This window comes from Anoxybacillus andreesenii, from assembly GCF_030813005.1.
GTDB lineage: Bacteria > Bacillota > Bacilli > Bacillales > Cytobacillaceae > Robertmurraya > Robertmurraya andreesenii.
In genome coordinates this window covers 115,344-173,014 of sequence record NZ_JAUSTU010000005.1, presented here as the reverse complement: position 1 = coordinate 173,014, position 57,671 = coordinate 115,344, and the positions used below count along the sequence as shown (strand labels likewise).

Here is a 57,671-nt window from a genome sequence, read left to right as displayed (position 1 = left end):
AATTGGGCAATTCGTCGAAAGCAAATTAAATTAATATAGCTATTATGTTTTTAAGTTTTTGGAGGTATTAGGACATTGATCAAAACAACTATTTCACAAGTTCACAAATATGTCGATCAAGAAGTTAAAATTGGAGCATGGATTGCGAATAAACGGTCAAGCGGAAAGATCGCTTTCCTACAATTACGGGATGGAACTGGGTTTATTCAGGGCGTTCTCGTAAAGGAAGAGGTTCCAGAGGAGCTATTTCAAGCGGCTAAATCCGTGACGCAAGAATCATCTGTTTATGTGACCGGTATTGTTCAGAAAGACGAACGCTCACCGCTTGGCTATGAGCTGCTTGTAAGAGGTTTGGAGATTCTTCATCATTCTGTCGATTATCCAATCACTCCAAAGGAGCATGGTACAGAATTCTTAATGGACCATCGTCATCTTTGGTTGCGTTCCCGCCGTCAGCATGCTGTCATGAAAATTCGGAATGAGCTCATCCGTGCAACCTATGAATTCTTTAATGAACAGGGCTTTGTCAAAGTCGATCCACCGATCCTAACAGGTAGTGCCCCTGAGGGTACGACAGAGCTTTTTGCTACGAAATATTTTGATGAGGATGCTTATCTCTCTCAAAGTGGACAGCTTTACATGGAAGCAGCTGCGATGGCTCTAGGGAAGGTGTTCTCCTTCGGACCAACTTTCCGTGCAGAAAAATCAAAAACTCGCCGTCATCTTATTGAGTTCTGGATGATTGAGCCTGAGATGGCTTTTGTTGAATTTGAAGAGAGCTTAGAGGTACAGGAGCAATATGTTTCTTACATCGTTCAAAGCGTTCTTAAGAATTGTCAAATTGAGCTTAAAACCCTTGGCAGAGATACAAGCAAGCTAGAAAATATTAAAGCCCCATTCCCACGTATTAGCTATGATGATGCGATCAAGCTTCTTCACGAGAAGGGCTTTGACGATATTCAATGGGGAGATGATTTCGGTGCTCCACATGAGACTGCGATTGCTGAAAGCTTCGACAAGCCAGTCTTTATTACAAAATATCCGATTGGGATAAAGCCTTTCTATATGCAGCCAGATGCTGAGCGTGACGATGTTGTCCTTTGTGCAGACTTGATTGCGCCTGAGGGCTATGGTGAAATTATCGGAGGATCTGAGCGGATTCACGATTATGATTTAATGAAGCAAAGAATTGAAGAGCATCATCTTCCATTAGAAAACTATCAGTGGTATTTAGATTTATGTAAATATGGAGCCGTTCCACATTCTGGCTTTGGACTGGGGCTTGAAAGAACGGTCGCTTGGGTGAGCGGAGTAGAGCATGTTCGTGAAACCATTCCATTCCCAAGACTTTTAAACCGTTTATATCCTTAATGTATAGGTGAAAAGTTCGCTGTAACAGCGGACTTTTTTACTTTCTCCTTGGAAAATAGAAGGATAATTTTTCTCCATACCTAGCAAGTCCAACTTCATGATATACTTAGGTGAGAGGTGTCTCAATATGAAAGAAAATATTTTAAAGTGGGTGCAAGAGGGGCAAATCTCATTCCCATCTGTGCTGTTGACCCATTATAAACAAATGAACATCAATGAAGAGGAACTAGTTTTACTGTTGCACGTCATGGCTTTTATAGAAAAAGGGAATGCCTTTCCAACACCAACTGAAATATCTGCAAGAATGACCGTTTCCAGTACGAAATGCTCTGATCTCCTACGTAGGTTGATTCAAAAAGGATTAATCACGATTGAGGAGGAGTATTCCGAATCAGGAATTCGATATGAAAAATATAGCATTGAACCCCTTTGGAGCAAATTAATCAACCAATTCTTAATGAGTGAAAACAAGCAGCAAACACAAAATCAAGAGAAAATGGAGATGGATCTATATACCATTTTTGAGCAGGAGTTTGGAAGGCCACTTTCGCCTTTTGAATGTGAAACACTTACTCTCTGGCTGGACGATGACCGTCATGAACCGATTATTATTAAAGCCGCTTTAAGAGAAGCGGTGATCTCAGGGAAATTAAATTTCCGTTATATTGATCGAATTTTATTTGAATGGAAGAAAAATGGAATTAAAACCATTGAGCAAGCAAAAAGCTACGGGAATAAATTCCGTCAGTATCAAAATCATCAGCAAAAGGGACAAGCTGGTGAGCAAACGACAAGATCAGAGGCTGTCCCGTTTTATAATTGGCTAGAACAGTAATTGGTTAGCCTTATGCGTATGGAATGAACGTGTTTTGCTCGGTACGAGCAACGAAGTGAATCCATACGCATAAGGCGGATTGATGCACAATAAATAGTAAAGTAAGATAAGCGAGTGAAGAATATGTTAAACAATACGCAAATTCGATATTGCCTAGATACAATCGGGGAAATGTATCCAGATGCTCATTGTGAGCTCATTCATTCGAACCCCTTTGAGCTCGTCATTGCGGTGGCACTGTCCGCCCAATGTACGGATATATTGGTCAACAAAGTAACGAAAAACCTGTTTCAAAAATATAAGACTCCTGAGGATTATTTAGCGGTTCCTCTCGAGGAATTACAAAATGATATCCGCTCGATCGGGTTATACCGAAATAAGGCCAAGAATATTCAGAAGCTATGCAGGATGCTGTTGGATGACTACGATGGGAAGGTGCCGAATGATCGGGATGAACTTACGAAGCTTCCAGGGGTTGGCAGAAAGACAGCCAATGTTGTTGTTTCGGTTGCTTACGGTGTTCCGGCGATAGCGGTAGATACCCATGTGGAAAGGGTAAGTAAGAGATTAGCCATTTGTCGCTGGAAGGATTCGGTCTTAGAGGTGGAAAAAACCCTTATGAGAAAGATCCCGAAGGAGGAATGGTCAGAAACCCATCACCGCCTTATTTTCTTTGGACGCTATCATTGCAAGGCTCAAAATCCACAATGTGATATCTGTCCCCTGTTGGAGCTTTGCCGCGAAGGGAAGAAAAGGATGAGAAAAAAATGAAGCAAGCCTGCATTGAGGTCCCTGCTGAGCTTAAGCGTCCCTTCTTTTTTCCCGATGGTAGCATTCTTTTAGCCATTGACCACGAGGCCACACTTAATCTCGAAATCCCTTTTATGTATGAAGCGGCTTATTTTTCGGGTATTGAAGCTCATAAGCCATGGCTGCACTCTTCAGAGAGCATTTCCGCCCTTTTGACGGAATGGGAGAAGGTAAAGGAGGCTATTCGCATTCCTTTGCAAAAGCGGGATAAAAGATCTGTTATTCCGCCTATGAGAAAAGGAATTGGTCTTTTTCTACAATTTTTACATTGGGCCAATGGACAACCTACCAAATTATGCCCAGAAATTGCATATCATCTGTTAGAGATAAAGCCTGTTAATGTACAGGAAAGATTGGATTTTGTAATGGAACGTCCTGGATTGCATCATTCCTATATGCAGCTCAGAGAGCTGATGATCGAGCTTGAAAAAGGATATGAAAAGTCTATCGCATTAAAGAAACGAAAGTAAAAGCGTCTAAGCTATGTAAGCCTAGACGCTTTTGTTTTAGATTTTGAACTTAGCAACATGTTCTAGCTTAAGGAGCGGGAAGGGCGCTCAACATTTGTTCATCGCCCAGGGTTAAGGTCTGTTTCCGTTATTTCCACCTTGGTTTCCTCCACCTGTATTGCCACCCTGGCCCGGCTGCCCATTACCGTTGCTATTGCCGTTTCCGTTTCCACCCTGGTTGCCATTATTATTACCAGGGATGTTATCTTCGTCTTGATCTTGTTCATTATCTTGATCTGGTACTCCTTCATTCTGGCCATCATCCTCATCTTCAATGACATCGGATGGTGCCGTTACACGCAGGGTCGTTGTAGCTGGGTCACTACGCAGATCATCCCTTACTGCGATAACCTTGAAGGAATAGGTTCCTCCATTTTCAGCTTTTAATCGAATGGTCTTATCAGGAATAACGGTTAGTAACTCCTCAGCACCATTATCCTTAGAAGCATACACCTCGAATTCAATTCCTTCGCTGTTTTCATTGTCGTAATCCCACGTCAATACAATTTCATTTTTATCGGCTTCAAAGTTTGCGTGGAGCCCGATAGGAGCAGGTAGCTTATGATATTTCTCAGAAACCTCTGTAGGCGCGTGTCCTTTTACAGCATATTCTGTAACAATTAAATTCTCTGGTGTAAATTCGCTCGCAAGCTTAGTGGTGCCTTTTTCGATTTTTACCTTTTCAACCGAATTAGGAACCTTAAAGTCGGATTTTTCCTTCCCTTCGGACACATTCTCCATAATATTTTTGAACAGTTTTTGGGCAATTTTTTGGTCGTCTCCAACTAGAAAGTTCTCATATTTCTTGTCGTAGCCGGTCCAGATGGCTGCCGTATAATTCGTCGTGTAACCAACAAACCAGGCATCTGGGACGGCACCACGTGGGATATTGAATTTCTTTTTATCCTCATCTGAATAGTTGGTCGTCCCTGTTTTTCCGGCTAAATGAAGTCCCGGAACATTAGCTTTCTTACCAGTTCCGCTCCGAACAACATCCTTCAGCATATCGGTAATCATAAAAGCCGTGTAATCCTGCATGACAACCTTTGTTTCAGGCTTCATGTCCAGCTTCGTGCCGTCACGTAGTACAATTTCGATGACTGAGTAAGGCTTTGTATAGTAGCCATTGTTGCCAAAGGCACTGTAAGCCCCAGCCATTTCTAATGAGGAAACTCCTTTATCCTTACCACCAAATCCTCCGATGGAATAAGATTCATGAATTTCCTTCAAAGGAATTCCAAGGTTGATCGCAAATTGCTTTGCTTTCTCTCCACCAACAGCTTGGAAGGCTTGGAGGGCAGGGATATTGCGCGATAATGCTAATGCGGTTCTTATCGACATCACACCCATATGCTTATTATCCCAGTTATTGATTTTGTCACCTGTTGAATACGTATAGGGCTTATCTTCTAATGTATAATAGGTTCCCCATTTTAAATGCTCGATGGCAGGCCCGTAATCGAGAATTGGTTTTATCGTTGAACCTGGCTGTCTTTTAGCATCTGTCGCATAGTTAAAGCCAAAATCTCCAGTTTGGTTACGGCCACCACCAAGGGCTCTAATTTGGCCTGTGGTTGTATCCAGAAGGGTGATACCTGCCTGCAGCTTTTCATCTGGATATTTGACGATTTCATCGCTGTTTAGAATCTTTTCCACATATTCTTGAGCGCTCGTATCCAAAGTGGTATAAATCTTCAACCCATCTGAAAAAGGATCAATATCAGGGTACTTTTCCTTGATTTCCTTTACAACATGACCAATAAATGCATCATAGGGGATATCCCCGTTCTGACGATGTTCCTCTGGAACTAATGTAGAGGTAACATCTACAGCCTTTGCTTTCTCCATTTCATCTTTAGTGATAAATCCATGCTGATGCATTAAGGAAAGAACAATATTACGTCGTTTCTCGGCCCTATCCGGATGTTTAAAAGGATTGTAATTGGCCGGACTTTGAGGCATTCCCGCAAGCAATGCCGTTTCTGGTAGCGTTAGTTCATCAAGCTCTTTGCCGAAGTAAACCTTAGCGCCTGTGGCGATCCCGTGACCACCGCTATCCAACCAAACCTTATTCACATACATTTCGAAGATTTGCTCTTTCGAATATTTACGTTCAAGCTGGAAGGCTAGCCATGCCTCCTGAGCTTTTCTTGATAGTGTTTTTTCCGGTGTTAAAAAGGAATTCTTTACAACCTGCTGGGTAATGGTACTGGCACCCTCGGCACCAAATCCGCGGGTTATATTCGCAATAACCGCTCCACCTAAGCGTTTGAAATCAATCCCATGGTGCTTGTAGAAGCGAACATCTTCTGTTGCAAGAATCGCTTCCTCTACATTTTTTGGTATATCCTCATAATTTACATAATCCCGTTTCTCAGAGCCGATTTCTGTGATAGGCTTCTTATCCAAATCGTACAACTGTGAGGAAATGGGGTCTTTTAGTAATTTTTCATCGAGCTTTGGAGCATCCTTGACCATAAATGCGAAAGCAGCAACTCCTACAAGCATACCCGCTACTCCTAAACCAACAAGGATTAATAAGATTCGCTTAAAAATATTCTTCGACTGTTTTTTTCCCTTTTGCTGGTTGGAAAGCTGCTTGCGGCGCTCCTCTCTTGTTTGGTATTTTTCTGCCATTGTGCTCATCCTTCCTTATACTACAAATGAATCCTGTTATTTTAGATTTAAGATTTTATCTATTACCTTAATATAGTCAATTCTCGGTTGAAATCCAAGAGAAATCATATGCCCATATTGTTCAATTTCGGAAATAGCGATTGATTTGCGTCCTCCTTTTTCCATCCTCCTCCAAAATTGAAGGAGATACTTGCCTTCCAGTAGATAGACATCCTCAAGGGTGGAGAAGCGGAGGATGACAAAAGCAATGCCATCGTGTTTTAACACAGCTTCCATATGCTTAATTTGATGCTTATGAAAGTTCTTCAATGGAAATGATGTTTTGAAACGGGTTTCCTTTGCTTCGAAATCGATGTATCTGCCTTTGTATACACCATTATAATCAGTGGTGGATGCTTGTTTGAAATATGCCTCTCGGATTACTGCAGCACTTCTTTTGGGATAATCCACTTGGACGATTTGGACAGGTGTTGGTTTTTTGTGAATGACAGCAATCCCACTCTGCAAATAATATTCGTTCGTCTCATTTAAGTCTTCCTCTAATGTCATTCCTCTATTGCTGTATTGGAAATTTTTCTCCTTCGGTTTTGATGGTAGTTTGTCACGGTTTGAAGGAATGAATTTCTTCCCGTTCGGATAATGGAATTCCATTTTATTCACCTCGCAGACTAAGGAGTTCTGAAAAGAGCCCTCACTATCATACCAAAAGACACCTTTCTTTGGTTGAATAAAAAGCACTAATTAAATGAATTCTAAAAACTAAGACGATAAAAAGAGGGTGGTCCTCATACTTGACGCCCAGTATTCAACACTAGCTGCAGTTGAAAAAAATCTCCTTCCTTATATTGAAATGCAGGAATTCAAGCATAATCTTGATAACATCTCAAGAACGGAGGCCTATCTCCAATTTTACCAGAGGTATCCTGAAATTAAATGGGCCTTCCTTGCTCACATGGTTTCTCGCAACGCTGGGTGGAATATGTGCGATCTTGAAGGAAAGTGGCTCACTCAGTTGCTTAATAAGGAAAAAAGAAACCTGCTGTATCACACCTATGAGCGCGCAAATTGGCTTATCTTTCATGATGCCTATCCACAGCTATTGCTCTATCATTATTCGACGAAAATGCATACACCAATGTTTCATCTCTTAAAGTTTTTCCATGTTTCTCAGTTTATGGTGGGTGAGTGGGAACGCTTCTGGAAAGATAGAGACGAGGAAAGATTGTTAGTTGCCCTCATCATCAATGAGCAGAATGTGATTCAAAAACCGGTCATTCTCGATCCCCTATATAAGAAAAAAGTATTCCATACCTTTCTATTTTCCGTTCATGAGCGGTTACATAATAGCTATGTATTATTTCCTACGGTTCATGGAGAGCTGTTTGGGGCAAGTGTCTATGGATTTAATCTTGTTGATAGGAGAATTGAGTTAGGTAAGAGGTTAGCATCGATTTTATTTGAAAAAGCTTTATATCCGCATTTTTATCAATTTGCTGTCAATACAATTCATACCGGCTCTCGTTACGACTATGAGCAATACCTCCAACCTATTCCTGCTAGAATAACACCTGAATTAAGACAGGCTTTTCCGGTCATTCGGCATTCGATTCATCAATATGAAGATTGGACTTCAATAAGAAGGATAAAGAAACAATGGTTTACCAGCAGGTTAAGGCATCAGCATCCCATAAGACTCACCGATTGGTATAAAAGAAAAAAAAGGAGCCTTCACCGTGGAATTCAGCTTAAGAACTTTTTCACGCGGCTCCTAAGGGATAAAAAAGAGAGTTTGGGCCGAGAATAACCCCAAACTCTTTTCTCTGCTATTAGGTTGATGGACGATCAGGTCCTTCAAGCTTCTTATCGCCATACCCAGCTTTTGTTTCCTCCAGCTTTTTTGGCTGCGAATTTCTTTCTTTGCCCTTTTTCTTCATAACAACACCTCCATCCTTAGTCTGCGCCCGCTTCTTATTTTCATTCGTGTCGAATCAAGCTCCATCGGATGAAAAATAATTCTATCTTTGCCGAATAAAAACTAGTTTTGTCACCTGTGGAGGATGTCCTCTACAAAGAGAGAATAATATGCATAGATATGAGGGTAGAATGCAATACATGAGATGACCGTTATATTTATGGGAGGGAAAAGGGCAATGGAAAATAATCAACTTCCAAAGGAAGAATTACTCGAGAAACTGACGGAGATCTATGATCAGCTTGAGGAGCTAGAGAAAACTCTCGATTCGAATCTATCTGAGCACAGAAAGAAGAGGATGAACGATCATGTTTCTAAGCTTAATTCCTGTGATGACCGACTATCTAAAATAGAAAACGCATTTGAGAGCCGAAGAAGTCAGTTCGATAGTATTCACAAATCAAAATACCATTCAAGACCCAATATGAAGCTTGAATTAGGATTCTAAACTGAATAGAATGATACTAGGGAAAGTAGCTTGCCTGAGCTACTTTATTTTTTGTTTGAAAGAGGGTGTCGTTATTGGAACAATCTGTGCTGTTATTGGATTTAACAAAGAAGCTTTTGAACTATACGGATGACTGCTCGAAGACCTTTGAGAAGTCTAAGGAAAGTCAGCAAAAAGGGGATTTTTATACTGAGGTGAAGCCTTTTGCTGATGATGTAAAAGCAGTGAATGAAAGGTGGAGGCCGCTAGCGCTCACATGGATAAGGGAAAATAAGCCAAAGCACTTGCATGAAAAGCAAATTGAATCAGCCTCAGAGCAAATGGAATTGCTGTCAGTACAAGCTTTTTTCCCAGACACCAGCAGGACCCGATTTATTAATTATTTGCAATCGGTTCGTTTTATCCTTACTTCATTAATTGAATGCTTGGAACAATAAAAAAAGCTCCTTCAAGGAGCTCCAAAATTGCAGGGTTATTGATTAACATGGGACTGTTCTTCATTCTCATCACTAGGCATTTTGGCACCTTGTGATTCTAGCTCACGAACAAGCTTCTTGTATTCACTAGAAGAAATTTCATTAAAGATATAGGCTTTTTTCGCAAAGTCTAATAACTCATTTACATCTTCTGTACGGTATTGCTTATGGTGTGAAAATCTTTCCTGAAGATCGTGAACATACATAAGAAAATCCTCCCCATCCCCTAATTTGTTCGCTATATAGCTTGTTTATAATCTTTTTCTACGTTTTATCGTAACACGAAAGTAAATCTCTAGTTAATTTTTTAAATATTAAAACTTCCGACAGTATCTCGCAATAACTGACAGGTTTTTAATATTCACATGTAGGCGATTGATTCATAAATTATATTAAGTGTGCTTAAACAAGGAGGGGATCTTCATTTGTTTGGACAATTAAGAAGAAGTGGTCAATCGTATTTTATCCCTCCCATGCCTATTGCGAATCCGTACCAAATGGGAGTCAATCAAGGAGGTAGCTTTCAGAGAAATCCCCATCATGTCAATCCCTATTTTCCTTCACCGATGTATATGGGATATCCGTTTGGCCAAGATATGAATGCGATGGCTAATCAAAATGGAGCCCATCCAGGCTATTGGGGGAATCCTCAATGGCAACAAGGGGTTAATGGCAATCAAAATTACACTGGCGATCAAAATTATCCTGCTGAATGGATCCTTCAAAATCCATTGCAGCCGAAGAAAAATCAGGGCGGGGGAATGAATCAAGCACTCGCAGCTAACCCCTATCCCTATATGCATCCATACCCAAAGCCGAGCCTCGTCAACCGCCCACCATCTGGGGTTAATTCCATCATGAACTCATTCAAAACACAGGACGGAAACCTCGACCTAAATAAAATGCTGGATACAGCCGGGCAAATGATGAATGCGGTAACCCAGGTTTCAGGGCTCGTCAAAGGATTAGGGGGAATATTCAAAGTCTAAATGTAAAAAAACGACCGGCACTGGTCGTTTTTTAATTCTCGTATATATCAATCTTTTTTCCTTTTTGCTTAGGAACACGAATTTTCAATAATCCATTTTGATAAGTGGCTTTTACTCTCTTTTCATCAATTGGCTGGCCTAAGTATATATTTCTAGTCATTTGTTGCATCGATTTACTCTTTTTATAATAATTTTCAGACTCATTTTCTTCGATAATTTCTTCCGTATTTTTCACAGAAATGGTGATGGATCTTTCCAGTACATCAATGCTGATCTGTTCACGCTTGATTCCTGGTAGCTCGGCAATAATGACTTGTTCATCATCTGTCTCCCGCAATTGAACTGGAAAGGAAGGCAGTGGCATTTGAAAGAATTCATCGATGCTTTGTAGGAAACCCTTGACAGGTCTCATGTGAAAGAACTCGTTCATCATCGTTCTAAATTCATTAAAAGGCTCCTGATTTTTCCCCTTGTTCTCGGGTAGCTTGCTAGACATATGATTCCCCCCAATAATATTAATCAATACAGTCTATTCACCTATTAATTTCGTGTTAAAGATTTATGGAATATTTGACAAAAAAGTAAACAATCCATTGTGATATTTTGAACAATTCTTGAACGATGATTTAGATGTGATCTAGATCACTCAGAAAAAAATGGGAGATAGGTATGCTGTTACAGTACTAGTTAATAGAGAGGGGATTTCATAATATGTTCTGCTACCAATGTGAGCAAACACCAGCAGGGGGATGTAAGGTTGTTGGTGTATGTGGAAAAGATGAAACAATTGCCAGCTTACAAGATACGATTATTTTTGGATTGAAGGGTATTGCCGCTTATCGCACCCATGCGAATCAATTAGGCGCTACGGATCCTTTTGTTGACGCAACTACACATGAAGCTCTTTATATGACACTTACAAACTCAAACTTTAATGTGCAAGAGCATATTGATATGGCGATGAAGGTGGGCAGTGCAGCTGTACGCATGATGGAGGTACTGGATGAAGCCCATACGAAACGTCTAGGTATTCCAGAGCCTATTCGCGTATCACAAAATAAGGTAGAGGGGAAAGCGATTATTGTAACAGGGCATAATCTCTTCGCTCTAGAGGAGCTATTAAAGCAAACAGAGGGCAAGGGCATCAATATTTATACTCACTCTGAGATGCTGCCAGCCCATGGATACCCTGCATTGAAGAAGTATTCTCATCTTAAAGGGAACCTAGGAAAAGCATGGTATGATCAAAGACGCTTATTTGAAAAATTCAACGGCGCTATCCTTGCGACTACAAACTGTGTAATGCCAATTAAAGGCTCTTATGCGGACAGAATGTTCTCCTACGAAGTAGCAGGACTTGAAAATGTCCAAAAGATTGTGAACGATGATTTCACACCACTTATTGAAAGAGCTCTTGAATTACCTGAGGCTTACATCGATTCTGAAGAAACATTACTTACAGGCTTCCACCATGAAACAGTACTAGGCCTAGCACCTGAAGTTATTGCAGCTGTTAAGGAAGGCAAAATCAAACGTTTCTTCGTCATTGCTGGCTGTGACGCACCTGGTAAGGGTGGGGAATACTACCGTGAGCTTGCGACTTCATTGCCTCCTGAAACCGTGATCCTTACAACTTCATGTGGTAAATTCCGCTTCAACGATGTCGATTACGGTACAGTCCCAGGAACTGATATTCCACGCTATATCGACCTTGGACAATGTAATAACTCAGGTTCGACTGTAAAAATTGCGAAAGCATTAGCAGAAGCGTTTGAATGTGAAATCAATGAATTGCCTGTAAGCATTGTTCTATCTTGGTTCGAGCAAAAAGCCGTTGCGATTCTTCTTGGCTTATTTAGCTTAGGCATTCAAGATATCCGCATTGGACCAAAACCACCTGAATTCATTTCAGAAGGGGTTATGAATGTCCTTCAGGAAACATTTAACTTGAAATTAATCGGCACTGCACAAGAAGACATGGCAGCAATGCTTGGCAACTAATTTTAGTGTATTAATTCTGCAAACAATTTTTGAAAAAAATGGAGATTGATTAGAGATATAAAACAAGCGGACCATTTTTGGTCCGCTTGTTGTGTAGTGAAACCCTTTCTTAAATAATTTCATCCAAAAGCTCATCGGGATCGAACAGCATATTCCCTTTAGCGTCAACCTCAATTTTTCCTTCCTTCTTCATCTTCGTTAAGGTTCGACTAACGGTTTCACGAGTAGTCCCGATCATATTGGCCAAATCTTTATTGGTGAATTCCCCTTTTAAGCAAATGGTTCCATCCTCCAGCTCTTGCCCATGGCTTCTCCCGAGGCGAACGAGAAGCTTAATAATCTGCTCATACGTATTATTTAGGACTTGGGCCTCGAGGCGCTCCTGCAAGTCGACAATCTTTTCACCTAGCACCTTGAATACCTTAATGCAAAGCTCTGGATTTTCGATGAGAACATTTTCAAACTGAGAAATCGGTACTACGACAAGGGTGGCATCCTCAATCACCTCAGAAAAAGCGGGATATCCTCCTTTTCTAAAAAAGCCGACATGGGGAAACATTTCTCCGTTTTTAAGAAAGTTGACGATTTGCTCCTTGCCCGCAATGTCACTTTTATAAATTTTGATTTTGCCGTCGTAGATAAAATACACATTTTCTAAATTATCGTCCTGCATAAAAACATGCGTGCCCTTTTTAAATTCTCTCGAAATGGAAATATTGACAATTTCTTGAAGCTCTTGATCATTCAAATCTCGGAAAAGAGTAAATTTAGATAATACTTCTTTTATATCTTCCTGTCTCATAATACACCTCAATGTTTTACTTCTATTAATATTGTACCAGAGTGAAAAAGTCATTTCTATTCGTGAGGCGCAAGGGATGGACAAAATTTTGGGGCAGGGGTCTATTTTTTCGAACGTTTATTCGCTAGAATGAGAATGACAGGGATATTCAAAAAGAGGTGAAACCAATGAAGGTTCGTAAAAGCCTACAGGAGTTTTTGAAACAATTAAAGCTGGATGAATCATTTAAAGAGAATATCGTTCATTGGCACACGATAGAGGAAAAAGAAGCCGAGACGGTGGAGTTGCCGTTAAACATACACCCTAAACTAGCTGATGCCTTGCAAAAGAGAGGCATTAACCAGCTATATACCCATCAAAGATCCGCCTATGAGGCGGTACGAGCGAATCAAAATATCGTAGCCGTAACCCCTACTGCATCTGGAAAGACGCTTTGCTACAATCTTCCTATCCTTCAGTCGATTGTTGAGGATGATCGAGCAAGAGCTTTATATATTTTTCCAACGAAGGCACTCGCCCAGGATCAGAAAAGCGAAATCAATGAACTGATTCAAGAAGCTGATTTAATGATTAATAGTTATACATATGATGGCGATACAGAGAGCTCGATTCGTGAAAAGGTTCGAAAGGCGGGCCATATTGTCATCACGAATCCAGACATGCTTCATTCTGCCATATTACCCCATCATACAAAATGGGTTTCCTTGTTTGAGAATCTCAAATTTGTGGTCATTGATGAACTCCATATTTATCGAGGCGTATTCGGAAGCCATGTCGCAAATGTGATTCGAAGACTAAGAAGAATTTGTAGATTTTACGGAAGCAATCCCATTTTCATCTGTACTTCTGCAACGATTGCCAATCCATTGGGGCTTGCTGAAGCATTGACTGGTACCCCAATGAAGCTGATCGATAATAATGGTGCACCAAGTGGAAGAAAGCATTTTCTCTTTTACAATCCACCGATTGTTAATAAGCCACTTAATATAAGGAGAAGCGCCACGCTCGAGGTACGTAAGCTAGCGGGTGAATTATTAAAAAATCGCATTCAAACGATTGTTTTTGCAAGAAGCCGCGTCCGAGTAGAGATTCTCCTAACCTATTTACAGGAGCTCGTCAAAAATCAGCTTGGTCCAAAGGCAATTAGGGGCTATCGTGGAGGCTATTTACCGACGGAAAGAAGAGCGATTGAAAAGGGGCTCAGGAATGGTGACATATACGGGGTCGTTAGTACGAATGCATTGGAATTAGGGGTGGATATCGGTCAGCTCCAGGTCTGTGTGATGACGGGCTATCCGGGCTCCATTGCGAGCTCCTGGCAGCAGGCCGGTCGCGCTGGTCGTAGGCATAGCGAATCCCTTGTCATCATGGTCGCAAGCTCAAGCCCTCTTGATCAATATATCATAGAGCATCCTGATTATTTCTTTACGAAAAGTCCAGAAACGGCGCGAATCAACCCTGATAATTTGATTATCCTGATTGATCATATGAAGTGTGCTGCCTATGAGCTCCCCTTCCAAAAAGGGGAAGCATTTGGTGCTTTTGAAACGGAGGAAGTGCTAGAGTATCTCGTAGAGGAAAGGGTGCTATTTCAAAACGGAGATAAGTGGTATTGGATGAATGATTCTTTTCCTGCTCATAATATCAGTCTTCGATCGGCCTCACAGGAGAATATCGTCATTATCGACCAATCCAATGTGGCTCATGTAAGGGTCATAGGGGAGATGGATCGGTTTTCTGCCATGACCCTTTTGCATGAAGAAGCGATTTATCTTCATCAAGGTATTCAATATCAAGTTGAAAAGCTAGACTGGGAGGAGAAGAAAGCTTTCGTTCGCGAGGTGGACGTTGATTATTTTACCGATGCGAATCTTGCAGTTGAACTAAAGGTTCTCAATATCGATAAGAGTCGAGCCAAGAATCAAGTGGAAATTGGCTTTGGTGATGTTAGCATTCTTGCAAAGGCAACGATTTTTAAGAAAATAAAATTTGACACGCATGAAAACATCGGCTCCGGTCCAATCAGTCTACCTGAGGAGGAGCTTCATACAAGTGCTGCCTGGATTTCCATCGGGGAGGACGTGCAGAATTGGTCTGAAGGAAGAATGGAGCAGGGATTAGTGGGGGCGGCCCATGCACTCAAATTTATCGCACCTATTTTTGTTATGTGTGACCCCTCAGATCTTCATGTGGTGCCACAGGTAAAGGCCATCCATAATGAAAGGCCGACGATCTTTTTCTATGACCGCTATCCAGGAGGGGTTGGATTAAGCGAAAAAATCTATGATGGAATCGAGCAGGTATTAACTGAAGCGATGGAGAGGATTAATCGCTGTCAGTGTGCGGATGGTTGTCCGTCATGTATTGGTACGGCTTCATCCAGCGAAAATGTCAAGCAGGATGTGCAGAGCATCCTCAAAGGATTCGTCCATGCTTGATAGCGATAGGAAGTGAACTAATGTCTTTTCGTACGAAACTAAAACATTTACAGCCCCATCTGCAAAATGAGAAGGGCAAAGAGGAGAAGCCTCTCCTCAAAAAGCAAGTTGAGGCTTCCGCTAAGCTCGAAATCCCATTTCTAGATGTGTGGGAAAAAGAACGAGTGAAACCTTATTTTTACGATGAACATTATTGTTTCATAAGGGAAAAGGAAATTCCGATTGAGGAGCCATACGGTAGATACTCGTTTTCTCAATTTATTGAAGCAGTGGAAGCGTGGAATAGCAGCACCTCCAATCATCCCCTCTCAGCAAAAGGCTTTCGACCTAGTGACTTATTTTTCTTTGACACGGAGACGACAGGACTTGGTGGCGGTGCCGGGAACTCGATATTTCTATTAGGCTATGCATCCTTGCAAGGAGATAAGATTGTGTTACGACAGCATCTATTACCGCAGCCTGGTGCCGAGATTCCGCTTTACCAGAGCTTCTTGGAGAAAATTGACTACACCACACTTGTCACGTATAACGGCAAGGCCTTTGATTGGCCCCAGGTCAAAACAAGACATACGCTCATTCGCAAGCATGTTCCCAGACTTCCATCCTTTGGTCATTTTGATTTATTTCATGCCGCCAGAAGGCTTTGGAAGCATAAGCTTGACCGCTTGAAGCTCTCAATTGTAGAAAAAGAGGTTCTAGGCATTGAAAGAATCGATGATATACCAGGCTTTTTGGCACCTATGATTTATTTTGACTTTGTAGAAAGCAAGAAGCCTGATGGGATATTGGGAATTATGAAGCATAATGAAATGGATATTTTATCATTAATTACCCTTTATACTCATTTAACCTTTCAACTGTTGAATATCGATGAACAAAGAACTGTTAAGGAGGGTTTTGAGGTGGGGAGATGGTATGCCGCACTTGGAGAAACAACGGCAGCTACGGAAATTCTCTCGGAAATAGCTGAAGGGGAGCATATAGATGCTCTCGAAGCGAAGTACGCCCTTTCCATGCAGCTAAAAAAACAGCAGGAATGGGAGCGTGCAATTGTTCTTTGGGAGGAGCTTGTTTTATCAGATTCTAGCCAAATGGCTTATGATGCCTGCACCGAGCTAGCCAAATATTTTGAGCATCGGGCAAAGAATATCGCTCAAGCGCTGAGTTATTCAGAGCAAGCTTTGCTCATCCTCAAGGCAAGCAAATTACCGCCTAGCGACCAAAAGCTAGCGGAGATAAACAAAAGGCTATTTCGGCTAAAAAGAAAACTAAAAAGCCATTAAAAAACCCAGAAACCCCATAATTTTCCTAGTTGTCTAAACAAGCGAATACAGGTAAAATGATGATTGGAACTTTATTTAAGGCGAGTGGGTAAGAAGTGCAAAGAGTCATTTTATTATTATTTTTTGTTTTGATAGGCTTAACGGCCGTCATTTTTTCCAGTTTGAAGGATAGTTTTTATTCTTTTTTTTAATCTCTTACACTATAGCCCGGTTCAGTGAAAATAGGTGTATTGATTAGTACAAGATACACTCCTCTATCATAGGCTGTTAATGTAACGATAACACTATGAGAGGAGATTATTTAATGTTTTGTAGACCCAATATTTTGCCTACAATTGTTCATCCAACAAAGTGCTGTGTGAATCAAACATTTTCGAACAACATCGTTCCACACGTTCATCCAACACATACAACAACTGTAAACCATATTAATTTTCAACATCAGCATTATTTCCCACAGTCTTACTCAGCTGTGAATGAGGTTACTCATCAACATTTTGCTGCACCTCCTGGGCCAGTAGTTCCTAGCCCGCCATTCGGAGCAGGACCGTGTGTTTGATAAAAAGAAGAAACAAGGGCATTTTATTGCCCTTGTTTTTACATAAATTTCCCCACAGAACATAAACATGATAAGGAGTATGCTAGTAGTTTGTCAAAGGTTGTTGTAATATCAGGATATAAGCCTCATGAGCTAGGGATTTTTGGAATGAATCATCCGAGCATATTTTATATTAAGACTGCCATCAAAAAACAAATTCGTTCTCTATTAGAGGATGGCCTGGAATGGGTGGTTATTAGCGGGCAATTAGGGACTGAGCTTTGGGCAGCCGAGGTTGTGTTTGAATTGCAGGATGAGGGTCATCATGAGCTACAGCTTGCTGTCATTACTCCCTTCCTTAATCAAGAGGAGAATTGGAATGACGAGAAGAAAGAATGGTATGAGTCGATCCTTATGCAAGCAGATTATGTGGATTCGATCACAAAGAAACCATATGAGAAGCCATGGCAATTTCGATTGAGGAATCAGTTTTTGCTAGAAAAGAGTGATGGTCTTATTCTTTTCTATGACTCGGAGCGAGAAGGAAGTCCTAAATATTTGTATGAGTCGGCTTTAAACTATCAACAACAAAACGATTATCAAATTTATTTCATTGATTTTTTTGATTTACAAGAGATTGTGGAAGAAGAACAGATAAAAAAGATGGATTTCTAAATTGATTATGTTATCCTACATAAGAAAAATTGACAAAGCTACATATATTTGAAAAAATAAGAATAACGATTGGCGTAGTTGAGGTGATAGTCATGATTACGGATAAAATTAGATTAACAGCTAAGGATATATTGGAAAAAGAGTTTAAAACTGCAATGCGTGGTTACAAGCCAGAAGATGTTGATAAATTTTTGGATATAATCATTAAGGATTATGAAACGATGCAAGAAGAAATTGATGAGCTTAGGCAGGAAAATGCAAGATTGAAGAGACTTGCGGAGGAGTCTTCTAAACGGCCCGCGCCTACACCAGCTAGCACTGCAGGAACCACTAATTTTGATATTTTGAAAAGACTCTCAAATTTAGAAAAGCACGTATTTGGAAGTAAGCTGTACGATTGAAGAGACGCTTCCTCTTTACCATTATTAAACATTGCTTTTTGCTAAAAACTTTCATATAATAAGCAATGTAGCATTTGTTAATAGCGTTCGGGTAATCGCTGCAAGGAGCTTACAGCAAATTGTAGAGGAAAGTCCATGCTCGCACAAGCTGAGATGCTTGTAGTGTTCGTGCCTAGCGAAGTCATAAGCTAGGGCAGAAGAGGAATCTTCTGACGGCAGGGAAAATGCCTAAGTCCTTTGGATATGGCATGACTACCTTTAATGTGCCACAGTGACGTAGCCTGTTCAGAAATGAATAGGGTGGAACGAGGTAAACCCCGCGAGCGAGAAACCCAAATTATGGTAGGGGCACTTTCTCTAAGGAAATGAACGAGGAGAAGGACAGATTCACTTGAATCTGTAGATAGATGATTACCACCGGAGTACAAGACGGGAGTCGCTTGTAGTACGAAGGTACAAAACATGGCTTACAGAACGTTATTCATAACAAGCATAAGTGGATACGAAAAAGCTCTCCGTCTTGGAGAGCTTTTCTTATAAACTTATAGCTTGTATGAACAAATGCTGCATCTCCCTTCTGACTTTCTGTTGAGATCTGTCCAAAAAGCGAAAATGAAACATATTTGACATACATAACATTTTAAACATACATAAGTTTATGGTTAAATGTAGTTAGAAATAATAATGCGCATATAGTGAAAACCAGCAATGGAGGTTTTTCTGTGTTGAAGGACGACTTAGTGAGGAAAGTCGGTTGCAAAGACGTGCTAAATGAGAGGCAGCTCTCAGCAAAGGTTCTTGAAAATATTAGTGAAGGTGTCATCATAGCGGATGAAAAGGGGAGCATTTTATCCGTAAACCCGGCGTTTGAAATCGTTACTGGATATAGTGAAGAGGAAGTACTTGGTAAGAATCCGAGCATGTTTCAATCTGGCATTCATGGGCCAGAATTTTACAAGGTAATGTGGGAGGAAATATATAGTACAGGAAAGTGGAAGGGTGAAATTTGGAATAAGAAAAAAAATGGGGAAGTATACCCAGAATGGTTAACGATCAGTTCCATTACCGATCAGGATGGAAAAATTACAAATTTTGTAGCTGTTTTTTCCGATTTAACCGGAAGGAAACATACCGAGGATAAATTAAGAAAATTAGCTCATTATGACACCTTGACAGGTGTAGCAAATCGTTATTCATTAAATACCCGTTTGGAAAGCTTGATCCAAACTGCTTTGAAATACAAGCAGCAGCTTGCCATTTTGTTCCTTGATCTGGATCGTTTCAAGCATATAAATGATACCCTTGGCCATAGCTATGGAGATATGCTTCTCAAAGAGGTTTCCCTCCGTTTAAAAGGGCTGATTAAAAACAAGGATATCATAGCTAGACTTGGTGGAGACGAGTTTGTCATTGTGCTCACCAATATTAAGCATCCGAAAGAAGCCGTTCATGTGGCAGAGGATATCATCCATTCATTAGCCCGCTCGTTTTTATTACACCAGCATGAAGTTTACATTTCCACTAGTATTGGAATTAGTTTTTTTCCTCTTGATGGACTTACTATGGAGGCATTATTGCGCAATGCTGATAAGGCCATGTATAAAGCAAAATCAAGTGGAAAAAATCAATATGAGCTTTATCATCACGAGATGCATAAGAATGAATCAAAGATCATGCAAATGGAAGTGCTTTTACGAAAGGCCATTGAAAATGATGAATTCTTTCTAGTTTATCATCCTCAGGTTGATATGAAATCAAAACAAATCGTTGGTGTTGAGGCTCTTGTGCGCTGGAAGCAGAAGGAACTAGGCATTGTTTCACCTGGAGAGTTTATTCCTTTAGCAGAAGAAACGGGGCTCATTATTCCAATTAGTGAATGGGTGATCAAGAAGGCCTGTGAGGATATTTTAAATATTCATCTCAAAGGGTATTCAAATATGTATGTTAGCATAAATATTTCAGCATTGCACTTTAACCATGATTCCTTTTTTAGATCAATTGAAGCCATATTTGATCAGGTGAATGTTGATCCACGTGCAGTTGAATTCGAGCTGACGGAGAGTATGATTATGCCGAATGCATCGGAAACCATTGGCAAGCTAGTCAAGCTTAAGAAGCTTGGTATTAAGCTATCCATCGATGATTTTGGAACTGGCTATTCATCATTAAGCTATTTGAATCGTTTTCCGCTTGACACATTAAAAATTGATAAGAGTTTTATTGGAAAATTAGGAATTTATCAAGATGATTCTTCGATTGTAGAAGCGATCATTTCCATTGCCCATCGCCTAAATTTGAAGATTGTGGCTGAGGGTGTTGAAAATAAGAAGCAAATGGACTTCCTGTCCAGGGAGAACTGTGATCGAATTCAAGGCTTTTATATAACAAAGCCGATTCCTTATCCCGAATTGCTGAACTTTCTAGAAAATTGGGATGAAGACCTATTAAATTAAGGGTGAAGCTATGTCAAAATATCAACTAATTGCTACGTCTGCCATGGGATTAGAGGCTCTCGTAGCAAAAGAAGTAAAAGCTTTAGGCTACGAATGTACAGTCGATAATGGTCGCATCAATTTTGAGGGGGACGAGCTGGCGATTGTCCGTAGTAATCTTTGGCTTAGAACAGCAGATAGAATCAAGCTGAAGGTCGGGGAGTTCAAGGCAACGACCTTTGATGAGCTTTTTGAAAAAACGAAGGCTCTACCATGGGAGCAATTTCTTCCTGAAAATGCTGAATTTCCTGTATCAGGGAAATCTGTAAAATCCAAATTATTTAGTGTTTCTGATTGTCAGGCGATTGTCAAGAAAGCGATCGTAGAAAGATTAAGAAATAAATATAAAAAAACAGGCTGGTTTGAAGAAAATGGACCTCTTTTTAAGATTGAGGTTTCGTTGCTCAAAGATACGGCACTAATCAGTATTGATTGTTCTGGTGCTGGACTACATAAAAGAGGCTATCGGGCAGGTCAAGGGGAGGCGCCAATTAAGGAAACGCTGGCGGCGGCTCTTATCATGTTAACGAATTGGACCCCGGAACGCCCCTTTGTTGATCCTTTTTGCGGGTCAGGTACGATTCCGATCGAAGCAGCGTTAATGGGTCAGAACATTGCACCTGGCTTTAATCGTGAATTTGTATCAGAGGCCTGGGAGTGGATTTCAGAGCAAACATGGGAAGAAGGAAGGAATGAAGCGGAGGATTTAGCAAACTATGATCAGCCGTTAGACATTACCGGTTCTGATCTCGATCATCGGATGGTCAAAATTGCGAGTGAAAATGCATTTGAGGCTGGGCTCGGTGACCTGATTACCTTCAAACAAATGCAGGTAAGGGATTTCCACACGACGAAGGAATATGGCGTCATTGTAGGGAATCCACCCTATGGAGAAAGACTGGGTGAAAAGGAAGCTGTCGAGAACATGTATCGAGAAATGGGGCGGGCGCTCGCACCATATGAGACCTGGTCTGTCTACATACTGACCTCAAACGAGAATTTTGAAGCTTGCTACGGGAAACCAGCGACTAAAAAGAGAAAGCTCTTTAACGGCTTCATCAAGACAGACTACTATCAATATTGGGGAAAGAGACCTCCAAGAAACAACAGGGAATAAACGCAGTAAATTTTGAATAGAATACTATTGTTATGAAAGGCTCTTTCTAACGGATTATGGTTATGTGGAAGAGCCATATCAAAAATGGAGATGGAGGATTGACAATGAGGTATTCTATTTTAGACTTTAATTCGATTGAACGTGCTCTAGCTGTTTCTATTGAAGCGCTTGGACATGAGGGGGATGAAACATCCCATCGTCTTGCGAGAGAACAGCTGATAAATGCTCGAGAAGAATTAAAGCGAGCCTTGTCATTTTCCATGTCTCATATAAACGGACAATAGGACGACAAAACCATAAAAGAAGGGGGCTGACTCTCGAATCAAACAAGAGGCAGTCTTTTTTCTTTTTCTTGATGGTACCTGGTACCGCCAGTAGACAAATAGGTAAATTTGTCCACGTGGGGTGGACAGTGAGTTAGGGAGGATACGATGCAAACGAGGTTACCTTTTTCGGTTTCGAAGTCAGAAACCTTTATAGATAAGTTAGGAGAATGGATCGGTGATGTGTTTTACGACATTTTGCCAGAGGCGGGATTTGAGCTAAGGGATGAGCAGATCTATATGGCCTTTCAGTTAGAAAAGGCATTTAAGGAAAAGAAGGTTATTTTTGCAGAGGCAGGAGTCGGAACAGGAAAGACGATTGTCTACCTCCTATACGCCATTTGTTATGCTCGATATACGAATAAGCCGGCTATCATTGCCTGTGCTGACGAAACCCTCATAGAACAATTGGTAAAAAAAGAAGGGGACATTGCCCGGCTTGAAAAAGCGTTGGATCTCAATATCGATGTCCGTCTTGCAAAATCCAGGGATCAATACCTTTGTCTTAATAAGCTAGACAAGTTGGTCACAGAGGGTGAGCCTTTTAGCACCGTGTATGACAGTCTCCCTGATTTTGTCCATCAAGAATCTTCCATGCAATCCTACCGGCATTATGGAGATAGAAAGGATTACCCTGAATTAACGAATGAGGAGTGGGCCGGGATAGGCTGGGACCCCTTGCAGGATTGCTTTACCTGTGACCAAAGGCATCGCTGCGGCCAAACCCTTCATCGAGACTATTACCGTAATGCCAGAGATTTAATCATTTGCTCCCATGATTTCTATATGGAGCATGTATGGACAAAGGAATCTCGCAAAAGAGAAGGCCAATTGCCGCTATTGCCAGAGAGCTCCTGCGTGGTCTTTGATGAGGGACATCTGCTTGAATATGCCAGTCAAAAGGCACTAACCTATCGCTTTTCAGAGCTGACATTGGAAACACTCCTCACGAGACTAATGGAGAATAATGTGCGGGAGAGGACCCTTCATATTATCGATGAAGCCCTCGTTGAAAATGAACGGTTTTTTCAAGCATTAGCACATACATCTGTAAAAAGTACAGATTCAGATAAACAAGCTGTAGTGAAGACAAGGGAGGTCCTGAGCTGTGGCAAAAACCTACAGCAGCTTCTGTTATCCCTTGAGGAAGAGCTTGTTTTTGAAAGCGAAATGTATGTCATAAACGAATATGATCTCAAAATTGTGGAAGAGTATTTAGAACAGATTACGTATTCTTTATCTCTTTTTCTTAAGGAATTAAAGGGGATCATTTGGTTTGAGGAAAACAACGAAGAGAGAACCTTAGTCATCATGCCGAGAATGGTTGAGGACATCTTGAGAGAAGAAGTCTTTTCACAAAGAAAACCATTTGTTTTTTCATCTGCTACCCTTTCTGAAAATGGCTCCTTTGAGTATATTGCAGGCAGCCTTGGAATTAAGGATTATCTTTCGTTCTCTGTTGCTTCTCCATTTGATTATGATGAGAATATGGAGATCAGAATGCCTGTTTTCTCAAACGGCCTAGAGGAGAAGCTCGCCTATACATTAGAAAGCTTGCAGGCGTCAAATGGGAGAGGTCTTGTACTCTTTACGAACGACGAGGATATGGTGAACTTTAAGGAATATGCTGTAGGAAAAACCAATTTTCCTCTATATTTTGAAGGGGATGCTGAAATCAGTACATTGGTGTCTCATTTTCAAAATGACGAGGCTTCTGTTCTTTGCACGACTCATCTATGGGAGGGGCTCGATGTTCCTGGACCATCTCTAGAAAATGTCATCATCTTTGACCTGCCGTTCCCGCCTTATGACCCTGTCTTTACGACCAAGCGGGAAGGAACCGACGATCCGTTTGAAGAAGTGGACATGCCTTATATGATTCTTCGCCTGAGACAAGGCATCGGTCGCCTCATTCGGACCCATGAGGATAAAGGGAAGGTTCACATATTGATCAATGAGGACATCGATCAGCAAACGATTGAAAAAATAAAACAGGTTTTACCGACGGAAGTTACTATCTAAACAAAAGAAGAGACAGCCCGCCGGCTGTCTCTCTCCTTTATCTGCCAATGGCCCTTAAGCCATCCTCTGTCATCCTTTCAGGAGTCCATGCTGGCTCCCAAACGAGCTGTACGTCCACCTCATCAATCTCTTCCATTTCTTCAACACAATATCTTACACCACTTACGATACTGTCATGAAGCGGGCAGCCTGGAGTTGTCAGAGTCATCGTAATCGCTGCGATCCGGTCCTCAAGCAAGGAAATATCATAGATCAATCCTAGGTCCACTACATTAATATTTAATTCAGGGTCATAGACTCTTTTCAAGTTTGTACGAATTTTTTCGATAAGTGCTACTTGTTCTTGTAGATTCATCGTGAATCCCTCCTATTTTTTCATCACGCTCATAATCACAGCACCAAAAATCACTGCCGCCAAAGTAACGATGGATTGACCGATATAGAAAAGAATACTAATTTTTAACACCAGTCCAATGGCAACGGCCAATACCCCAATCGTAAAAGCAATAAAGAGCGGCAGAGCAATTTTCTCGTTCATCATGTCCTTCAAGGAAGGAACATCTTTTTTCCCTATCACCTTCGAATACTTATGAGTCCACCACAGGAATGGAACAATTTTATACAAATACCCAATAATGCTAAAGGCAATCCAGAGCATTAAATAGGCAACCATTAAAGGACCAATGAAGCTTGTAAAATGGTTCGACAAAGCGGCTAAAAATGCTAGTAGGTGAATCACCTCTCCAAAGATGATCGCAAGCAAGGCAAAGCTAAATGGGCGATCGAGCTTTTTCTTGATTCTTTTTTGAATAATGGTATAAACATGGTAGGCAAAAAGGCTAAAACCGATAAGTAAGAAAAGCAATCCACCTTTTAGTAAAAGTGGTTGATCAAGGGCGAAGGAGCCTACCATGAAAACCAAACCTGACATATAAAAGCTGTACACATAACCCGCTAGCTTCATTGCAAAGCCATGGGCAAGCGAGAACATTGGTGCCATTTTATAGGAAAATCCAAAGATTAATAGTGTAAACCATCCAGCAGTCCCTAGAAGCAGGTGGCTATGGAATAGGAACGAATAATGGTCTTTGGCAAAGCCTGTTCTCATGCTGACAACCATCGTAATTCCGATCAGGATCGTTAAGAACAGACAAATTAACGCGGTGCCAACGAAAAGGGTTAGGATATTCGGTTTCGCTTGTTTTCTTAAGGTCATCCACATCTGCAAAAGAAACATAAGAATCCCTAAGAGCATCACGATACCAGGGATAAGTGCGCTTTGGGGCGCTGCATAAAGGGTGATGGCAAACCACACAATCCCAACTGCGGTCACAGTAAATTGAATAAACCCAAATTTTTCGTTCCAAATCGGCGTTAGAAAGGCTACAGGTACAAGCTGATACATCGCTCCCATTGCAATCATTAGAGCCCAGCCCAGTATAAACAAATGGGCGGCTGACCAAATGGCCGGGATCCGAAAACTCCCATTTAGAAGGGCTTCCCCTTGAAAAAGAAGAATGATTTGAGAGCCAACGATCGCAATGATGCTAAACAATATGAAGGAAAAAGGTAGTTTAATATTTGTTTCGCTACCCATATTTTGTGGTATCATGTCATCTCACTGTCCTTATTTCGTGATTTCAATCGTATAGCTACCATCCTCATTCGGTTCAGTGGTATGCTTATAGCCTAATTCATCTAATTGTTCATATAAGAACATAGGTCTGCGGTCATTGATAATTTTTAAGGTCTCACCCGTTTGCAGCTTTTCCAATGCCTTTAGAGTTCTCATCATTGGCTGTGGTGGTTCTAAACCTCGATTGTCCAACATCATGTACGCTCACCCCTTTTTTGTAAAAGTAATTTTCCAATGCTTCTTCTCAACTTCCTCTAGTTCATGCTCAAAGCCCTTTGCTTTTAGAATGGGTAAAAGAGGAGTTGGTTTAAAGGGTGCGTGAAGAATAAAGATATCTCCGGCCTCTAGACCTTTCACTGCTTCCATAATCTTTTGGAAGGGCTCGATCTTATTTTTTAGGTCCTCACGTACGTCCAATTCAATTATTTTTTTCTCCATTTTTAATATCTCCTTTATCTGTCATTTGTAGTTTAATGATAATCATTTTCATCCAACCATATCGTGATATGCATCACAATTGAACAAAAATATTTTTTTTGGCTGTGTGATGACACTCACTTTCCAAAAGAAAGAACCCATCTATACTTTTGATTGTAAGCGATAGGACAGAGAACATTTGAAGCCTATCTAATTTCAAAATGATATTGGAGTGATTGAAATGATAGAATTTGCAGCACAGGTGATTGCACCGAATTATCCACCAAAAGAGAAGCATCCAACCATATTGAATACCTTCGAATCTCTGAACCCAGGTGAATTCATGCTTTTGATTAATGATCATGATCCTAAACCATTAAGGTATCAATTCATGATTGAGAAGCCTGATGAGTTCTCATGGGAATATCTTGAGGAGGGTCCAGAGATCTGGAGGGTGGCAATCGGGAAAAAATAATGGGAGGAGAGAGCAGCTTATTGATTCTGCTCTCTCTTTTTTTCAACAACTATTCTGAAAAATGTGATAAAATGGAGGAGTAGTCGCATTAATAGGAGGAACAGTATGAGTGAAACAGTAAAGCAAGTAGAGCAGGAGTTTTTAGAATATGTAGGGAAAATGAGTGCATATGGAGAGGCACTTTCGCTAATTTTTTGGGATTTGCGCACGGGGGCTCCTAAGAAGGGAGTAGAACAGCGTTCACAGGTGATTGGAATCCTATCCGCTGAGGTATTTGACATGTCTACCTCAGATAAGATGGGCTTCTTTATTGAAAGACTTTCAGAAGCAGATGCGGTAGGAGTTATCTCAGAAATCACGAAAAAGACCGTAGAGCATTGCAAAAAAGAGTATGAGAGAAATAAGAAGATTCCTGCTGAAGAGTACAAGCAATATGTCATTCTTCAATCGAAGGCAGAAAGCGTGTGGGAGGAAGCAAAGGAAAAGTCTGACTTTGACATGTTTAAACCTTATCTTGAAGAGCTGATTGAAACCAATAAACGGTTCATTACATATTGGGGATACGAAGGCAATAAATATAATACTTTGCTAGACATGTATGAACCAGGAATTACTGTCGAAGTACTCGATCAAGTTTTTGGTGATTTGCGTGAAAAAATCGTACCCCTTGTGAAAGCAATCTCTGAATCTAGTCATAAGCCGGATACTTCCTTTCTATTTGAACACTTTCCAAAGGAAAAGCAGCGTGATCTAAGCATCGAGATTCTCGAACAGATGGGCTACGATTTCCAAGCTGGACGTTTGGATGAAACGGTGCATCCTTTTGAAATCACCATCAATAATAGAGATGTCCGGGTTACGACGAAGTATGATGAAAGTGATTTCCGCGTAGCTGTATTTGGAACGATTCATGAGGGCGGGCATGCTTTATATGAGCAAAATATTTCAAAGGATTTAGTAGGGACACCATTATGCACGGGTACCTCCATGGGAATCCACGAGTCCCAGTCACTTTTCTATGAAAATCTAGTAGGCCGTAATTTTCATTTCTGGAAGAAGAATTATGATCTATTAAAATCATACGCAGGCGGCCAGTTTGATAAGGTTACGCTGGAAGAGTATTATCGTGCGATTAATGAATCAAAGCCATCCCTCATTCGTATTGAAGCAGATGAACTAACTTATCCACTTCATGTGATCATCCGTTATGAAATAGAAAAAGGCTTATTTAATGATGAAATTGAAGTAAAGGATTTGCCTCAAATTTGGAATGATAAATATGAGGAATACTTAGGAATTAGACCTGATACGGATGCAAATGGAGTTCTGCAGGATGTTCACTGGTCAGGAGGTATGTTTGGCTACTTCCCATCCTATGCCTTGGGTCTCTTGTATGCCGCTCAATTCAAGAATACGATGCTAAAGGACCTTCCTGAATATGATGAGTTGCTCGAAAAAGGGGAGCTTAAGCCGATTCAAGAATGGCTAACCCATCATATCCATCAATTTGGAGCGATGAAGAAGCCGCTTGAAATTCTCCAGGATGTGACAGGGGAAGGGTTGAATGCCCAGTATTTAGTGGATTATTTATATGAAAAATATCAAGGGATTTACCAATTGAACTAAAGCGTTCATGAAAAAAGAGGATGACATCTCGTCATCCTTTTTTTACAAGGCTTTTCTCAAGCCATGTTGCTTTTGAACAAAAAATCATAAGAAGTACTTCTATTTGATGGAGGTAACATGAAAAAACTTTTACCATACTTAATGATCGCTTTCGGTGCATCACTTTGGGGATTGATTGCCATCTTTGTTCGAGAATTAAAGGATGCGGGCTTAACAGAAATGGAGATTGTGACCGTTCGTGTTGCTTTTGCTAGTCTATTTCTCTTGTTAATTGGAGGAATAAGGTATCGATCCCAGTTTGCCATTGAGCTACGAAAGCTACCATTATTTTTCGGAACAGGGATATGTAGCATCGTCTTTTTTAATTACTGTTATTTCTCTGCCATTAACCAAATGAACATTTCAATCGCAGTCATCCTTCTGTATACTTCTCCAGCTTTTGTCACGATTCTATCCTACCTTTTCCTAAAAGAGCCATTGCATAAGAGAAAAATAGGAGCGGTTATGGGTACGATTATAGGCTGCGTTTTGATTGCTGGGATGTCGACAGGGGCAACATCAAACATAACATTGGTAGGGGTTCTCACAGGACTTGGAGCAGGGTTAGGTTATGCATTATACAGCATATTTGGAAAGTTTGCATTGGAACATTATAAGCCTTTTACCGTAACATTGTATACCTTCATAGTAGCGACAGTAGTCTTGCTTCCGTTCTCGAGTATATGGGGGAAGTTGGATCTCTTGTTGCAAAGCAAAGTACTCTTAATTAGTGCAAGTCTTGGCTTAATTCCGACTGTGTTAGCTTATTTTGTTTATACTTGGGGACTAGAAAAGACAGAGAGCAGTAAGGCCGCTATTATTGCCACAGTTGAGCCAGTTGTCGCAACGCTCGTTGGCATCGTGGTCTATCAAGAAAAAATGGGGTTCGTTCAATTTCTAGGAGCATTGCTGATTTTAATGTCTGTCATTATGGTTAATTTGCCAGGGAAAGCGGAGAGACTAGCATCAATGGCAGGCACAAATAAAAAGAGCACTGATTCAGTAAGATGAACCAGTGCTCTTTATTCTCGTGTAAATTAGTCTAGTGAATTACCAGAACCTACCGCCCTTTGCTCCTGGAGGTGCATTTTGGATAAGGTCGATAAATGGAATTGTATAAGCGAATAGAATTAATAAAACTGTAATTCCAAGCCATAGCTTCCAGTTTTCGAAGACCATTGGAGCTTTTTCTGCTTGGTTTGTAGCTTCTCCAACAGGGAATTCCTGCTCTCCCTTAGGTGCAAAGAATGCTAGATTAATAAAGATATAAACCATTAATAGGACAGCGATGAATAGAATGGAGCCACCAACTGCTTGGGCAATTTGGTAAGGAATCCATTCAGCTGCTTGTGGAGCACCGCCATATTCAGAGAATGATGAACGACGAGGTGCGCCTAAAAGTCCTGCAGCATGCATAGCTCCTGACATGAAAGTCATACCGACAGCCCATAGAATACCTTGAGTAAGAGCTAATTTATTCATCTTCTTTGTTAATGTACGACCAGTTAAATGTGGTACAAGCCAGAATGTTACTCCGAAGTAGGTAAGGACAACCGCAGTTGCAACAGTTAAATGGAAGTGTCCAGTTACCCAAATCGTATTATGAACAACCTGATTCATTTGGTGGGAAGCGTTAACCATACCACCAGCACCACCTGGAATGAATGCAACCATTCCGATAAATGGTACAGTGAAACGTGCATCTCCCCAAGGTAGCTTCTTAAGCCATCCGAAGAGGCCAGTAGCACCTTTAGAGCGACCAAAGCTTTCAAACGTAGCAAATAATGAGAATGCTGTCATTAAAGATGGAATGACAACTAAGAATGTAAGAATTACCTGTAAGAATTTCCAAGCAGGGTCAATACCAGGCTCTAACAACTGATGGTGGAACCCTACAGGAATTGAGAACAATAGGAATAGAATGAAAGACATTCTAGCTAAGGAATCTGAGAATACTTTTGTTCCAATTACCTTTGGAACGACGACATACCATGCCATGTAGGCTGGAAGCAACCAGAAGTAAACCAATGGGTGTCCAAAGTACCAGAAAAGCGTGCGGCTAATACCCACGTTAACTGTATCAACAATACCTAAAGACCAAGGTAATAATTGAATAAGAACGGTTGAAGCAACCCCAATGGTAGCTACACACCACATTAATGTGTTGATAAGAGCCATAAATGTAAGCAATGGACTTGGTTGCCCTGGGTTTGCACGTCTCCACTCTGCATATTTCATAATGATCACAGCAGAGTTAAACCAGCTTCCCACAACAACAAGGGTTAGGCCTAAGTAAAATAACGCATGTGCTTTTAATGGAGCATAGAATGTAAATAAAACAGAAGCTTGGTTAAGAAGAACCATGACAGCAGCCATGACTGTTCCAACTAAAGCAATCCAGAAGCCGATCCAACCAACCGTTCTTTGCTTATTGGTAAGGGTACCGGAAGTTTTACTTACAGCAGCTAAATGAAATCCTAGAATGAAAAATGTTGTAAGTACAAGACCTAAAAGAACACCATGAACGGTTAAAACTTGATAATATCCGATTCCGAAAGGAAGTTGAAATTTACCTGAACGAACTAGTACTTGTAATAAACCGGCAAGACCACCGACTAAAAGAGCAGTGAATGCTACATAGAAATGCGCCATTGATAATTTGGCATCACGAGGGTCAACTTTTGAACTTAAAGATGCTTTAAGCATTATTCCACCACCTTAATTTTCGAAGTCATCATGTGGTGTCCTGATCCACAATACTCATTACATAAAACTAAATATTCACCTGGCTTATCAAATGTTGTAACAAGTTCACTAATATAACCAGGTTCAACCATCATGTTAATATTGGTACCAGCTACTTCAAAGCCGTGAATAACGTCCTTTGTTGTCGCAATGACTTTTACCTTTGCACCTAGTGGAACTTCCACATCTCCAGGTGTATAAGCAAATGCTTGTGCAACAAACACTAATTCATAATCCCAATCTTTTCCTTCAACCTTCTTGAGCCCAGGCTCATTAAATGGAGCAGTTGTGTCAACTTTTTCAGGGTCAACCGTTGCTAGACAGCTTGGCGGTTGGTTGCCAAGGTAGAAGGCACTGACACCTAATACAGTTAAGAAAACGAGAAGTGCTGTTACCCCGAAAATTAGCCATATTTTTTCAAACTTATGCATATGCATGGCTTTAATGTCCCCTTTCTAATCACTAAAAACGATCTAAGTATAAGAAGTAAACGCCTACCCATGTTACAACTAGAATGGCTCCTAGTATGAAAACGGAAGCTAACGTTCCTTTCAAAGAGGAATGCTCCTCATTCTCAGGTTGTGTATCGTACTTCATTTCCGCTTTCGCCATAACACTCACTCCTTTCGAATATTTAGAAAATGTAAATGATTACATTTTCATCATACTAGACAATTTTTGAGAATCCATATGGAATATAGGATTTCACAAATTGTTCATTACTCATATAAACACCATCCTAGTAGTGAAAACTTAATATAACAGTGATTTAAATCACATAGGACTCCAAGGGAATGTGAACATTTTGTGAATGTAAAAAAATGAAAACCCACTTCTTTTCCAGTAATCAGTGGAATTCAGTGGGTTTAGGAAATTCTTCTATTTGATTCTTATTTCATCATCCGTCAAAATGCATCTTCTACAAATATCGTATCCGGGTCTTTTTGGATTGTGTTTATCAAAAAAGTTAAGGAGCTCTTGGGTCACAGCAAACCGACCAAGCCAATACTCAGAGTTTTCATTTTTATTTGAAGCTTGATGTGCGATAGCATGCTCTTCCTTAATTCTTTGAATCAAATTAGTTAGAGTTGTATAGGTATCTTTCAAGACTCACTCACCTCTTAAGTGAATTCTAGCATGTTCAAATTGTTTACAATATGATTTACCTCACAATTGTAAGATTAAAAAGTGGTTTAATTTCTTTCTTAAGGGGAAAGGTCAGTTACAAACTAATCACAGTCGATTGCTTTCTATAATAAAATAAGATATCAACAAATTCTGTATGAAGTGAGTGGTTATATGGAGAAATATTATTGTGATCATTGTCGTCTTTTATATGACGGGCAAGAACGATGTACGGCATGTGGTGCATCTGTGAAAAATAAAATATGGATTGAAGTACAAAATCAGCCATCTTCAAATGATTTTACACCCAATAACTAAAATAAAAAAGTGCAGCGGTCAACTGCACTTTTTTGGCTTATTTGAATATATGCCTAGTCTAATTCCACCGCTAAAACAATCTCCATTATTCCTACATTTGCAATATGGACGGGCAGACGGAAGGCACGGTTAAATCCATATATTTTAGTTTGACCCACGAAAACAGTTGGGGGAGTAATATCCATTTCAAAGCCTCTTTGAGAAATAGTTGTGGATAAGTTACCAGCGATCATATTGCCTAACTCACCAGCAAAGGACTCAAGCATCTCACCCTCGAGGAACATTCCAAACATTCCCTCGCCGATTTTTCCGAAAATCTCTTCCTCACCATCAATGATCACTCTCCCACGCACATCACCCGTCATCCCTATTAATACCCCGATTGAATGCTGGGTAAAAGGTTGTGTGAATAAAGAAGGCTTGTCTATCTTTATTTCAAATGGAAGGACCGCTTTAACTGATTCAATAGTCCCATTTAAAATATCTGTAATGCTTTTTGTTAAAGTCACGAAACATTCCCCCACTACTTAATTACTATTAATTAATAGTACCATATCTATGTTGATCTGAAAGTACGAATTGTAACTAAATATAAAAAACTTGATCTGGAAAAGTTTAATAGATGAAGTTTGCTAGGATTCCAATTATAATAAAGGAGCACAACAATCCTTCAAAACAATGGACTTCCTTCAATTTCGATTGGGGGAAGTTTTTTTTGCATAATTCTAACGGATTTGGAAAAGGTAACCATATAGATATTTCAGAATCCTTGTATGAAGGAGAGATGTGGATGCCCACGATACTGTCTATTGGAGAAATCTCCCCTCCCTTTAAGCTCACTCAGAAGGAAGCGATGGAGTTTTCACGAAATCTTTTTTCAACTACCTTTAAGGATATCGATCGGCTGCTAAAAATTTTTCAGCATGGACAGGTTGATGCCCGTTTTTTTGTTAAAGAAATAGAATGGTATAAATCTGATAGAACGTTTGAAGAGAAAAATAACGCGTATATCGAACAGGCTGTGGAATTAGGAGCGAAGGCAATTCAGGTATGTCTTCAGCAGGAAAAATTCCTTCTTGAGCCAATTGACTACGAAGAGATTGATGCCATATTCTTCATTTCAAGCACAGGAATTTCAACGCCAAGTATCGAGGCAAGAATCATGAATCAGCTTCCTTTTTCACCTCATACGAAAAGAATTCCGATATGGGGCTTAGGCTGTGCAGGTGGAGCATCTGGACTAGCCCGCGCATTTGAATACTGCCAGGCCTATCCGAATGCACTTGTGCTAGTATTAGCCGTGGAGTTCTGCAGCTTAACCTTCCAGCCCGGTGACCTTTCCAAAAGCAATCTGATCGGCACCTCTCTATTCGCAGATGGAGTGTCCTGTGCTCTTCTAGCTGGAGATAAATTTGATCGGAAAAAACGGCAAAGAGTTGAAAGTGTTCCTGCCATTCTCTCCACCCATTCGACCACGATGAAGGATTCCATCGATGTCATGGGCTGGGATGTGAAAGACGAGGGATTATTTGTCGTGTTCTCCAGGGATATCCCCACCATAATTGAAGGGGAGCTGAAGGAGACAGTAGACTATTTTCTATCCCAGCATGATCATAAAATCTCCGATATGGAGCATTTCATCGCTCATCCAGGTGGTAAAAAGGTGTTGGACGCCTATGAAACATCCCTCTCCATATTACCCGATAAGACGCAAATTTCCCGTGAGGTATTAAGGAATTTTGGAAACATGTCATCGGTAACCATCCTTTATGTACTGAAAAGATTCATGGAAATTGGCAAGGAAGGAGAACTCGGTTTGGCCGCTGCCCTTGGACCTGGCTTCAGTTCAGAGCTTCTCCTTTTAAGGTGGGTATGATGTTTTGGTTATTTATTGGTTTCGTTATATTTCAGCGGTTGATAGAGCTAATAATTGCCAAAAGAAATGAAGCCTGGGTCAAGAGTTTGGGGGCAGTCGAGGTCGGTCAGTCCCATTATCCGTACATGGTCATGATTCATGGGTTATTTTTTGTAGTCATGATGGCAGAGGTATTAGCATTTCACCGAACTCTTTCGCCAGTCTGGCCACTTCTTGTGATTTTCTTTGTGATCACTCAAATCGGGCGAATATGGATTATTTTTACCTTGGGGAAATATTGGAATACGAAAATATTGATTCTTCCAAATGCGAAATTGGTCAAAAGGGGATTGTATCGCTATATAAGGCATCCGAACTATCTGATCGTCACTCTTGAATTTATCATTATCCCTTGTATGTATCAGGCTTACTTTACAGCGATTCTCTTCAGTTTACTGAATGTTGCGATATTATCTGTACGAATTCCAATGGAAGAGGCTGCACTCGCAAGGTTGACAGAGTACGATGAAATATTTGAGGGGAAGAGGCGACTTATCCCTGTTATGAAAAAAGAGTGAACATTTCGAAGTAGATGTTGAAAATGATTATCATTCGTGATAAATTGTAAGTGAGCTGAAAAATCAAAAGATAAAAGAGTTTAAATGAGTGAAAAGGATGTGTTACATATGGTGTCTGTCTTTATCGTGTCAACCATAGTCGTTTATTCCTTTGTAATGAAGCATGTATTGAATCATGTGAATAAGCCATCAACCATACAGTCAAAATAATTTGTTATAGAGCTAGGTCCTAAAGGATCTAGTTTTTTTCTATTTTTATAAGAAATATGGAGACAGATCAGTTAAAATATAATGGGATCAATTACGAACATATAAGGGGTATAGAAAATGATTGAAACGGCTTCACAGATGGATGTAAAAGCAATGGAGGAAAAAATTGCTTCTTTGCATCATTTTTTTCAGGCTAATGGGGATGAGGAAACGGCGGAAAAGGCAAAACAGCTGCTTATCAAACTTCATCATCAGGAATATGCGATCGCCTTTTGCGGACATTTTTCTGCGGGGAAGTCGAGCATGATCAACAGGATTATTGGGGAAAATCTGTTGCCTTCAAGCCCGATTCCAACGAGTGCAAACCTCGTCAAAATAAAATCGGGAAAAGAATATGCAAGAGTGAATTTTAAAGAGGGGAATCCCCTCCTTTATCCAGCACCATACAACTATGAAAAGGTCAAAACCTACTGCAAGGATGGGGATTCCATCCAATCGATCGAAATTAGCCATGCAACCGATAAATTACCAGCGGATGCATGTATTATGGATACACCAGGCATTGATTCAACCGATGACGCCCACGCCCTTGCGACGGAATCAGCGCTGCATTTGGCCGATCTAGTGTTCTATGTCATGGATTATAACCATGTTCAATCAGAGTTGAATTTTCTGTTTACACGTGAATTAACTCAGGCAGGGAAGGAAGTCTACCTCGTAATCAATCAAATTGATAAGCATAGAGAGGACGAACTAAGCTTCGCGGAATTCCAGACAAGTGTGAAGGATTCCTTTGCCGCTTGGGGAGTTCAGCCCGCTGAAATTTTTTACACAAGTTTAAAAGAGGAACAGCATCCGTATAATGACTTTTCTCGACTGCAGCAATTTATCCATTCCAAATGGGATGATAGGGCCTCGCTCCTGAAAGTATCGGTACTCCACTCATTAAGAAAGCTCACAGAGGAGCATGACCAATTTTTAAAAGCACGTGACCAGGAACAGCTTGATTCCTATGAAGCACAATTGGCAGAGCTTCCAGTGGAAGAACAGGACTATCTTCCTGAACGTGTAGAGGAATTATCCCAGGCACTGAACAATATCTCCTCCGTTCTTGAAAGGAAGGAGAAGGCTTTCGATGAAGCGGTAGAGTCTATTCTCAAGAATGCCTATCTTATGCCTTTTGAAACGAGGGAGCTTGCGGAAAAGTATCTCCAATCAGCACAGGATGATTTTAAGGTTGGATTATTCTTTTCCAAACAGAAGACCGAACAGGAGAGACAGGTAAGGCTAGAGAGATTCTTCACAGACTTCAAGGAGAAAGTGACCTCCCAGCTCACCTGGCATTTAAAGGAGCTCCTGAACCGAACGGTGAAGGAAGAGGAAATAAACGATTCTGTTTTACTAAGTAGGATTCAAGATTTTTCAGTTCCAATAACAATGGAAGATCTCGCTGGAGCGGTTAAGTCCGGGGCGAGACTATCCGGCGAATATGTGCTTCATTATACGGCTGAGGTAGCCGAGAATGCCAAAAAAGTGGCGCGTCAGCAATCAAGATTATGGGGAGATGCCTATCTTGAGCTCCTTCGCAAACAATTCAAACAGGAAAGCTTAAAGCTTGAAAAAGAACTAGCACAGTATACTCTTTATCTTGATGCTTGGAAAGGGAAGCAGCTTCTTTTAGAGCTTCAAACGGCGAGCATGATTCGGATGGAGCAAATGCTTAATGGAGAGCTTATAGAACAAACTTCCGATTTGGCTGAACTTTTGCATGAGAATGTTCAAATTGAAATCGTAAATAAGCAGGAAATGGAGGAACCTGTTGAACAAGAAAGGGTCAAGGAAATGTTCGCTGAAGAGGAAGCACCAACAAAAAATAACCATTCTCAAGATGCGGAACGACGGAAATCAACGGTTCAAAAGCTGAGAAAATCAGCACAGGCTCTCATATCTATTCCAGGCTTTAAGAAGATTTCGAATTTGCTCCTTGAAAAAGCGGACCGTCTTGAAAAGCAGAGCTTTACAGTGGCCCTTTTCGGAGCATTTAGTGCAGGAAAATCCTCCTTTGCGAACAGCCTAATAGGAGAAAAGCTATTGCCGGTTTCACCTAATCCGACGACAGCAGCCATCAATAAAATCATGCCAACGGATGAGAATAACCCACATGGTACTGTGAAGGTACGGCTTAAGTCAAAAGCAGCTTTATTTAACGATGTCGCTCGCTCGCTCGCTGCCTTCGATAGGACGGCTAGTGATTTTGACGAGGCTTTAACACAAATTAATCGGTTGATGGATGGGGTACAAGACCTTGATGTTCATGATAAAACCCATTTTTCTTTTCTTGCTGCCTTTCACAAAGGCTTTGAGGCCTATCGTAACAGCTTAGGCGAAACATTGATCACAGATGTCACAACCTTCCGGGAATTTGTGGCCAATGAGGAAAAATCCTGTCTTGTTGATTTAATTGAGGTTCATTATGACTGTGAGCTAACTAGAAAAGGAATTACCCTTGTCGACACCCCTGGAGCAGACTCCATTAATGCGAGACATACCGGGGTTGCCTTTGACTATATCAAGAATTCGGATGCGATTTTGTTTGTGACCTATTACAATCATGCTTTTTCCAAGGCAGACCGTGAATTTCTCATTCAGCTTGGTCGGGTGAAGGACTCATTTGAACTAGACAAAATGTTCTTTATCGTTAATGCGGTAGATTTGGCAAACAGTGAAGAGGAGAAAAATGATGTCCTGACCTATGTACATGATCAGCTTGTTCTTTACGGAATCAGGAAACCAACCCTTTTCCCAGTTTCCAGTCTTCTTGCTATAAAGGAAAAAGAGGAGGGCTCACTAGGCCATTCTGGAATTCAAGCCTTTGAAGAGAGCTTCTACTCCTTTATTACCCATGATTTATCAGATATGGCGATCAACTCGAGCCTAGTTGAATGGGAGAGAGGCCTTGAACAGCTACGAACCTTTATCCATTCTGCGAGTGAGGGGAATGAACTGAAGCAGAGGAAGAAGCTGGCATTAGAGAAGGAGCATCACGAGCTTCAGGAGCTACTAAAAAAGGCTGATCCAGATGCGTTTGTTCATAGATTGCATCAGGAAATTGAAGAATTGACCTTTTACATTAAGCAAAGAGTGTTTTTCAGGTTCAATGATTTCTTTAAGGAATCCTTCAATCCAACAGTGCTAAGGGATGACGGGAGAAATTTGAAAAAAGCCCTCCAGCAAGCCTTAGAGGAGTTCCTCCTTGACTTTGGGTTTGATTTCGCTCAGGAATTAAGGGCGACCACTTTAAGGATTGAAGCATTCATGGCAAAGCTGCTTGATGAATATCATCAGGCAATGACAAAGGATTTATGTAAGCTTAACGAGGAATTGTCATTCAGTCGCTATCAAATGAAGGAAATAGATACCCTCTCCTTTGAGCAGGCTTTTCAATCCCTTGACAGAGATTTATTCAAGAAGGTACTATCCTTGTTCAAAAATCCAAAAGCCTTTTTTGAAAAGAATGAAAAGCGCTTCTTGCAGGATGCGCTAAACGAGGTCTTGCAGCAGCCTTCCGAGCAGTATATAAATGAAGAGAAGGAAAGGCTAAAGACATTCTATACGGCTGAATTTGAAAAAGAGTTCCAAGCGCTTCTCCAGCAATTCCTAGAAGAAAGCACAGAGTATTATGAGGGAATGTATGCAACATTGAGCAATAATTACCCGGTTGAGGAGCTAATAGAAATAGAGAGAGAACTTAAAGGTTAAATATAGCGAGGAACGGCTAGCAAAGGAAAAACACTTATTCATCTGCATGAGGGCTAATTGTGATATAATCATATTTATGATTATGAAGTGGAGGGACATAATGGATAAACAAAATCATTCTCTCATGCTCGTAGATGGAATGGCACTTTTGTTTCGTGCCTTTTATGCGACTGCGGTTACAGGACAATTTATGATTAATTCAAAGGGTGTCCCTACCAATGCAGTACAGGGATTTGTGAAGCATATGCTTACGGCTTTTTCTTCCTTTCGACCAAGTCATGTGGCAGTTTGCTGGGACATGGGTAGCCAAACCTTCCGAACGGAAATGTTTGACGGCTACAAAGCAAATCGTGGCGAAGCACCAGTTGAGCTAATTCCACAGTTTGACCTTGTCAAAGAGGTAGTGGAGGCATTTGATATCCCGAACATCGGTCTTGCTGGCTTTGAAGCAGATGATTGCATCGGGACGATTGCTAAAAATATAGATGAAGACATTCATGTTAATATATTGACAGGAGATCGAGATATTCTTCAGCTGTTAGATGAACGGATCAAGGTGACTCTCCTTCAAAAAGGCTTTGGAAACTATTTAGTTCATACGAAGGATAGCTTTTTCGAAGAGAAGGGAATTCTTCCCCAGCAAATGATTGATGTGAAGGCTTTGATGGGTGACCCTAGTGATAATTACCCTGGGGTTAAAGGGATTGGTGAAAAAACAGCATTAAAGCTGATCAAGGAATTTGAGCATGTGGAAGGAATTATTTCCAATCTTCACCAGCTTCCAAAGGGACAGCGCACAAAGATCGAGCAGGATCTGGACATGCTCTATTTAAGCCGAAAGCTTGCGGAGATTCATTGTGAGGTTCCGATCCAGTATTCATTGGAAGAGGCCAGGCTAAAGATTAACCAGGAAAAGGTACAAGAGAAGTTCGCTGAAGTTGAATTTAAGGGATTGACACGTTTCCTTCAATTGAACGAGGAGTATGTAAGCTAAAGGGCTGTCTCATGTCGAGCAGCCCTTTTTACTTGGGATAAAGGGGCCTTGCTTAAATTTTTGTATTGCTCTTTTTCGCCCGGTTTTCCAGTTTGCTTTTTGGGTTCTCGGTTAATTCAGCATCCTGGCCGTAGCCTTGCGGATTGACCCCAGGTGCTTTCTTCCCTCTGTTTGTTCGATGACTAATACTCCCCAAAATTAACACCTCCATTCCTCATGCTTAAGTATTTGCGTTTCGCTTCTTTCTCATTCAAATGTCTGCACTTTAGACATTCTTTGAAAAAACATAGAAATTTGTCGAAAATTAAGATAAAATTTATCCTATAATGGTAAGGAGAGGAATCATGATTGTGAATTTAGGGGAATATTTACAATTATTAGGGAGTAAGGGGTTCCAGTTCGGCGAGGATGCCATCGGATTCATCTATTTTGGCAAGCAATATACAAATGCTTCCGAAGAAATGGCCAAGACAGCACTCGAGCTAACCTTGAAGGCTCAAAAAACCTTCGATGGAAGCTTCTATATCTCGTTGTTAGAGCTCTTTACCACCAATCAGATCGCATCGAGACAAGAGGCGATTAGGTTTGTTAGAAAAGAAAACATTCTAACGATATAAAAGGCGCGTCGAATGAATCGACTCGCCTTCCTAAGTTTATGTACCTAAGGTATTCTCTTGCTTCTTCTTTTGCTTGTAGAAAATGCTTGCTGACGGGAGCTCTGCAAAGATCATGCCAGCCAAAATAAGAACGCATCCCATGATTGCACTTGCAGACAAGCGATCATGTGCCCAGATGAATCCAGTAATCGCCGCAAAAACCGGCTCTGTGGCAAAAATCAGAGCAACTCTTGTCGGCGTAGTGAATTTTTGAAAATTGGTTTGGGCAAAAAAGGCTAAGGCTGTCGCAAAAACGGACGTAATTAATAAGGCAATGATAACTGAACTGTTTAAGATAATGGCTGGCTGAAAAGCTAATGTCCAATCCTCAAATAAAAAAGAATAGATAAGGGATAGAACAGCAACCGTGCCAATTTGAATCACGGTCAAAAATAAGGTGGGAAATTGACTACTGTACTTCCCGGTAAACACAATTTGCAGTGCAAATGCTATCGCACATAAAAACACAAGGGCGTCTCCTTGGTTGAGGGCGGAAATATCCGTCATCGTTAATAAATACAGCCCAACGGTCGCAACTAGCACGCCGATAATCGCATTCTTTGTCGGTCGTAGCTTCAGGAGCAATAATGACAACAAGGGAACTAGAATTACGCTAAGCCCTGTAATAAAGCCTGCTTTTGAGGAACTCGTATATAAAAGTCCGATCGTTTGGGTAGCATAGCCGAAAAATAGCCAAACTCCAATGATGAAGCCTGAAAGAAATATTTTTCGGTTTGCCAAAGCTAGCTGTTTTCGCTCAAATAATAAAAGCCACCCGCCCAAAATCATTGTGGCAATGAGGAAGCGGATGCCGTTAAAGGTGATCGGAGGAAGCAGGTCAATTGCATTTTGGACGATTACAAATGTAGCACCCCAAACAAGGGCCACAAGCAACAAAGATAAATCAGCAAATAATTTACTATTCGTCAACGCAATTACCTCTTTTCGCTGTTTTTATGGATTCCAGCCCTAGCCAGCTGATCCGCCATCTTGTTTTCTGCGCTCGGAATCCATTTCATGAAGAACAAATCAAATTCTCCTCTTAAATGCAATGCTTCCTCAAGGAAAGGCTTGTAGGCAGCATTTTTGACAAACTCTTTTTCTAACGAGCGATTGACAAGCTCAGAATCGGTACGAAACGAAACGATCCGATATCCCTTTTCAAGACAGATCCCTAATGCTTTAATTAGGCAAGAGAATTCGGCTTCATGATTGCTCATCACACCAAGAGGGATGGAGTAGTTTTCTAGAATCCCATTGCCTTTAATGAAAATCCCAGCTCCACTTGGACCGGGATTGCCAGCACTTGCCCCATCAATGTATACTTCAATCAAGACATTGCCTCCCAAACTAAAACTTGAGTACTTCACTGAGTTAAACTAATAAATAGTTTATCATAAATGGATGGAAAAAAGGACATCTTAAATGACATCACTTCAGCTTTTTCTGACAATTATTTAGTATGAAAATAGAAAAATCCCATAGATGGATGAATCGAGCAGAAACGAGGTTGAATCATGAAATATAAACTGGAGATGGATTTCAAAATTAAAGGAAGCAAAATCGTTCCCTTTGTGTCAGATTGGTTAGATTCTGAGACAGCACTTGCTTGTGGTGAGGAGCTGGAAAAGACAGGAAAGGCCATGAACATTAGTTATACGGATGAAATGAACAGCAGCTGGTCGCTGAAGGAGTTGCGTAAGCTGACGGCCGAAATTGAAGAAGAGCCCCATGATATCACTGTATATTTTGATGGAGGTTTTGACAAAAATGTAAATGAGGCAGGACTTGGGGTAGTGATTTACTATAAGCAAGGAAAAAAGAATTATCGATTGCGGGCTAATGAGCTTATTAAAGAAATGGATACGAATAATGAAGCGGAATATGCAGCATTGTATTTTGCATTGAATCAGCTTCAAGAATTAGGCGTCCATCATCTCCCATGTGAAATTAAAGGAGATTCTCAGGTGGTGCTGAAGCAGCTAGAGGGCGAATGGCCATGCTTTGAGGAAAACCTAAATCGCTGGCTTGATCGAATTGAGGAGAAAATTGGTGAGCTGGGGATTGAGCCAAAGTATACATCTCTATCTAGAAAACAAAATAAAGAGGCCGACAAGCTTGCAACCCAAGCTCTTGAGGGAACGATGATCAATAGCAAATTGGAAATATAAAATTAAAGTAAGGTGGTTGTCTTTTGAATCGAAAAGAAATACTGCAAGAGGTGGAGGAGCTGTTAAGCGGATATTGCAATGGTTGCTTTTTATATAAATATCATAAGCTTGAACGAGGGAGAACGTATGCCCACCGGTTCTGCATTTCCGAGTGTACGATTGGCGAAAAGATAAGGGATTTTGGTCATAGATTAGAATAACAAAAGGCTGGCAACGATATGCCAGCCTTTAATATCTTATATAATTAAAGTTTAACGACGTTAGCAGCTTGAGGTCCGCGGTTGCCTTCGACGATTTCGAAAGAAACTTCTTGGCCTTCTTCTAAAGATTTGAAGCCGTCACCTTGAATAGCTGTGAAGTGTACGAATACATCGTCTCCACCTTCAACTTCGATAAATCCGAAGCCTTTTTCATTGTTAAACCATTTTACTTTACCGTTTTGCATAATAAACTTTTCCTCCTAAGCCTTCAAGACACCTAGTGCCTAAAAAAATATATTATCATTAAACTAGATATATAAGTGCAAATTGTTGCCAAATGCGCCAATATATTCTGAGTAATGATGATTTTACTATACATGATTGCTACTTAACCGTCAAGCTAAGAGAGCGAATTTAATAGAAAAACAACTAAAGATTCTGAAAAATCCCCCGTAGGCCATTTTTCACAACCTTGCCAAAAAAATACTGTTGTTGGGATGAAAAATTTGTTATGATTTACATAAATAAACAGTATATGGAAGGCGGGTGGCGTGGTGAGACGCGGTATCCTCAACTTTATCAACAAGGGAACACCTATGACTTTATCGGAGATTGACGAATTATTAGACTCGCTCAAAGAAAACAGAGAGGCAAAATCTCAAACGGTAAGTAAGACCTATCCATATAATCGTCTCACGATAAAAGAGATTAGTAGAAAAATTGAAGATGCCTCAAAACAGATGGAAGAAATATTTAAACATATGCGTTCGGGTGCTAGGCTTCCAATTAAGGAGTTTCAGGAATCGATATTGCCAACGATCCAGCAGGCATCGGAAATCCCTCATATTTTTCATTTGTTCTATGAGTTAAATGAGAAGGATGAATATACATATAGACATATGATTTGTGTTGGCATCATTGCTAATTTAATTGGAAAATGGCTCCATCTTTCAAATGAAGATTTGACAGTTCTTACTCTTGGTGCTTCCATGCATGATGTCGGAAAAACAAAAATATCAACCGAAATATTGAACAAGCCAGGAAAGCTGACAAAAGAAGAATACGAGGAAATGAGACTTCATACCATTTATGGGTATGAGCTTCTTAAGGATATAGAATCTCTTGATCATAGAATCGCCCTTATTGCCCTGCAGCATCATGAACGCGAAGATGGGAAGGGGTATCCTTTAGGATTGCAAGGAGATGAGATCAGTTATTTTGCTAAAATCGTGGCAATTGCGGATGTTTTTCATGCAATGTCCTCGTCACGGGTATACCATCAAGCCTCCCCGTTCTATACGGTGATGAAACAGATGCAAAGGGACGCCTATGGAAAGCTTGACCCGACCATTGTTCTCACCTTTTTAAATAAAATGATGAATAGTTTAGTTGGAAAAAGAGTGAAATTAACAGATGGTAGCATTGGAACGATTACGATGATCAATCCATATGACCCGATTCGTTGTCTCATTCAGGTCGACGGCCATCATATTGATTTAAGGTATAATACCGCTGTCCAAATTGAAAGAATTATAGAGGATGATTAATGAGAATCTCAAAAGGCGAGATTCTTTTTTTCTGTTTTGGAAAATAAAATGGTCATTGTTTAAAAATTCACACTAATATATAATAAAGTCAATTTTTATTTTACAGTTCGAAATAAAATGTTGGAGGTTCAAAATGATCACAGACATACACAAATGGGTGATGGAGCATGAGGACCTGATTAAATCTACTTATGCCCATTTGCATCAAAACGCAGAGGTAAGCTGGAATGAGATAGAAACGGGAAAATATATATGCGGAAAGCTCAAGGAACTGGGGATCCATTATGAAACCTTCCCTGATCATACCGGTGTGATCGGGTATTGGGGGAACAAAAACGATGGGCCAACGATTGGCATTCGAGCAGACATGGATGCTTTGTATCAGTTGGTAGACGGAACATGGCAGGAGAACCATTCCTGCGGCCATGATGGTCATATGACGATGGTTCTTCATACGATAACCTGTTTAAAGGAAATCGGCTTTTCCCCAAAAGGATTAATCAAAATTATTTTTCAGCCTGCCGAAGAAACCGGAGATGGGGCAAAGGCAATCATCGAAAAAGGGATAATTAAGGACCTAGACTATTTAGTTGGCATACATGTCAGACCGATTCAAGAAATGAAATTCGGTCAAGCTTCACCTGCCATCTATCATGGCGCAACAACGATGTTAAAGGGAGAAATTAAGGGTGTTCAGGCTCATGCTGCGAGACCTCACCTCGGGGTAAATGTCGTAGATTCGCTCAGTGCGATTATACAAGCAATTCAAGGGATCAAAGTTGACCCAACCGTATCTGCTTCTGCCAAGGTAACCATGGTGCAGGCGGGAGGTGCGAATCTAAATACGATCCCAGATTATGCTGAATTTGGCGTTGATGTTCGCGCACAGTCCAATGAGGTGATGAAGTCATTATTAAAAGAGGTCAAATTTGCTGCTTTAAACGCTGGAGCGATTAATCATGCGGAGGTCCATCTCGAAACGATCGCAACGATGGTGGCAGCAGAAGCGAGTCCGCTTATGGAAGAAATTGTGGAAGAAGCGATTGTTGAAGTTCTTGGCGAAGAAGGGTTGGTTCCGCCACCTGTGACGCCTGGTGGTGAGGATTTCCATTTTTATAAAGAAACCTCTCCCCAACTGCAGGCAACAATGGTGGGGCTTGGAACAGATCTATCCCCAGGTCTTCATCACCCAAACATGAGCTTCAATTTAGATGCCCTTCTGAATGGCGTCAAAATCCTCAGCATCGTCCTTACGAAGATAGTTTCATAGAAACAAAGAAAGAGTCGTTCCAATGGAGTGGCTCTTTTCTGCCTTAATGAAAGAAATCTATTCTCGAAACCTTTCGATTACGGTAAAATAGGGATGTACATTATGAATCTGGATGTGATCCTCAATGCAACTTATTATTGCCGAAAAACCGGACCAGGGCTTGACGCTTGCTTCGGTTTATAAAATGAAAAGAAAACAAGGCTATATTGAAATTTTGCCAAATGAAATTTTCCCCAAAGGCGCCTATGTCACATGGGCTATCGGCCACATCACACAGCTCGTTCCCCCCGAAAAATACGATCCTGCATGGAAAAAGTGGTCTCTACAAACCCTTCCAATAATTCCATCTCAATTCCAATATGAAGTTTCTAAGGACAAATGGAAGCAATTTACGATTGTCAAAAATCTCCTTCAGGATCCGATGGTCACTGAGGTGATTCATGCAGGTGATGCGGGGCGGGAAGGTGAGCTGATTGTCCGCAATATTCTTCGCCAAGCAAAGTGTAAAAAGCCGATGAAGAGACTTTGGATATCTTCTCTAACCCCCAAATCGATCCATGAAGGGTTTCAGTCGTTATTAGCAGAGGAGGATACAAGGAATCTCTATTATGAAGCTTACACGAGAGCATGTGCAGACTGGGTGGTTGGCATGAATGCTTCAAGATTATACAGCCTGTTATTGAAGCAAAAAGGATTCGCTGATGTCTTTTCCGTTGGAAGGGTGCAAACACCAACCCTCGCTTTGATCGTGAAACGTGAACATGAAATTGATTCCTTCGTTTCAGAGCCTTTTTGGGAGGTTCAGGCGAACTTCCTAATCGATAAAAAGAAGTATGGTGGGAAATGGGTGAAAGATGGCGAGTCCCGAATCGATACAAAGGAAATGGCAGAAAAAATTGCTGCCTTTTGTGAAGGGAAAGGGGCTGAAGTGAGCGAAGTCTTGTCGGAGAAAAAAGAGTTTTTGCCTCCTTTTCTCTACAATCTATCTGCGCTTCAGGCTGAAGCCAATCGTCGTTTCAAATTTTCGCCGAAGAAAACACTTGATATCATGCAGGCACTTTATCAAAAAGGAATGGTCTCATATCCACGTTCTGATTCCCGATATGTCACTAAGGGAGAGGCTGAAGGTTTTCCTGATATTTTAGCAAAGCTTTCGCAGCTCCAAGAATATTCCGAGTTGTTTCCCCTTCCACTGGCGTCGATCATTGATAATAAAAGATTTGTGAACGATAAGAAGGTAACGGACCACTATGCGATTATTCCAACTGAACAAGTTCCAGTACTGTCTAAGCTGAGCCAGGATGAACAGAAAATGTACGACTTAATTGCTAGGAGTCTAATTGCCGCCCATTTCGGGAAGTCCGTAACGGAGTATACGACGATTACCACCCTTGTTGATGGAAGAGCCACCTTTCAATCAAAAGGAAAGGTACAGCTTGAAGAGGGATGGCGTCGTGTTATTCCTGCGTATGAAAAGGAAAAGGATCCTCTCCTCCCTTTGCTTGAACAGGGTGAGACGGGCAAGGTAACAAAGGTTGAGGTGAAGGAAAGTAAGACCCAGCCACCAAAACGTTATACGGAAGGCCAGCTCATTACTTTGATGAAGACAGCTGGTAAGCATATCGAGGATAAAGAGCTAGAAAAGGTGTTAATGAAAACGGAGGGGCTAGGGACAGAAGCGACGAGAGCGGGAATCATTACGATGCTAAAGGAGCGTAAATACATCGAGGTCCACAAAAATCTAGTCTATGCCACAGCGAAGGCCAAAATACTAATTCAAGCGGTAGGGGACGAGATTTTAGCCTCACCAGAAATGACGGCAAAATGGGAGCAGCGTCTGAAGGAAATTTCGGAGGGACAAGCTGTCCCGAAGCATTTTATGGAGCTAACCAATAAGATGATTGACCATCTTATTTCAACTACTGTAAAAGCTTCGTCTAGCTGGGAGTTCAATGAGGAGATGGTGGAAAGCTTCATTCCTGGGAAACAGAAGCAAAAGCGGAAGCCTACAAGCTTAGGTAAATGTAAGAAATGCAACGGTACGGTTATTGATAAGGGAGGCTTTTATGGCTGCTCCAATTATCAAAAAAACCATTGTGATTTTACTATTTCAAAGAAAATCCTCGGGAAATCCCTTACCCAAAAGCAGGTGAAACTTCTGCTTTCAGAGGGTTTAACAGAGGTCATCCAGGGGTTCCAAGGCAAGGAAAAATCATTTGATGCCAAGCTTAGCTGGGATTCTGAAGGCAACAAAATAAAATTTGTGTTTTAGATCACGCTGTTGCTGTATACCCTTATATTACCTTGTCTCCCGTTTCTTTCTATAGTAAACTTTTACTTAGACAATCTTGAGAAACCAATTAGTTGGGTAGTATCAGGTGGACTTTATGCAAAGTCCATTCGGTTTCTTGTGCAAAATGTGATATTGGAGGGTGTCCGATGCCAACACCAAGTATGGAAGATTACATTGAACAAATATATTTATTAATTGAAGAAAAAGGCTACGCTCGCGTTTCGGATATTGCGGAGGCTTTATCGGTACATCCCTCATCTGTGACAAAAATGGTGCAGAAATTAGATAAAAATGAGTATTTAACATATGAAAAATATCGAGGATTTGACCTCACCGCTAAAGGAAAGAAAATTGGCAAGCGCTTAGTCTACCGTCATGATCTATTGGAGCAGCTTTTGCGAACGATTGGTGTTATAGAGGAAAATATTTATGACGATGTCGAAGGAATAGAGCATCATTTAAGCTGGAATGCGATTGATCGTATTGGAGACCTCGTACAATTTTTTGAAGAGGATGAAAGCCGAATTGAGGCATTAAGAGAAATTCAAAGGAGAAATGAGGAGCAGGAATAAAAGGGTTCTTTTCTTATGGATGGCTGCTTATGATTTAGGAGAATCGCTATTAAAGGAGTGGGCGTATGAGTCGATATTCAATGGAGGAATTTGTCAAGCAAACCCAGCAGCAGGATAAAGGCGAGGGGCTATTTGAATTAGAAACTCAAAGAATGCTGGAGATTAACCTTAACGGACAAATTTGGGCGAAGGCTGGGTCGATGATTTCTTATCGCGGCAGCATCAAGTTTGAACGGGAGGGCATTTTAGAGCATGGTCTCGGAAAAATGTTCAAAAAAGCATTGACAGGTGAAGGGACTGCCCTCATGAAAGCAACAGGTAATGGGAAGCTATATGTTGCTGACCAAGGTAAAAAGATTTCTATTTTACATTTGCAAGGCGATTCCATTTTTGTAAATGGAAATGATCTGCTTGCGTTCGAGCCTTCCATCAACTGGGATATTAAGCTGATGAGAAAGATTGCGGGCATGATGTCGGGTGGTTTATTTAATGTACGTCTTGACGGGCATGGGATGGTTGCGATCACCTCCCATTACGAGCCTTTAACCTTACTCGTTACCCCTGACAACCCGGTATTTACCGATCCGAATGCCACTGTCGCATGGTCAGGATCTCTAGAACCAGAATTTGTAACAGATATTTCCTTTAAGACATTCTTGGGCAGAGGAAGCGGAGAATCGATCCAAATGAAATTCTCTGGGAATGGATTTGTTGTGGTACAGCCATTTGAGGAAGTCTATTATTCCCAGCAACAAGGCTAGAAAATAATTACGGTCGCCAATGGTAGGTTGTTGGCGACCGTAATTTTGTTTGATGCGTTCTTTTCGGTAGCTAATCGCAACTAGGAATCTCTTTTTTTACTCCCACTCATACGGTGTTTCTTGGTATACATAGTAATTCAGCCAGTTAGAAAACAGTAGATGGGCATGAGAGCGCCAGCGGTTCAACGGAGCTCGGTTTGGATCATTTTTTGGAAAATAATGCTCTGGAAGGTGAATTTCGAGTCCACGTTGACGGTCACGACTATACTCATCTGCTAGAGTCGAAGCATCATATTCTAAGTGCCCTGTAATCATAATTTGCTTACCATTGCCTGCACTCATAATAAAAGGCCCTGCTTCTTCTGAATAGGAAAGAAGCTTAATTTCATCATGCTCCTCGATTTGACTTCGTTCTACATCTGTATATCTGGAATGGGGTGCCAAAAATTCATCATCAAAGCCTCTTAGTAGTTTCTCAGACCGATCCGCAACGACGTGAGAGAAAACCCCCGAGCATTTCCGTGGCAGCTCAAATTTATCGATTCCGAAATGGTGGTAGAGAGCCGCTTGTGCACCCCAGCAAATATGAAGGGTTGAGGTTACATTCGTTTTCGACCAGTTCATGATCTCGGTAAGCTCCTCCCAATAATCCACCTCTTCGAATGGAAGCATTTCAACCGGTGCTCCCGTCACGATCATGCCATCAAACTTACGATTCTTAATGTAAGGAAACTTCGTGTAAAACTGGTCGAGATGTAGCTGACTCGTATTTTTTGATTGATGTGTGGCCATTTGCAGAAAGGAAACGTTCACCTGCAAGGGAGTATTTCCTAACAGCCGCAATATTTGAGCTTCTGTTCTCTCCTTTTCCGGCATGAGATTCAATATAATAATATTTAAAGGCCGAATATCCTGTGAATTCGCCCTTGCTTCATCCATGATAAAAATATTCTCATTTTCTAGAATCTCTCGAGCGGGAAGGAGCTTAGGTATTTTAATAGGCAAGTGATCATCTCCTTATTCGAATTTTCAATATTTTTAATTATATAGTCGTTTGACTAATGTATCAATCCTTTTGCAAAAGATATTCCTATATATCTAAAGCAAATGATACAATAGAAATGCTACATAGCTTTAGTATGGGGGGATATTGGAATGAGTTTGCATGTAAAGATTAAATCAGACATTGAGATTGCTCAAGCAGCAAAGATGAAGCCCATTTTAGAAATTGCTAAGCAGCTAGAATTAACAGAAGATGATATTGAGTTATACGGGAAATATAAGGCCAAGCTTTCATCAAAAACGATTACAAAGCTTCAAACAAAGGAAGCTGGAAAAGTGATCCTTGTTACAGCGATCAATCCCACACCGGCTGGGGAAGGTAAATCCACCGTGACGGTCGGTCTAGGAGATGCATTACATAGATTAGATAAGAAGGTCATGATTGCCCTTAGAGAGCCGTCATTAGGTCCGACCATGGGAATTAAGGGTGGGGCAACAGGTGGAGGCTATGCACAGGTCCTTCCGATGGAGGACATTAATCTTCATTTTACAGGGGATTTTCATGCGATCACCTCGGCGAATAATGCTCTAGCAGCGCTTATTGATAACCACCTGCAGCAGGGGAATGAACTGAGAATTGACCAAAGGAGAATTGTCTGGAAAAGGGCCCTTGACTTAAATGACCGGGCACTTCGAAAGGTTGTGGTTGGCTTAGGGGGACCAATGCAAGGGGTCCCACGTGAGGATGGCTTTGACATCACTGTGGCATCAGAAATTATGGCCGTTTTATGTTTAGCAACGGATCTACATAATTTAAGAGAAAGATTATCTAAAATGGTTGTCGCCTATAATATGGAGAAGGAGCCTGTGACGGTTGGTGATCTGGGTGTGGAAGGTGCGCTGACCCTTCTATTGAAGGATGCGGTTAAACCAAACCTTGTTCAAACGATTGAGCACACACCAGCTCTTGTCCATGGCGGTCCCTTTGCCAACATCGCTCATGGCTGCAACAGTGTAATTGCCACAGTAGCCGCTTCGAAATTGGCAGATTATGTTGTGACAGAGGCTGGATTTGGAGCGGATTTGGGTGCGGAGAAATTTCTCAATATTAAGACGCGTGCGGCAGGCTTTGAACCGAGTGCGGTCGTCATTGTTGCAACGATACGGGCCCTTAAGATGCACGGTGGTGTTCCTAAGCAGGAGCTTGGGAATGAAAATATTGAAAGCCTGAAGGCAGGTTTTGAAAATCTTCGCAAGCATGCTGAAACGATTGCAAGCTTTGGACTCCCGTTCGTTGTTGCTATCAATAAATTTATAACGGATACGGATTTAGAAGTGAATACATTGCTTGAACTATGCAAGCAATACCATCTGCCTGTTGAACTGACCGAGGTTTGGGAAAAGGGTGGAGAAGGCGGCATCGCACTAGCCCAAAGGCTGCTTGAGGTTATTGAAAAGGAAGAAAGAGACTTCGCACCAATATACGATCTATCTGATTCTATTGAGGAGAAAATTACTGCCATTGTTCAAAAGGTATATGGCGGTAGCGGTGTTGAGTTTTCAACAAAAGCGAAGAAGCAAATCGCTGAATTTGAACGCTTCGGTTGGGGCAACTTACCCGTATGTATGGCGAAAACGCAATATTCCTTATCAGATGATCCTACCAAGCTAGGGAGACCGACAGACTTTACAGTTACTGTGCGAGAGCTAAAGGCATCCGTTGGAGCAGGCTTTATCGTAGCTTTAACAGGTGATGTGATGACGATGCCAGGACTTCCAAAGGTTCCTGCGGCGCTAAAAATGGATGTTGATGACCAAGGGAATGCGATTGGATTATTTTAAATCTGTAAGGCGGTAAGGTAGATACCTTATCGCTTCTTTTGTAAGGAGGTATTACATGTTCGATCCTACGGCTTTTGATAATATGAAGGTTGTGCTTGAGGGAGCACTGTATGACCGTGACTTAGCTGGTGAAATTGCGATCCTAGATCGAAACGATGTGGTGAATATCGCAAAATTAACTAGGAGCTATTCGATCAATTTTGCAGAGACGAGGGAGTCGAAGGTTTATTGTACTTTAATACTAGATGCTAAATTGGAAAATCTCGCTTCAGAGCTGCTCCGAACTCAGCTTAATGGCCCATTAGCTGGGGCCCATCTAGCAATTGTTTTTCATATGAAGCATGAGAACAAGCGGGAAATCTACAAGGAGATAGATCATCAGCTTAGAAACATTTGGGGTGTTGAACGCCATATTTCTCAGAGGATTAGCCATGATCCAACCGACAATTTGAGATGGGTCTCAAATGAAATAACGATCGAATTTAATCGCCTAATATTGGAGGAACAAATGGATGATTTAATCGTCATGCTCGACTATATAACGGAAACATTAGCTAAGTTAAATTCTCTTCTTGTTTAAAAATAACTAGCCCTAAAAAGAAAATCCGTGTAAACTATATTTAGTATCTATTTTTATGACCAAGTACTAATAATAGATGAAACAAATTTTATTCTTTTTTAAAAGGGGCGAGAAGGTGAAAAAAATTGCTTGGGTAACAGATAGTACAGCGAGCCTTGATGATAAGCTATTAAAGCATCCGGATTTGTATACGGTACCAATGTCCATACATTTAGATAATGAGCAATACTTGGACAAAATCGATTTAACTCCGGATGAGCTATTCCAGAGGTTAAAGACGCTCAAAATTCCACCAAAAACGTCACAGCCTTCTGTAGGTGAATTCAAGAACCTGTACGAAAAGTTGCAAGAAAACTATGATTATGTCATTTCCATTTTGGTATCCTCGAAGCTTAGCGGGACCGTTTCTTCAAGTGAGCAGGCCGCTCAGCTCGTCGATATTCCTGTTCTCACAATCGATTCGAAAATCCTAACCTATCCATTAACTGTGCAAATAAAGAAGGGGATGGAATGGTTTGCATCGGGACTCCATATTGAAGTCATTAAGGAGAAGCTTGAAAGATTAAGAGAAACGTATGAAGCTTACGTTCTTGTTGGCAGTCTAGAACAGCTTCATCGAAGCGGAAGAATGTCTGGTATACAGTTTTTCCTAGGAAGCATGCTTAATATTAAGCCCATTATCCAGGTTGCAGATGGAGTCTTATCGATTAAAGAAAAAGCTCGTAGCGAGAAGAAAGCAAAAGAAAAGATTTTTGGCTACCTACAGGAATCCTATAAAAAGTTCAAAATTAGCGAGGTCTATTTATTATACGGACTGCATGACAGAGAAGCACTGCGATGGAAAGAGGAGCTAGAAGGTATATTTTCTAGCATCCGCTTTAGCTGTCATCCACTCGGGGCCACAATTGGTGTTCACGCAGGGGAAGATACAATCGGAATAAGCTGGTATAATGGACTCGAGGAAAAGCGCTCATAAGGCGCTTTTTTTAATAGGGCCTCTCCTAATAATTATTGTTCAAAAGCAACAATGTTTGAGAAAAGAGCTTTATGCTAAAATAAGAGGCGATGAATTTTTGATGATTGGATTGGTCTAAATGAAGATAATTTCGATAGAAAATTTAACAAAAACCTATGGAGAAAAACAACTTTTTCAAGATATATCTTTTACAGTTGCGGAAAAGGAGCGAGTTGGCTTAATCGGGGTCAATGGCACGGGAAAATCCTCCTTGCTCAAAATCGTAGCAGGGGTGGATCTACCCGATTCTGGTGAAATTGTTCTCCCGAAGGATTACAAAATCGCCTACTCCTCTCAAACACCTTCCCTTGATGAGAGCTTGACCGTTTTGGATCAGGTGTTTGCTGGAGATGCCCCGATATTACAAGTCGTGAAGGAATATGAGAGAGCCCTTTTGGCCTTAGAAGCAAATCCTGATCTTGAAAGTGCTCAGGAGCGGCTGTTTGACATCCAAAGAAAAATGGATGCTGTTGATGGCTGGGATGCAGGCACGAACGCAAAGACGATTTTAACAAAGCTTGGAATCACCGATTTTAATAAAAGGATTTCAGAGCTCTCTGGGGGCCAAAAGAAGAGAGTTTCTCTAGCCCAGGTACTGATCCAGGATGCTGATTTGCTTATCCTTGATGAGCCGACGAACCATCTTGATTATGAGTCAGTGAAATGGTTGGAGGAATATCTAAGCCGGTACAGTGGTGCCATTCTTCTTGTCACGCATGATCGATACTTTCTTGACCGTGTGACCAACCGAATCTTTGAACTGGATGGCGGGAAGCTGTATAGCTATAAAGGGAATTATTCGGCCTTTCTTGAAGCGAAGGCGATTCGGGAAGAAAATGAAGCAGCAACTCTTGAAAAGCAAAGAAATCTATACCGGAGAGAGCTTGAGTGGATTCGTCGGGGCGCTAAGGCAAGAACGACGAAGCAAAAGGCGAGAATCGGGCGGTTTGAGGAGCTAGATAATCAAGTTAGCTCAGTCAAGGCTTCTGAAAAACTGGATATGTCCCTTTCTGGCAGCCGTCTCGGTAAGCAAGTATTTGAGCTGAAGGATGCGAATAAGTCCTACGGTACGCAAACGATTCTTAAGGACTTCGACCTCCTTGTGAAGCCCGGAGATCGAATTGGGATCGTCGGCAATAACGGGACGGGAAAATCCACGTTGCTTCATACGTTAGCGGGGAGACTGCCTTTGGATTCCGGTGAATTCATTATGGGGCAAACGGTCAAGGTTGCCTACTACACCCAAGAAAATGAAGATATGGACGAAAATAAGCGAATGATTGAATATTTGAAGGAGACCGCCCAGGTGGTATCAACCTCTGACGGCAAAACCATCTCAGCTGCACAAATGCTGGAGCGTTTTTTATTTCCTCCTTATACCCATGGTACACCGATTCGGAAGCTTTCCGGGGGAGAGAAACGGCGACTTTACTTATTGAAGATTCTTATGTCAGAACCAAATGTTTTGTTATTGGATGAGCCGACAAACGACCTTGATACGCAAACATTAACGGTGCTTGAGAATTATTTAGAGGAATTCCCGGGAGTGGTGATCACTGTTTCCCACGATCGCTATTTTTTAGATAAGGTAGCTGAGCAGCTTCTTATTTTAAAAGGCAACGGGAAAATAGACTCATTTTACGGGAATTACACCGAGTTCTTAGAAGCTCAAACTGAAAAAGTAGAGCCTAAGCCACAACCCGAGAAAAAAATAGAACAAGAAAAACCTAAAAAGAAGAGAATGACCTATAAGGAAAAAATAGAATGGGAATCCATTGATGAGGAGATTGAAAAGGTCGAAAACAGGCTCAAGGACATAAGTGTAGAAATGGCAGCAACGGGTAGTGATTTCGAGAAGGCTCAAGCTTTGATGGATGAGGAAAATTCCTTAAATGAAAAGCTTGAGAATTTGATTGAAAGATGGAGCTACCTATCAGAGCTGGTCGAAAAAGGGTAAGGGACCGAGAAAAAGCAAATTTCATGAGTCAAAGGATAGTTTATGTTACCATTGTAAATAACGAATATTGTAAAAGTAAAAAGGGTGACAATATGAAAATAAAATCCATCGAACCAACGCCAAGTCCAAATACGATGAAAATTAATTTAGATGAAGAGCTACCAATGGGGAAAAGCAATAACTATAAAAAAGATACCATGCAAGGAGCCCCAAAGGTTGTTCAAGAGATCTTGGGCATTGAAGGCATTAAAGGAGTGTACCATGTGGCTGATTTCCTAGCCGTTGAGCGTAATGCTAAGTACGACTGGAAGGACCTTCTTCCACAGGTAAGGAAAGCATTCGGCGAGGACACAGCAGATGCAAACTCTCAACATGTTGTAGATGAGCATTTTGGCGAGATCAAAGTTCAAGTTCAAATGTATAAGGGCATCCCTTTGCAAGTGAAGCTGACGGATGGGACAGAGGAAAGGCGATTTGGAATGCCAGATAGGTACACAAATCTAGTTTCCGAGCTTCAAGATGATCAAAACTATATCCTCCAGAGAAAATGGAAGGACCAAGGAGTGCGTTATGGTGATTTTGAAGAAATCGGAAAGGAAGTTGTCGAGGAGTTAATCGCTGCTTATCCTGAGGAACGCTTAAAAGAACTAATCGAGCAAGCGAAGAATGCAGACCCCGTCGTACAAAAGCAAGCTCGAAAAAGGCTCAAGGTAACACCTAATGACCTGAATGAAGCAGATTGGCAAAAACGCTATCAGCTGTTAGAGCAAATGGAGGATCCAACCGTAGAAGACTTACCTCTTCTAGACAAGGCTCTTCAGGATGAGAAGGCCTCAATAAGAAGGCTTGCTACTGTATATCTTGGCATGATTGAGGATAAGTCGGTACTTCCATACCTATATAAAGCCTTAAAGGATACCTCCGTAACGGTTAGAAGAACAGCAGGTGACTGCCTGTCCGATCTTGGTTTTGAAGAGGCACAGGATGAAATGATGAAGGCTCTTAAGGATAAAAGTAAGCTCGTTCGCTGGAGAGCGGCAATGTTTTTATACGAGGTAGGGAACGAACAGGCTCTTCCAGCATTAAAGGAAGCGGAAGAGGATCCTGAGTTCGAGGTGAGCATGCAAATCAAGCTGGCCATCGAAAGGATCGAGCAAGGGGAAGAAGCAAAAGGCTCTGTTTGGAAGCAAATGACTGAAATGAGGAAGAATTAAAGCAAAAAAAGCTGGTGACCCAGCTTTTTTTCTTTATGTTCTTATTTTAAATTGCATAGGCGCATCGTCATTGGAAATGGCTTTAAATTCATATCCCATCTCCATTAGCTTCTCTATGATTTTAGGCAAGACTTGAGCGGTAACTTCCTTATCATGAAATAGGATGACTGGTTTAATTCCTTTTTCCTTGATCCTGTTAACCTGCATCAAAACGGATTGCACCATTTGCTCGCTTGAGTGCATTCTCCAGTCCGCACTATCGACATTCCAATCCCACATAATGAAATGTGCTTGATCAAGCTCTTTTTTTTGCGAAGCTGTTAAGTGTGGAGAACTCCCGAAAGGTACTCGAATGAGTTGCACAACTTGTCCAGTCATCTCTTCGACGGACTTCCCGCAGGTTTCCATTTCCTCGCGAGGCGAAGTGGAGGTTCGATAGAATGCTGATACCTTGTGTGAAACCCCATGACAGCCGATGGAATGGCCCTCCTCAGCAACTGCTTTTACAATGTCAGGGTTTTTTAAGATATTGCCATTTAGCATAAAAAATGTCGATTTGATGTTGTATTTTCTCAAAACACTTAAAATTGCGGGAGTGAACGGAGTCGGTCCATCATCAAAGGTCAGGAAAAGCTCCATCTTAGATTCAACCTTTGCAAAACGTTCAGGCAGTTG

59 protein-coding genes and 1 other RNA gene (2 of these 60 cut by a window edge) are annotated in these 57,671 nt (G+C 41.0%); 40 read left to right on the top strand and 20 right to left on the bottom strand.

Annotated features, from left to right (window positions below; all coding sequences use genetic code 11):
- From J2S07_RS07310 to J2S07_RS07290, 5 genes are all read left to right on the top strand, one after another.
- On the top strand, window positions 1-34 hold the 3' portion of the coding sequence (locus tag J2S07_RS07310; RefSeq protein ID WP_307149759.1) for a pyridoxal phosphate-dependent aminotransferase. The gene continues 1,157 nt to the left of window position 1, outside the view; the window shows 34 of its 1,191 coding nt (coding positions 1,158-1,191); its start codon lies off the left edge, out of view; it ends in the stop codon at window positions 32-34.
- Between the two features lie 41 nt (window positions 35-75).
- Window positions 76-1,371, top strand: coding sequence for an asparagine--tRNA ligase (gene asnS, locus J2S07_RS07305; protein WP_307149758.1), 1,296 nt, complete (start codon window positions 76-78; stop codon window positions 1,369-1,371).
- A 127-nt stretch (window positions 1,372-1,498) separates the two neighbouring features.
- Window positions 1,499-2,206: a DnaD domain-containing protein gene (locus J2S07_RS07300; protein WP_307149757.1), complete on the top strand. Its 708-nt coding sequence runs from the start codon at window positions 1,499-1,501 to the stop codon at window positions 2,204-2,206.
- Between the two features lie 123 nt (window positions 2,207-2,329).
- On the top strand, window positions 2,330-2,977 hold the full coding sequence (nth, locus tag J2S07_RS07295; RefSeq protein ID WP_307149756.1) for an endonuclease III: 648 nt from the start codon (window positions 2,330-2,332) through the stop codon (window positions 2,975-2,977).
- Window positions 2,974-3,486 (top strand): YpoC family protein, encoded by a 513-nt coding sequence (locus tag J2S07_RS07290; protein WP_307149755.1) that lies wholly within the window; start codon window positions 2,974-2,976, stop codon window positions 3,484-3,486. Before nth ends, J2S07_RS07290 begins: the two co-directional genes overlap by 4 nt.
- A gap of 111 nt (window positions 3,487-3,597) precedes the next feature.
- On the opposite strand, the gene J2S07_RS07285 is transcribed toward J2S07_RS07290, so the two are convergent.
- Window positions 3,598-6,162: a penicillin-binding protein 1A gene (locus J2S07_RS07285; RefSeq protein WP_307149754.1), complete on the bottom strand. Its 2,565-nt coding sequence runs from the start codon at window positions 6,160-6,162 to the stop codon at window positions 3,598-3,600.
- Window positions 6,163-6,198: 36 nt separating this feature from the next.
- Entirely contained in the window at window positions 6,199-6,813 is a 615-nt protein-coding gene (gene recU, locus J2S07_RS07280) for a Holliday junction resolvase RecU (RefSeq protein ID WP_307149753.1), read from the bottom strand.
- A 127-nt stretch (window positions 6,814-6,940) separates the two neighbouring features.
- Between recU and J2S07_RS07275 the strand changes: the two genes are divergently transcribed.
- From J2S07_RS07275 to J2S07_RS07265, 3 genes are all read left to right on the top strand, one after another.
- Window positions 6,941-7,966, top strand: coding sequence for a DUF2515 domain-containing protein (locus J2S07_RS07275; protein WP_307149752.1), 1,026 nt, complete (start codon window positions 6,941-6,943; stop codon window positions 7,964-7,966).
- A gap of 346 nt (window positions 7,967-8,312) precedes the next feature.
- Window positions 8,313-8,582 carry a hypothetical protein gene (locus tag J2S07_RS07270; protein ID WP_307149751.1) on the top strand — a complete coding sequence of 90 codons (270 nt, stop codon included), beginning with the start codon at window positions 8,313-8,315 and terminating at the stop codon, window positions 8,580-8,582.
- A 74-nt stretch (window positions 8,583-8,656) separates the two neighbouring features.
- Window positions 8,657-9,019 carry a YppE family protein gene (locus J2S07_RS07265; RefSeq protein WP_307149750.1) on the top strand — a complete coding sequence of 121 codons (363 nt, stop codon included), beginning with the start codon at window positions 8,657-8,659 and terminating at the stop codon, window positions 9,017-9,019.
- A gap of 35 nt (window positions 9,020-9,054) precedes the next feature.
- Here J2S07_RS07265 and yppF read toward each other — a convergent pair whose 3' ends face one another.
- On the bottom strand, window positions 9,055-9,264 hold the full coding sequence (gene yppF / locus J2S07_RS07260; RefSeq protein ID WP_307149749.1) for a YppF family protein: 210 nt from the start codon (window positions 9,262-9,264) through the stop codon (window positions 9,055-9,057).
- A gap of 219 nt (window positions 9,265-9,483) precedes the next feature.
- On the opposite strand from yppF, the gene J2S07_RS07255 reads away from it, so the two are divergent.
- On the top strand, window positions 9,484-10,047 hold the full coding sequence (locus tag J2S07_RS07255; protein WP_307149748.1) for a YppG family protein: 564 nt from the start codon (window positions 9,484-9,486) through the stop codon (window positions 10,045-10,047).
- A 31-nt stretch (window positions 10,048-10,078) separates the two neighbouring features.
- On the opposite strand, the gene J2S07_RS07250 is transcribed toward J2S07_RS07255, so the two are convergent.
- Window positions 10,079-10,543, bottom strand: coding sequence for an Hsp20/alpha crystallin family protein (locus J2S07_RS07250; RefSeq protein ID WP_307149747.1), 465 nt, complete (start codon window positions 10,541-10,543; stop codon window positions 10,079-10,081).
- Window positions 10,544-10,758: 215 nt separating this feature from the next.
- On the opposite strand from J2S07_RS07250, the gene hcp reads away from it, so the two are divergent.
- Entirely contained in the window at window positions 10,759-12,048 is a 1,290-nt protein-coding gene (hcp, locus tag J2S07_RS07245) for a hydroxylamine reductase (protein ID WP_307149746.1), read from the top strand.
- Window positions 12,049-12,157: 109 nt separating this feature from the next.
- Here the strand turns inward: hcp and J2S07_RS07240 are convergent, their stop codons facing one another.
- Window positions 12,158-12,850, bottom strand: a complete 693-nt coding sequence (locus J2S07_RS07240; RefSeq protein WP_307149745.1) for a Crp/Fnr family transcriptional regulator — start codon at window positions 12,848-12,850, stop codon at window positions 12,158-12,160.
- 167 nt (window positions 12,851-13,017) lie between these two features.
- Between J2S07_RS07240 and J2S07_RS07235 the strand changes: the two genes are divergently transcribed.
- The 10 genes from J2S07_RS07235 to J2S07_RS07190 all read left to right on the top strand — a co-directional run bounded on the left by J2S07_RS07235 (window position 13,018) and on the right by J2S07_RS07190 (window position 24,139).
- Window positions 13,018-15,288 (top strand): DEAD/DEAH box helicase, encoded by a 2,271-nt coding sequence (locus J2S07_RS07235; protein WP_307149744.1) that lies wholly within the window; start codon window positions 13,018-13,020, stop codon window positions 15,286-15,288.
- A 20-nt stretch (window positions 15,289-15,308) separates the two neighbouring features.
- Window positions 15,309-16,571, top strand: a complete 1,263-nt coding sequence (locus J2S07_RS07230) for a ribonuclease H-like domain-containing protein (RefSeq protein WP_307149743.1) — start codon at window positions 15,309-15,311, stop codon at window positions 16,569-16,571.
- Window positions 16,572-16,875: 304 nt separating this feature from the next.
- Window positions 16,876-17,130, top strand: coding sequence for a CotD family spore coat protein (locus J2S07_RS07225; protein ID WP_307149742.1), 255 nt, complete (start codon window positions 16,876-16,878; stop codon window positions 17,128-17,130).
- 90 nt (window positions 17,131-17,220) lie between these two features.
- The gene (locus J2S07_RS07220) at window positions 17,221-17,784 is read left to right on the top strand and encodes an SLOG family protein (protein ID WP_307149741.1); all 564 of its coding nucleotides are present in this window, start codon (window positions 17,221-17,223) and stop codon (window positions 17,782-17,784) included.
- Between the two features lie 92 nt (window positions 17,785-17,876).
- Entirely contained in the window at window positions 17,877-18,185 is a 309-nt protein-coding gene (gene gpsB / locus J2S07_RS07215; protein ID WP_307149740.1) for a cell division regulator GpsB, read from the top strand.
- 83 nt (window positions 18,186-18,268) lie between these two features.
- An RNA gene (gene rnpB, locus J2S07_RS07210) (RNase P RNA component class B) lies at window positions 18,269-18,660 on the top strand.
- A 247-nt stretch (window positions 18,661-18,907) separates the two neighbouring features.
- The gene (locus J2S07_RS07205; RefSeq protein WP_307149739.1) at window positions 18,908-20,638 is read left to right on the top strand and encodes a putative bifunctional diguanylate cyclase/phosphodiesterase; all 1,731 of its coding nucleotides are present in this window, start codon (window positions 18,908-18,910) and stop codon (window positions 20,636-20,638) included.
- A 10-nt stretch (window positions 20,639-20,648) separates the two neighbouring features.
- Window positions 20,649-21,794, top strand: coding sequence for a THUMP domain-containing class I SAM-dependent RNA methyltransferase (locus J2S07_RS07200; RefSeq protein ID WP_307149738.1), 1,146 nt, complete (start codon window positions 20,649-20,651; stop codon window positions 21,792-21,794).
- 104 nt (window positions 21,795-21,898) lie between these two features.
- On the top strand, window positions 21,899-22,078 hold the full coding sequence (locus tag J2S07_RS07195) for a hypothetical protein (protein ID WP_307149737.1): 180 nt from the start codon (window positions 21,899-21,901) through the stop codon (window positions 22,076-22,078).
- A gap of 147 nt (window positions 22,079-22,225) precedes the next feature.
- Window positions 22,226-24,139 carry an ATP-dependent DNA helicase gene (locus J2S07_RS07190; protein WP_307149736.1) on the top strand — a complete coding sequence of 638 codons (1,914 nt, stop codon included), beginning with the start codon at window positions 22,226-22,228 and terminating at the stop codon, window positions 24,137-24,139.
- A gap of 37 nt (window positions 24,140-24,176) precedes the next feature.
- Here J2S07_RS07190 and J2S07_RS07185 read toward each other — a convergent pair whose 3' ends face one another.
- The 4 genes from J2S07_RS07185 to J2S07_RS07170 are packed head-to-tail and all read right to left on the bottom strand — an operon-like array spanning window position 24,177 to window position 26,213.
- Entirely contained in the window at window positions 24,177-24,494 is a 318-nt protein-coding gene (locus J2S07_RS07185; protein ID WP_307149735.1) for a metal-sulfur cluster assembly factor, read from the bottom strand.
- Window positions 24,495-24,506: 12 nt separating this feature from the next.
- Window positions 24,507-25,751, bottom strand: a complete 1,245-nt coding sequence (locus J2S07_RS07180) for a hypothetical protein (RefSeq protein WP_307149734.1) — start codon at window positions 25,749-25,751, stop codon at window positions 24,507-24,509.
- 15 nt (window positions 25,752-25,766) lie between these two features.
- The gene (locus J2S07_RS07175; protein WP_307149733.1) at window positions 25,767-25,973 is read right to left on the bottom strand and encodes a DUF2249 domain-containing protein; all 207 of its coding nucleotides are present in this window, start codon (window positions 25,971-25,973) and stop codon (window positions 25,767-25,769) included.
- A 6-nt stretch (window positions 25,974-25,979) separates the two neighbouring features.
- Complete coding sequence (locus tag J2S07_RS07170; RefSeq protein WP_307149732.1) at window positions 25,980-26,213, bottom strand: DUF2249 domain-containing protein; 234 nt, start codon at window positions 26,211-26,213, stop codon at window positions 25,980-25,982.
- A 220-nt stretch (window positions 26,214-26,433) separates the two neighbouring features.
- Here J2S07_RS07170 and J2S07_RS07165 point away from each other — a divergent pair, with 220 nt between their 5' ends.
- The 3 genes from J2S07_RS07165 (at window position 26,434) to J2S07_RS07155 (ending at window position 29,343) form a co-directional block, all read left to right on the top strand.
- Window positions 26,434-26,667, top strand: a complete 234-nt coding sequence (locus tag J2S07_RS07165; protein ID WP_307149731.1) for a DUF2249 domain-containing protein — start codon at window positions 26,434-26,436, stop codon at window positions 26,665-26,667.
- A 105-nt stretch (window positions 26,668-26,772) separates the two neighbouring features.
- The gene (locus J2S07_RS07160) at window positions 26,773-28,293 is read left to right on the top strand and encodes a carboxypeptidase M32 (protein WP_307149730.1); all 1,521 of its coding nucleotides are present in this window, start codon (window positions 26,773-26,775) and stop codon (window positions 28,291-28,293) included.
- Window positions 28,294-28,410: 117 nt separating this feature from the next.
- Entirely contained in the window at window positions 28,411-29,343 is a 933-nt protein-coding gene (locus J2S07_RS07155) for a DMT family transporter (protein ID WP_307149729.1), read from the top strand.
- Window positions 29,344-29,382: 39 nt separating this feature from the next.
- Here J2S07_RS07155 and J2S07_RS07150 read toward each other — a convergent pair whose 3' ends face one another.
- From J2S07_RS07150 to J2S07_RS07130, 5 genes are all read right to left on the bottom strand, one after another.
- On the bottom strand, window positions 29,383-31,038 hold the full coding sequence (locus J2S07_RS07150) for a b(o/a)3-type cytochrome-c oxidase subunit 1 (RefSeq protein ID WP_307149728.1): 1,656 nt from the start codon (window positions 31,036-31,038) through the stop codon (window positions 29,383-29,385).
- The gene (locus tag J2S07_RS07145; RefSeq protein WP_307149727.1) at window positions 31,038-31,514 is read right to left on the bottom strand and encodes a cytochrome c oxidase subunit II; all 477 of its coding nucleotides are present in this window, start codon (window positions 31,512-31,514) and stop codon (window positions 31,038-31,040) included. The genes J2S07_RS07150 and J2S07_RS07145 overlap by 1 nt, the downstream gene beginning before the upstream one ends.
- Window positions 31,515-31,539: 25 nt before the next feature.
- On the bottom strand, window positions 31,540-31,689 hold the full coding sequence (locus tag J2S07_RS07140; protein ID WP_307149726.1) for a cytochrome c oxidase subunit 2A: 150 nt from the start codon (window positions 31,687-31,689) through the stop codon (window positions 31,540-31,542).
- Between the two features lie 267 nt (window positions 31,690-31,956).
- The gene (locus J2S07_RS07135; protein ID WP_307149725.1) at window positions 31,957-32,184 is read right to left on the bottom strand and encodes a hypothetical protein; all 228 of its coding nucleotides are present in this window, start codon (window positions 32,182-32,184) and stop codon (window positions 31,957-31,959) included.
- Between the two features lie 389 nt (window positions 32,185-32,573).
- Complete coding sequence (locus tag J2S07_RS07130) at window positions 32,574-33,029, bottom strand: chemotaxis protein CheX (protein WP_307149724.1); 456 nt, start codon at window positions 33,027-33,029, stop codon at window positions 32,574-32,576.
- Between the two features lie 281 nt (window positions 33,030-33,310).
- Here J2S07_RS07130 and J2S07_RS07125 point away from each other — a divergent pair, with 281 nt between their 5' ends.
- From J2S07_RS07125 to J2S07_RS07110, 4 genes are all read left to right on the top strand, one after another.
- Window positions 33,311-34,396 carry a type III polyketide synthase gene (locus J2S07_RS07125; RefSeq protein ID WP_307149723.1) on the top strand — a complete coding sequence of 362 codons (1,086 nt, stop codon included), beginning with the start codon at window positions 33,311-33,313 and terminating at the stop codon, window positions 34,394-34,396.
- Window positions 34,396-34,953, top strand: coding sequence for an isoprenylcysteine carboxyl methyltransferase family protein (locus J2S07_RS07120; protein WP_307149722.1), 558 nt, complete (start codon window positions 34,396-34,398; stop codon window positions 34,951-34,953). The genes J2S07_RS07125 and J2S07_RS07120 overlap by 1 nt, the downstream gene beginning before the upstream one ends.
- Before the next feature lie 327 nt (window positions 34,954-35,280).
- Window positions 35,281-38,922 carry a dynamin family protein gene (locus J2S07_RS07115; protein ID WP_307149721.1) on the top strand — a complete coding sequence of 1,214 codons (3,642 nt, stop codon included), beginning with the start codon at window positions 35,281-35,283 and terminating at the stop codon, window positions 38,920-38,922.
- Between the two features lie 100 nt (window positions 38,923-39,022).
- Window positions 39,023-39,916 (top strand): 5'-3' exonuclease, encoded by an 894-nt coding sequence (locus J2S07_RS07110; protein WP_307149720.1) that lies wholly within the window; start codon window positions 39,023-39,025, stop codon window positions 39,914-39,916.
- A gap of 52 nt (window positions 39,917-39,968) precedes the next feature.
- On the opposite strand, the gene sspL is transcribed toward J2S07_RS07110, so the two are convergent.
- On the bottom strand, window positions 39,969-40,103 hold the full coding sequence (gene sspL / locus J2S07_RS07105; RefSeq protein WP_370872796.1) for a small, acid-soluble spore protein L: 135 nt from the start codon (window positions 40,101-40,103) through the stop codon (window positions 39,969-39,971).
- Window positions 40,104-40,260: 157 nt separating this feature from the next.
- Here sspL and J2S07_RS07100 point away from each other — a divergent pair, with 157 nt between their 5' ends.
- Window positions 40,261-40,533, top strand: coding sequence for a DUF6123 family protein (locus J2S07_RS07100; protein ID WP_307149718.1), 273 nt, complete (start codon window positions 40,261-40,263; stop codon window positions 40,531-40,533).
- A gap of 36 nt (window positions 40,534-40,569) precedes the next feature.
- On the opposite strand, the gene J2S07_RS07095 is transcribed toward J2S07_RS07100, so the two are convergent.
- Both J2S07_RS07095 and J2S07_RS07090 read right to left on the bottom strand, forming a co-directional pair.
- A complete protein-coding gene (locus J2S07_RS07095) occupies window positions 40,570-41,502 on the bottom strand; it encodes a DMT family transporter (protein ID WP_307149717.1) in 933 nt (310 codons plus the stop codon).
- Window positions 41,503-41,507: 5 nt separating this feature from the next.
- Window positions 41,508-41,906 (bottom strand): reverse transcriptase-like protein, encoded by a 399-nt coding sequence (locus J2S07_RS07090; RefSeq protein WP_307149716.1) that lies wholly within the window; start codon window positions 41,904-41,906, stop codon window positions 41,508-41,510.
- A gap of 183 nt (window positions 41,907-42,089) precedes the next feature.
- On the opposite strand from J2S07_RS07090, the gene J2S07_RS07085 reads away from it, so the two are divergent.
- Complete coding sequence (locus J2S07_RS07085) at window positions 42,090-42,743, top strand: ribonuclease H family protein (RefSeq protein ID WP_307149715.1); 654 nt, start codon at window positions 42,090-42,092, stop codon at window positions 42,741-42,743.
- A 23-nt stretch (window positions 42,744-42,766) separates the two neighbouring features.
- Window positions 42,767-42,943: a zinc-finger domain-containing protein gene (locus tag J2S07_RS07080; RefSeq protein WP_307149714.1), complete on the top strand. Its 177-nt coding sequence runs from the start codon at window positions 42,767-42,769 to the stop codon at window positions 42,941-42,943.
- Between the two features lie 44 nt (window positions 42,944-42,987).
- Here the strand turns inward: J2S07_RS07080 and cspD are convergent, their stop codons facing one another.
- Window positions 42,988-43,188 carry a cold-shock protein CspD gene (gene cspD / locus J2S07_RS07075; protein WP_009791749.1) on the bottom strand — a complete coding sequence of 67 codons (201 nt, stop codon included), beginning with the start codon at window positions 43,186-43,188 and terminating at the stop codon, window positions 42,988-42,990.
- A gap of 309 nt (window positions 43,189-43,497) precedes the next feature.
- Between cspD and J2S07_RS07070 the strand changes: the two genes are divergently transcribed.
- From J2S07_RS07070 to J2S07_RS07050, 5 genes are all read left to right on the top strand, one after another.
- Window positions 43,498-44,490, top strand: a complete 993-nt coding sequence (locus J2S07_RS07070; protein ID WP_307149713.1) for an HD-GYP domain-containing protein — start codon at window positions 43,498-43,500, stop codon at window positions 44,488-44,490.
- 133 nt (window positions 44,491-44,623) lie between these two features.
- Window positions 44,624-45,760 (top strand): M20 peptidase aminoacylase family protein, encoded by a 1,137-nt coding sequence (locus J2S07_RS07065; RefSeq protein WP_307149712.1) that lies wholly within the window; start codon window positions 44,624-44,626, stop codon window positions 45,758-45,760.
- 124 nt (window positions 45,761-45,884) lie between these two features.
- On the top strand, window positions 45,885-48,032 hold the full coding sequence (locus tag J2S07_RS07060; RefSeq protein WP_307149711.1) for a DNA topoisomerase III: 2,148 nt from the start codon (window positions 45,885-45,887) through the stop codon (window positions 48,030-48,032).
- Between the two features lie 167 nt (window positions 48,033-48,199).
- Window positions 48,200-48,625: a transcriptional regulator MntR gene (gene mntR, locus J2S07_RS07055; RefSeq protein ID WP_307149710.1), complete on the top strand. Its 426-nt coding sequence runs from the start codon at window positions 48,200-48,202 to the stop codon at window positions 48,623-48,625.
- Window positions 48,626-48,690: 65 nt separating this feature from the next.
- Window positions 48,691-49,386: an AIM24 family protein gene (locus tag J2S07_RS07050; protein ID WP_307149709.1), complete on the top strand. Its 696-nt coding sequence runs from the start codon at window positions 48,691-48,693 to the stop codon at window positions 49,384-49,386.
- A gap of 96 nt (window positions 49,387-49,482) precedes the next feature.
- On the opposite strand, the gene metA is transcribed toward J2S07_RS07050, so the two are convergent.
- Window positions 49,483-50,391 carry a homoserine O-acetyltransferase MetA gene (metA, locus tag J2S07_RS07045; RefSeq protein WP_307149708.1) on the bottom strand — a complete coding sequence of 303 codons (909 nt, stop codon included), beginning with the start codon at window positions 50,389-50,391 and terminating at the stop codon, window positions 49,483-49,485.
- A gap of 150 nt (window positions 50,392-50,541) precedes the next feature.
- Between metA and J2S07_RS07040 the strand changes: the two genes are divergently transcribed.
- From J2S07_RS07040 to J2S07_RS07020, 5 genes are all read left to right on the top strand, one after another.
- Window positions 50,542-52,230, top strand: a complete 1,689-nt coding sequence (locus J2S07_RS07040) for a formate--tetrahydrofolate ligase (RefSeq protein ID WP_307149707.1) — start codon at window positions 50,542-50,544, stop codon at window positions 52,228-52,230.
- Between the two features lie 55 nt (window positions 52,231-52,285).
- The gene (locus J2S07_RS07035; RefSeq protein ID WP_307149706.1) at window positions 52,286-52,810 is read left to right on the top strand and encodes a hypothetical protein; all 525 of its coding nucleotides are present in this window, start codon (window positions 52,286-52,288) and stop codon (window positions 52,808-52,810) included.
- A gap of 115 nt (window positions 52,811-52,925) precedes the next feature.
- Window positions 52,926-53,786, top strand: a complete 861-nt coding sequence (fakB, locus tag J2S07_RS07030) for a fatty acid kinase binding subunit FakB (RefSeq protein WP_307149705.1) — start codon at window positions 52,926-52,928, stop codon at window positions 53,784-53,786.
- Window positions 53,787-53,904: 118 nt separating this feature from the next.
- A complete protein-coding gene (locus J2S07_RS07025) occupies window positions 53,905-55,782 on the top strand; it encodes an ABC-F family ATP-binding cassette domain-containing protein (protein ID WP_307149704.1) in 1,878 nt (625 codons plus the stop codon).
- A gap of 92 nt (window positions 55,783-55,874) precedes the next feature.
- A complete protein-coding gene (locus J2S07_RS07020) occupies window positions 55,875-56,996 on the top strand; it encodes a conserved virulence factor C family protein (RefSeq protein WP_307149703.1) in 1,122 nt (373 codons plus the stop codon).
- Window positions 56,997-57,029: 33 nt separating this feature from the next.
- Here the strand turns inward: J2S07_RS07020 and J2S07_RS07015 are convergent, their stop codons facing one another.
- On the bottom strand, window positions 57,030-57,671 hold the 3' portion of the coding sequence (locus tag J2S07_RS07015) for a polysaccharide deacetylase family protein (protein ID WP_307149702.1). The gene runs 195 nt beyond the window's last position; 642 of the gene's 837 nt are visible here — the last part of the coding sequence; its start codon lies off the right edge, out of view; its stop codon occupies window positions 57,030-57,032.

Excerpts from the sequence above, each read along its gene's own strand:
- J2S07_RS07230 (WP_307149743.1), top strand. The coding sequence starts at position 15,309 with ATGTCTTTTCGTACGAAACTAAAACATTTACAGCCCCATCTGCAAAAT.
- J2S07_RS07175 (WP_307149733.1), bottom strand. The coding sequence starts at position 25,973 with ATGATGTTGGACAATCGAGGTTTAGAACCACCACAGCCAATGATGAGA.
- J2S07_RS07160 (WP_307149730.1), top strand. The coding sequence starts at position 26,773 with ATGAGTGAAACAGTAAAGCAAGTAGAGCAGGAGTTTTTAGAATATGTA.
- gpsB (WP_307149740.1), top strand. The coding sequence starts at position 17,877 with ATGATTACGGATAAAATTAGATTAACAGCTAAGGATATATTGGAAAAA.
- J2S07_RS07225 (WP_307149742.1), top strand. The coding sequence starts at position 16,876 with ATGTTTTGTAGACCCAATATTTTGCCTACAATTGTTCATCCAACAAAG.
- J2S07_RS07180 (WP_307149734.1), bottom strand. The coding sequence starts at position 25,751 with ATGATACCACAAAATATGGGTAGCGAAACAAATATTAAACTACCTTTT.
- J2S07_RS07110 (WP_307149720.1), top strand. The coding sequence starts at position 39,023 with ATGGATAAACAAAATCATTCTCTCATGCTCGTAGATGGAATGGCACTT.
- J2S07_RS07050 (WP_307149709.1), top strand. The coding sequence starts at position 48,691 with ATGAGTCGATATTCAATGGAGGAATTTGTCAAGCAAACCCAGCAGCAG.
- J2S07_RS07285 (WP_307149754.1), bottom strand. The coding sequence starts at position 6,162 with ATGGCAGAAAAATACCAAACAAGAGAGGAGCGCCGCAAGCAGCTTTCC.
- J2S07_RS07115 (WP_307149721.1), top strand. The coding sequence starts at position 35,281 with ATGATTGAAACGGCTTCACAGATGGATGTAAAAGCAATGGAGGAAAAA.
- recU (WP_307149753.1), bottom strand. The coding sequence starts at position 6,813 with ATGGAATTCCATTATCCGAACGGGAAGAAATTCATTCCTTCAAACCGT.
- J2S07_RS07025 (WP_307149704.1), top strand. The coding sequence starts at position 53,905 with ATGAAGATAATTTCGATAGAAAATTTAACAAAAACCTATGGAGAAAAA.
- nth (WP_307149756.1), top strand. The coding sequence starts at position 2,330 with ATGTTAAACAATACGCAAATTCGATATTGCCTAGATACAATCGGGGAA.
- J2S07_RS07060 (WP_307149711.1), top strand. The coding sequence starts at position 45,885 with ATGCAACTTATTATTGCCGAAAAACCGGACCAGGGCTTGACGCTTGCT.
- J2S07_RS07125 (WP_307149723.1), top strand. The coding sequence starts at position 33,311 with ATGCCCACGATACTGTCTATTGGAGAAATCTCCCCTCCCTTTAAGCTC.
- J2S07_RS07190 (WP_307149736.1), top strand. The coding sequence starts at position 22,226 with ATGCAAACGAGGTTACCTTTTTCGGTTTCGAAGTCAGAAACCTTTATA.
- mntR (WP_307149710.1), top strand. The coding sequence starts at position 48,200 with ATGCCAACACCAAGTATGGAAGATTACATTGAACAAATATATTTATTA.
- J2S07_RS07195 (WP_307149737.1), top strand. The coding sequence starts at position 21,899 with ATGAGGTATTCTATTTTAGACTTTAATTCGATTGAACGTGCTCTAGCT.
- J2S07_RS07200 (WP_307149738.1), top strand. The coding sequence starts at position 20,649 with ATGTCAAAATATCAACTAATTGCTACGTCTGCCATGGGATTAGAGGCT.
- J2S07_RS07140 (WP_307149726.1), bottom strand. The coding sequence starts at position 31,689 with ATGGCGAAAGCGGAAATGAAGTACGATACACAACCTGAGAATGAGGAG.
- J2S07_RS07040 (WP_307149707.1), top strand. The coding sequence starts at position 50,542 with ATGAGTTTGCATGTAAAGATTAAATCAGACATTGAGATTGCTCAAGCA.
- J2S07_RS07035 (WP_307149706.1), top strand. The coding sequence starts at position 52,286 with ATGTTCGATCCTACGGCTTTTGATAATATGAAGGTTGTGCTTGAGGGA.
- J2S07_RS07100 (WP_307149718.1), top strand. The coding sequence starts at position 40,261 with ATGATTGTGAATTTAGGGGAATATTTACAATTATTAGGGAGTAAGGGG.
- J2S07_RS07020 (WP_307149703.1), top strand. The coding sequence starts at position 55,875 with ATGAAAATAAAATCCATCGAACCAACGCCAAGTCCAAATACGATGAAA.
- hcp (WP_307149746.1), top strand. The coding sequence starts at position 10,759 with ATGTTCTGCTACCAATGTGAGCAAACACCAGCAGGGGGATGTAAGGTT.
- J2S07_RS07145 (WP_307149727.1), bottom strand. The coding sequence starts at position 31,514 with ATGCATATGCATAAGTTTGAAAAAATATGGCTAATTTTCGGGGTAACA.
- J2S07_RS07065 (WP_307149712.1), top strand. The coding sequence starts at position 44,624 with ATGATCACAGACATACACAAATGGGTGATGGAGCATGAGGACCTGATT.
- J2S07_RS07155 (WP_307149729.1), top strand. The coding sequence starts at position 28,411 with ATGAAAAAACTTTTACCATACTTAATGATCGCTTTCGGTGCATCACTT.
- J2S07_RS07085 (WP_307149715.1), top strand. The coding sequence starts at position 42,090 with ATGAAATATAAACTGGAGATGGATTTCAAAATTAAAGGAAGCAAAATC.
- J2S07_RS07290 (WP_307149755.1), top strand. The coding sequence starts at position 2,974 with ATGAAGCAAGCCTGCATTGAGGTCCCTGCTGAGCTTAAGCGTCCCTTC.
- J2S07_RS07120 (WP_307149722.1), top strand. The coding sequence starts at position 34,396 with ATGTTTTGGTTATTTATTGGTTTCGTTATATTTCAGCGGTTGATAGAG.
- J2S07_RS07170 (WP_307149732.1), bottom strand. The coding sequence starts at position 26,213 with ATGGAGAAAAAAATAATTGAATTGGACGTACGTGAGGACCTAAAAAAT.
- J2S07_RS07250 (WP_307149747.1), bottom strand. The coding sequence starts at position 10,543 with ATGTCTAGCAAGCTACCCGAGAACAAGGGGAAAAATCAGGAGCCTTTT.
- cspD (WP_009791749.1), bottom strand. The coding sequence starts at position 43,188 with ATGCAAAACGGTAAAGTAAAATGGTTTAACAATGAAAAAGGCTTCGGA.
- J2S07_RS07270 (WP_307149751.1), top strand. The coding sequence starts at position 8,313 with ATGGAAAATAATCAACTTCCAAAGGAAGAATTACTCGAGAAACTGACG.
- J2S07_RS07240 (WP_307149745.1), bottom strand. The coding sequence starts at position 12,850 with ATGAGACAGGAAGATATAAAAGAAGTATTATCTAAATTTACTCTTTTC.
- yppF (WP_307149749.1), bottom strand. The coding sequence starts at position 9,264 with ATGTATGTTCACGATCTTCAGGAAAGATTTTCACACCATAAGCAATAC.
- J2S07_RS07165 (WP_307149731.1), top strand. The coding sequence starts at position 26,434 with ATGATAGAATTTGCAGCACAGGTGATTGCACCGAATTATCCACCAAAA.
- J2S07_RS07235 (WP_307149744.1), top strand. The coding sequence starts at position 13,018 with ATGAAGGTTCGTAAAAGCCTACAGGAGTTTTTGAAACAATTAAAGCTG.
- J2S07_RS07300 (WP_307149757.1), top strand. The coding sequence starts at position 1,499 with ATGAAAGAAAATATTTTAAAGTGGGTGCAAGAGGGGCAAATCTCATTC.
- J2S07_RS07150 (WP_307149728.1), bottom strand. The coding sequence starts at position 31,038 with ATGCTTAAAGCATCTTTAAGTTCAAAAGTTGACCCTCGTGATGCCAAA.
- J2S07_RS07185 (WP_307149735.1), bottom strand. The coding sequence starts at position 24,494 with ATGAATCTACAAGAACAAGTAGCACTTATCGAAAAAATTCGTACAAAC.